Origin of the sequence: Klebsiella indica, from assembly GCF_005860775.1 — a bacterium.
Lineage (GTDB): Bacteria > Pseudomonadota > Gammaproteobacteria > Enterobacterales > Enterobacteriaceae > Klebsiella > Klebsiella indica.
Genome location: NZ_VCHQ01000019.1, coordinates 57,672 through 115,188, shown reverse-complemented (window position 1 = coordinate 115,188; position 57,517 = coordinate 57,672). Strand labels below are relative to the sequence as shown.

Annotated in this window: 51 protein-coding genes and 1 pseudogene (2 of these 52 only partly in view); 27 read left to right on the top strand and 25 right to left on the bottom strand. The window is 53.8% G+C overall.

What is annotated here, in order from left to right:
• Positions 1-1,331 carry the 5' portion of a sodium:solute symporter family protein gene (locus FE839_RS15380; protein ID WP_138361677.1) on the bottom strand. It extends 82 nt beyond the left edge of the window, so the window shows 1,331 of its 1,413 coding nt (coding positions 1-1,331); it begins with the start codon at positions 1,329-1,331; its stop codon lies beyond the left edge, outside the window.
• A gap of 235 nt (positions 1,332-1,566) precedes the next feature.
• Entirely contained in the window at positions 1,567-2,124 is a 558-nt protein-coding gene (locus tag FE839_RS15375) for a YtfJ family protein (protein WP_138361676.1), read from the bottom strand.
• Positions 2,125-2,443: 319 nt separating this feature from the next.
• Between FE839_RS15375 and FE839_RS15370 the strand changes: the two genes are divergently transcribed.
• Positions 2,444-2,650: a DUF1107 domain-containing protein gene (locus tag FE839_RS15370; RefSeq protein ID WP_138361675.1), complete on the top strand. Its 207-nt coding sequence runs from the start codon at positions 2,444-2,446 to the stop codon at positions 2,648-2,650.
• 48 nt (positions 2,651-2,698) lie between these two features.
• Here the strand turns inward: FE839_RS15370 and paeA are convergent, their stop codons facing one another.
• Both paeA and msrA read right to left on the bottom strand, forming a co-directional pair.
• Entirely contained in the window at positions 2,699-4,042 is a 1,344-nt protein-coding gene (gene paeA, locus FE839_RS15365; protein ID WP_138361674.1) for a polyamine export protein PaeA, read from the bottom strand.
• A gap of 169 nt (positions 4,043-4,211) precedes the next feature.
• A complete protein-coding gene (gene msrA / locus FE839_RS15360; RefSeq protein ID WP_138361673.1) occupies positions 4,212-4,850 on the bottom strand; it encodes a peptide-methionine (S)-S-oxide reductase MsrA in 639 nt (212 codons plus the stop codon).
• A 209-nt stretch (positions 4,851-5,059) separates the two neighbouring features.
• Between msrA and tamA the strand changes: the two genes are divergently transcribed.
• Genes tamA through FE839_RS15345 form a run of 3 tightly spaced genes read left to right on the top strand, consistent with a single transcriptional unit; the run spans position 5,060 to position 10,922 of the window.
• Positions 5,060-6,793, top strand: a complete 1,734-nt coding sequence (gene tamA / locus FE839_RS15355; RefSeq protein ID WP_138361672.1) for an autotransporter assembly complex protein TamA — start codon at positions 5,060-5,062, stop codon at positions 6,791-6,793.
• Entirely contained in the window at positions 6,790-10,572 is a 3,783-nt protein-coding gene (gene tamB / locus FE839_RS15350; RefSeq protein ID WP_138361671.1) for an autotransporter assembly complex protein TamB, read from the top strand. The genes tamA and tamB overlap by 4 nt, the downstream gene beginning before the upstream one ends.
• A gap of 2 nt (positions 10,573-10,574) precedes the next feature.
• A complete protein-coding gene (locus FE839_RS15345; protein WP_138361670.1) occupies positions 10,575-10,922 on the top strand; it encodes a gamma-glutamylcyclotransferase family protein in 348 nt (115 codons plus the stop codon).
• Positions 10,923-11,008: 86 nt separating this feature from the next.
• Here the strand turns inward: FE839_RS15345 and ppa are convergent, their stop codons facing one another.
• Positions 11,009-11,539, bottom strand: a complete 531-nt coding sequence (gene ppa / locus FE839_RS15340) for an inorganic diphosphatase (protein ID WP_138361669.1) — start codon at positions 11,537-11,539, stop codon at positions 11,009-11,011.
• A gap of 403 nt (positions 11,540-11,942) precedes the next feature.
• Here ppa and ytfQ point away from each other — a divergent pair, with 403 nt between their 5' ends.
• The 4 genes from ytfQ (at position 11,943) to yjfF (ending at position 16,479) form a co-directional block, all read left to right on the top strand.
• Complete coding sequence (gene ytfQ / locus FE839_RS15335) at positions 11,943-12,899, top strand: galactofuranose ABC transporter, galactofuranose-binding protein YtfQ (protein WP_138361668.1); 957 nt, start codon at positions 11,943-11,945, stop codon at positions 12,897-12,899.
• 68 nt (positions 12,900-12,967) lie between these two features.
• Positions 12,968-14,470, top strand: a complete 1,503-nt coding sequence (ytfR, locus tag FE839_RS15330; RefSeq protein WP_138361667.1) for a galactofuranose ABC transporter, ATP-binding protein YtfR — start codon at positions 12,968-12,970, stop codon at positions 14,468-14,470.
• 10 nt (positions 14,471-14,480) lie between these two features.
• The gene (ytfT, locus tag FE839_RS15325) at positions 14,481-15,506 is read left to right on the top strand and encodes a galactofuranose ABC transporter, ATP-binding protein YtfT (protein WP_138361666.1); all 1,026 of its coding nucleotides are present in this window, start codon (positions 14,481-14,483) and stop codon (positions 15,504-15,506) included.
• Positions 15,493-16,479, top strand: coding sequence for a galactofuranose ABC transporter, permease protein YjfF (gene yjfF / locus FE839_RS15320; RefSeq protein ID WP_138361665.1), 987 nt, complete (start codon positions 15,493-15,495; stop codon positions 16,477-16,479). Before ytfT ends, yjfF begins: the two co-directional genes overlap by 14 nt.
• Before the next feature lie 40 nt (positions 16,480-16,519).
• Here the strand turns inward: yjfF and fbp are convergent, their stop codons facing one another.
• Positions 16,520-17,518: a class 1 fructose-bisphosphatase gene (gene fbp / locus FE839_RS15315; RefSeq protein ID WP_138361664.1), complete on the bottom strand. Its 999-nt coding sequence runs from the start codon at positions 17,516-17,518 to the stop codon at positions 16,520-16,522.
• 175 nt (positions 17,519-17,693) lie between these two features.
• Here fbp and mpl point away from each other — a divergent pair, with 175 nt between their 5' ends.
• Positions 17,694-19,067 carry a UDP-N-acetylmuramate:L-alanyl-gamma-D-glutamyl-meso-diaminopimelate ligase gene (gene mpl / locus FE839_RS15310; protein ID WP_138361663.1) on the top strand — a complete coding sequence of 458 codons (1,374 nt, stop codon included), beginning with the start codon at positions 17,694-17,696 and terminating at the stop codon, positions 19,065-19,067.
• 81 nt (positions 19,068-19,148) lie between these two features.
• On the opposite strand, the gene FE839_RS15305 is transcribed toward mpl, so the two are convergent.
• The 5 genes from FE839_RS15305 to yjgA all read right to left on the bottom strand — a co-directional run bounded on the left by FE839_RS15305 (position 19,149) and on the right by yjgA (position 27,467).
• Positions 19,149-20,357, bottom strand: coding sequence for an aldose 1-epimerase family protein (locus FE839_RS15305; protein ID WP_138361662.1), 1,209 nt, complete (start codon positions 20,355-20,357; stop codon positions 19,149-19,151).
• 318 nt (positions 20,358-20,675) lie between these two features.
• The gene (locus FE839_RS15300) at positions 20,676-21,818 is read right to left on the bottom strand and encodes an iron-containing alcohol dehydrogenase (protein WP_138361661.1); all 1,143 of its coding nucleotides are present in this window, start codon (positions 21,816-21,818) and stop codon (positions 20,676-20,678) included.
• Between the two features lie 225 nt (positions 21,819-22,043).
• Positions 22,044-23,555 (bottom strand): CoA-acylating methylmalonate-semialdehyde dehydrogenase, encoded by a 1,512-nt coding sequence (locus FE839_RS15295; protein ID WP_138361660.1) that lies wholly within the window; start codon positions 23,553-23,555, stop codon positions 22,044-22,046.
• Positions 23,556-23,686: 131 nt separating this feature from the next.
• Positions 23,687-26,356 (bottom strand): bifunctional acetaldehyde-CoA/alcohol dehydrogenase, encoded by a 2,670-nt coding sequence (adhE, locus tag FE839_RS15290; RefSeq protein ID WP_138361659.1) that lies wholly within the window; start codon positions 26,354-26,356, stop codon positions 23,687-23,689.
• Positions 26,357-26,915: 559 nt separating this feature from the next.
• Positions 26,916-27,467, bottom strand: coding sequence for a ribosome biogenesis factor YjgA (yjgA, locus tag FE839_RS15285; protein ID WP_138361658.1), 552 nt, complete (start codon positions 27,465-27,467; stop codon positions 26,916-26,918).
• Between the two features lie 94 nt (positions 27,468-27,561).
• Between yjgA and pmbA the strand changes: the two genes are divergently transcribed.
• The 12 genes from pmbA to FE839_RS15225 all read left to right on the top strand — a co-directional run bounded on the left by pmbA (position 27,562) and on the right by FE839_RS15225 (position 37,373).
• Positions 27,562-28,914, top strand: coding sequence for a metalloprotease PmbA (pmbA, locus tag FE839_RS15280; RefSeq protein WP_138361657.1), 1,353 nt, complete (start codon positions 27,562-27,564; stop codon positions 28,912-28,914).
• 36 nt (positions 28,915-28,950) lie between these two features.
• Positions 28,951-29,337: a cytochrome b562 gene (gene cybC / locus FE839_RS15275; protein ID WP_138361656.1), complete on the top strand. Its 387-nt coding sequence runs from the start codon at positions 28,951-28,953 to the stop codon at positions 29,335-29,337.
• 278 nt (positions 29,338-29,615) lie between these two features.
• Entirely contained in the window at positions 29,616-29,954 is a 339-nt protein-coding gene (locus FE839_RS15270) for a glycine dehydrogenase (RefSeq protein ID WP_138361655.1), read from the top strand.
• A gap of 9 nt (positions 29,955-29,963) precedes the next feature.
• Positions 29,964-30,326, top strand: a complete 363-nt coding sequence (locus tag FE839_RS15265) for an SFCGS family glycine-rich protein (protein WP_110276583.1) — start codon at positions 29,964-29,966, stop codon at positions 30,324-30,326.
• Positions 30,327-30,328: 2 nt separating this feature from the next.
• Positions 30,329-30,628 (top strand): DUF4312 family protein, encoded by a 300-nt coding sequence (locus FE839_RS15260; protein ID WP_138361654.1) that lies wholly within the window; start codon positions 30,329-30,331, stop codon positions 30,626-30,628.
• 21 nt (positions 30,629-30,649) lie between these two features.
• Complete coding sequence (locus FE839_RS15255) at positions 30,650-31,426, top strand: DUF4311 domain-containing protein (protein WP_138361653.1); 777 nt, start codon at positions 30,650-30,652, stop codon at positions 31,424-31,426.
• Between the two features lie 12 nt (positions 31,427-31,438).
• Positions 31,439-32,083 carry a DUF4310 family protein gene (locus FE839_RS15250; RefSeq protein WP_138361652.1) on the top strand — a complete coding sequence of 215 codons (645 nt, stop codon included), beginning with the start codon at positions 31,439-31,441 and terminating at the stop codon, positions 32,081-32,083.
• A 115-nt stretch (positions 32,084-32,198) separates the two neighbouring features.
• Positions 32,199-33,332, top strand: coding sequence for an amidohydrolase/deacetylase family metallohydrolase (locus FE839_RS15245; protein WP_138361651.1), 1,134 nt, complete (start codon positions 32,199-32,201; stop codon positions 33,330-33,332).
• Complete coding sequence (locus FE839_RS15240) at positions 33,316-34,434, top strand: DgaE family pyridoxal phosphate-dependent ammonia lyase (RefSeq protein ID WP_138361650.1); 1,119 nt, start codon at positions 33,316-33,318, stop codon at positions 34,432-34,434. Before FE839_RS15245 ends, FE839_RS15240 begins: the two co-directional genes overlap by 17 nt.
• Positions 34,431-35,171, top strand: a complete 741-nt coding sequence (dagF, locus tag FE839_RS15235) for a 2-dehydro-3-deoxy-phosphogluconate aldolase (RefSeq protein ID WP_138361649.1) — start codon at positions 34,431-34,433, stop codon at positions 35,169-35,171. Before FE839_RS15240 ends, dagF begins: the two co-directional genes overlap by 4 nt.
• A 70-nt stretch (positions 35,172-35,241) precedes the next feature.
• The gene (locus tag FE839_RS25135; RefSeq protein WP_138361648.1) at positions 35,242-35,487 is read left to right on the top strand and encodes a hypothetical protein; all 246 of its coding nucleotides are present in this window, start codon (positions 35,242-35,244) and stop codon (positions 35,485-35,487) included.
• Positions 35,463-37,373, top strand: coding sequence for a BglG family transcription antiterminator (locus FE839_RS15225; protein ID WP_138361647.1), 1,911 nt, complete (start codon positions 35,463-35,465; stop codon positions 37,371-37,373). Before FE839_RS25135 ends, FE839_RS15225 begins: the two co-directional genes overlap by 25 nt.
• 64 nt (positions 37,374-37,437) lie before the next feature.
• On the opposite strand, the gene nrdG is transcribed toward FE839_RS15225, so the two are convergent.
• The 5 genes from nrdG to treR form a co-directional block, all read right to left on the bottom strand.
• Complete coding sequence (gene nrdG, locus FE839_RS15220) at positions 37,438-37,902, bottom strand: anaerobic ribonucleoside-triphosphate reductase-activating protein (RefSeq protein ID WP_138361646.1); 465 nt, start codon at positions 37,900-37,902, stop codon at positions 37,438-37,440.
• Positions 37,903-38,166: 264 nt separating this feature from the next.
• Positions 38,167-40,305, bottom strand: coding sequence for an anaerobic ribonucleoside-triphosphate reductase (nrdD, locus tag FE839_RS15215; RefSeq protein WP_138361645.1), 2,139 nt, complete (start codon positions 40,303-40,305; stop codon positions 38,167-38,169).
• Positions 40,306-40,737: 432 nt separating this feature from the next.
• The gene (gene treC, locus FE839_RS15210; RefSeq protein WP_138361644.1) at positions 40,738-42,393 is read right to left on the bottom strand and encodes an alpha,alpha-phosphotrehalase; all 1,656 of its coding nucleotides are present in this window, start codon (positions 42,391-42,393) and stop codon (positions 40,738-40,740) included.
• Positions 42,394-42,444: 51 nt separating this feature from the next.
• Complete coding sequence (gene treB / locus FE839_RS15205; protein WP_138361643.1) at positions 42,445-43,863, bottom strand: PTS trehalose transporter subunit IIBC; 1,419 nt, start codon at positions 43,861-43,863, stop codon at positions 42,445-42,447.
• Positions 43,864-43,992: 129 nt separating this feature from the next.
• A complete protein-coding gene (gene treR, locus FE839_RS15200; protein WP_138361642.1) occupies positions 43,993-44,940 on the bottom strand; it encodes a trehalose operon repressor TreR in 948 nt (315 codons plus the stop codon).
• A gap of 327 nt (positions 44,941-45,267) precedes the next feature.
• Here treR and mgtL point away from each other — a divergent pair, with 327 nt between their 5' ends.
• Together mgtL and mgtA are read left to right on the top strand one after the other, a co-directional pair.
• Complete coding sequence (mgtL, locus tag FE839_RS25130; protein ID WP_221887633.1) at positions 45,268-45,321, top strand: mgtA regulatory leader peptide MgtL; 54 nt, start codon at positions 45,268-45,270, stop codon at positions 45,319-45,321.
• 146 nt (positions 45,322-45,467) lie between these two features.
• Positions 45,468-48,176, top strand: a complete 2,709-nt coding sequence (gene mgtA, locus FE839_RS15195; RefSeq protein WP_138361641.1) for a magnesium-translocating P-type ATPase — start codon at positions 45,468-45,470, stop codon at positions 48,174-48,176.
• A 336-nt stretch (positions 48,177-48,512) separates the two neighbouring features.
• Here the strand turns inward: mgtA and ridA are convergent, their stop codons facing one another.
• From ridA to FE839_RS15175, 4 genes are all read right to left on the bottom strand, one after another.
• Positions 48,513-48,899, bottom strand: coding sequence for a 2-iminobutanoate/2-iminopropanoate deaminase (ridA, locus tag FE839_RS15190; RefSeq protein WP_138361640.1), 387 nt, complete (start codon positions 48,897-48,899; stop codon positions 48,513-48,515).
• Positions 48,900-49,032: 133 nt separating this feature from the next.
• Entirely contained in the window at positions 49,033-49,494 is a 462-nt protein-coding gene (gene pyrI, locus FE839_RS15185) for an aspartate carbamoyltransferase regulatory subunit (RefSeq protein ID WP_138361639.1), read from the bottom strand.
• Between the two features lie 13 nt (positions 49,495-49,507).
• Entirely contained in the window at positions 49,508-50,443 is a 936-nt protein-coding gene (gene pyrB / locus FE839_RS15180) for an aspartate carbamoyltransferase (RefSeq protein ID WP_138361638.1), read from the bottom strand.
• 35 nt (positions 50,444-50,478) lie between these two features.
• Complete coding sequence (locus FE839_RS15175; protein WP_138361637.1) at positions 50,479-50,583, bottom strand: pyrBI operon leader peptide; 105 nt, start codon at positions 50,581-50,583, stop codon at positions 50,479-50,481.
• Between FE839_RS15175 and FE839_RS24890 the strand changes: the two are divergent.
• Together FE839_RS24890 and FE839_RS15170 are read left to right on the top strand one after the other, a co-directional pair.
• Positions 50,563-50,637: pseudogene (locus tag FE839_RS24890) on the top strand (hypothetical protein); the annotation flags it as partial. The gene FE839_RS15175 and the pseudogene FE839_RS24890 overlap by 21 nt on opposite strands.
• A 141-nt stretch (positions 50,638-50,778) precedes the next feature.
• Positions 50,779-51,231: a YhcH/YjgK/YiaL family protein gene (locus FE839_RS15170; RefSeq protein WP_138361636.1), complete on the top strand. Its 453-nt coding sequence runs from the start codon at positions 50,779-50,781 to the stop codon at positions 51,229-51,231.
• A gap of 85 nt (positions 51,232-51,316) precedes the next feature.
• On the opposite strand, the gene argF is transcribed toward FE839_RS15170, so the two are convergent.
• Positions 51,317-52,321: an ornithine carbamoyltransferase gene (argF, locus tag FE839_RS15165; RefSeq protein WP_138361635.1), complete on the bottom strand. Its 1,005-nt coding sequence runs from the start codon at positions 52,319-52,321 to the stop codon at positions 51,317-51,319.
• Entirely contained in the window at positions 52,291-52,386 is a 96-nt protein-coding gene (argL, locus tag FE839_RS25125) for a putative translational regulatory protein ArgL (RefSeq protein WP_374043487.1), read from the bottom strand. The genes argF and argL overlap by 31 nt, the downstream gene beginning before the upstream one ends.
• A gap of 100 nt (positions 52,387-52,486) precedes the next feature.
• Between argL and rraB the strand changes: the two genes are divergently transcribed.
• Both rraB and miaE read left to right on the top strand, forming a co-directional pair.
• Positions 52,487-52,909, top strand: a complete 423-nt coding sequence (gene rraB / locus FE839_RS15160) for a ribonuclease E inhibitor RraB (protein WP_138361634.1) — start codon at positions 52,487-52,489, stop codon at positions 52,907-52,909.
• 151 nt (positions 52,910-53,060) lie between these two features.
• On the top strand, positions 53,061-53,819 hold the full coding sequence (miaE, locus tag FE839_RS15155) for a tRNA isopentenyl-2-thiomethyl-A-37 hydroxylase MiaE (protein ID WP_138361633.1): 759 nt from the start codon (positions 53,061-53,063) through the stop codon (positions 53,817-53,819).
• Between the two features lie 38 nt (positions 53,820-53,857).
• On the opposite strand, the gene FE839_RS15150 is transcribed toward miaE, so the two are convergent.
• From FE839_RS15150 to FE839_RS15140, 3 genes are all read right to left on the bottom strand, one after another.
• Complete coding sequence (locus FE839_RS15150) at positions 53,858-54,880, bottom strand: alpha/beta hydrolase (protein WP_138361632.1); 1,023 nt, start codon at positions 54,878-54,880, stop codon at positions 53,858-53,860.
• A gap of 153 nt (positions 54,881-55,033) precedes the next feature.
• A complete protein-coding gene (locus FE839_RS15145; RefSeq protein WP_138361631.1) occupies positions 55,034-55,537 on the bottom strand; it encodes a GNAT family N-acetyltransferase in 504 nt (167 codons plus the stop codon).
• 200 nt (positions 55,538-55,737) lie between these two features.
• Positions 55,738-57,517: the 3' portion of a valine--tRNA ligase gene (locus FE839_RS15140; protein WP_138361630.1), read on the bottom strand. 1,076 nt of this gene lie beyond the right edge of the window; only the last 1,780 of its 2,856 coding nucleotides appear in the window; its start codon lies beyond the right edge, outside the window — the gene reads right to left on this strand; it ends in the stop codon at positions 55,738-55,740.

Here is a 57,517-nt window from a genome sequence, read left to right as displayed (position 1 = left end):
GTTACGGCGCTCACCAGTGAACCCGCAATAATTGCCATGATTCCGTAAGGTTCGCCGGCCAACTGCCAGCCCAGCCCGGCAAGTGAACCAAAAATAATTGACCATAGACCGGCATTGGGTGTCGCCCCCTTCCACAGTAGGCCAAATAAATAGGCGGCGAAGGGTCCGGTCGCGCGCAGCGTAAAGGCAAACATTAATAAGCTGATTATTTCCCCGCTCCATAAAGCAATCAGAATGGCGAGGATGCCGACCACCAGCACCACCCAGCGGCTCATTGTCAGCGTATTGGTCGCTTCTTTATGAAAATATTGTTCGTGAATATCTTTTACCCAGATACTGGCGGCACCCAGCAGATCGCCGGATGCGCTGGATAAGGTGGCGGAAATCACCGCCGATAGCAGCAGCCCGGCGATCGCCGGAGGCAATAACTGTACCGATACGGTTGCCAGCGCATTATTCGGATCAATATCAGGGAAGGCGGCGAGGGCGATTAATCCCAGCACCGCAGGGATAAAGGCGTATATAGCCATAAACAGGCTGCATAGCAGGGAGCCGACGATTGCCACTCTTTCGTTTTTGGCGGAGTAGTAACGCTGGACGGCTTCTTGCCCGGTGGAGAAGGTCATAAAGTACATGACCGTCAGGCCGATAATGGTTTTCCAGCCCAGACGCGTCATCTCAAACTGGCTTTCGGGAACATGGGAAACGACATAGCCCCAGCCGCCGTCCAGCATGGATAACGACACCGGAATAGCGACAGCAAAGCCTAAAATAATTAAAAAGAACTGCACAAAGTCCGTTAATGTTACGCTCCACATGCCGCCAATCCATGTATAAAAAACGACGACAATGCCGGAAATAATAATAGCGTATTGCGTATTAAAACCGGTAAGAACATGCACAATTGTGGCCGTTGCGGTTATTTGTGCGGCACCCAGTGCGACCAGCGCTAATAATGAAAGAACGGTGGTAATAAGGTAGCTGCCTTTACCGTAGCGACGGCCAATGATTTCCGGTACGGTTGTCGCCATTGCCCGGCGCATATAAGGCGCAATAAACGAAACCAGAAAAATACCCAGGCCAGTAGCGACCACGTACCATCCGGCCGACAGTCCCCATGCGCCGTAGGCTTTTGAGGCAACGCCTACCGAGCTGCCGCCGCCGATTTCCGTCGCGGCCAGCGTTCCTGCCAGCATAATAGGTCCAAGACGACGCCCGGCAAGGTGATAATCTTCGGTATTTTTAATTTTTGTTCTGGCATATAGTCCGATGCCAATCATTGACATCATATATAATATGATAATGATATATATTGTGGTTTTGTGATCCATCCCTTTCTCCTGTTACGGTGAAAGGGATATGTATTCAATTACCATGCCAGTGTGAATGGGTAATAGGGCAAAACAAATGCGAAACCGGTCACTATTATTTACTCATAATGATAAATCCGCTTCACATTGATAACGATATTATCAATTCACCTCATCTGGCCTGTATTTTGTGTGGCTAGAGCCGAATTGTGCTTATGGATCGCGTCCCTCCCGCGATGACGGGAGAGATTCAAGATTATTCAGCCAGCAGCTTGCGCAGCAGGGCGATAACCTGTTGCACTTCATCCTGGGTGAGTGCGCCGTCTTTGGCCCATTGTACGCGGCCATTTTTATCCAACACCACAATCGCTGAGCTCTCTTTGTTAAGCTGCCACGCTTTGCGTACCTGGCCGTTGCTGTCGACGATAAACTGCGACCAGGGATAGCGCTGTTTGTTGCTCTCGATACTGCTGCGGACAAAGATTCCTGAGCCAGGGATCGCATCATCGGTATTGATGATGGTGGTGGTCTGATAGCGATCGTGTGGGAACTTCGCGTTTTTAATGGCCTCAATTAACATGGCGTTTTTTTCTTTCGCCGAAGAGCGTCCGGCGATGTGCTGTACGACGCGTACTTTTCCTGTCAGTTGTGCGCTATTCCAGTTTTTATAGCTAAATTTATCATTATCCAGCACTAACTCTCCGCGGTCTGCTACACCGACTGGCGCGACACGTTGTCCGTCGACAAAGTTATGCGCTGACGCCATCAGTGGCAACAAAAGCGATGAAACGGCCAGCAATTTACGTAGGGTCATGATGTTTCCTTATTATCGTTGCAGGTGATCCGACCACTTGGTCTGCTTTAAGCATAAGTGCGATTGCCGGTCTTACCCGCAATGATGGTGCCAGTTTGCGCGTTAACGCACAAATTCGTCTAATATCGGGGACTTATACTCTGATTGCCGGATGTCTGAAACGAAAACTCTGAATTAATGTCATTAAACGGTAAATAAACTTATACAAACTGGGTATCACTGAGATTCTGGACTATAGTTTCAGGGCACTAAAATTTGCGCTCCCGATACGTGGGCTAACTGTGGCACCACAAGAGCGTAACCCTGGCAGGAGACAACAATGAAAATTTTCCAACGCTACAACCCGCTACAAGTAGCGAAGTACGTGAAGATCCTGTTTCGTGGACGTTTGTATATCAAGGACGTTGGCGCTTTTGAATTTGATAAGGGTAAAATCCTTATCCCGAAGATCAAGGACAAGCTGCATTTGTCAGTGATGTCTGAGGTCAACCGTCAGGTTATGCGTCTGCAGACAGAGATGGCCTGAGGGTAAAAGATGGCTCCCGACGGGAGCCATATTTCGTTTTAAAAGGGCTTACGCCGATGCTTTTTCGTTATCCGCGGCATCCGGTATTTTGGGGGACAGCACCGTCGGCTTATTGTCGATACGGGTCACCAGCAACTGGTCGATGCGGTAGTTGTCGATATCCACCACTTCAAACTTATAGCCAGAGAATTTTACGGCGTCGGTGCGTTTGGGAATTTTACGCAGCATAAACATCATAAAGCCGCCAATCGTTTCGTAATTACCCGACTGTGGGAATTCATCGATATCCAGCACGCGCATCACGTCATCAATCGGCGTACCGCCGTCAATCAACCAGGAATTTTCATCGCGTGCGACGATCTGCTCTTCCAGCCCCTGACCGACCAGGTCGCCCATCAGCGTGGTCATCACGTCGTTAAGGGTGATAATCCCCACCACCAGCGCATACTCGTTCATGATCACAGCAAAGTCTTCACCGGCGGTTTTGAAGCTTTCCAGCGCTTCGGACAGCGTCAGAGTATCCGGGACAATCAGCGTATTGCGGATTTGCACACCCCCGGTTAACACCAGGCTTTGATTCGCCAGCACGCGGTTAAGCAGATCTTTGGAATCAACGTAGCCGATGATGTGATCGATATCTTCGTTACAGACCAGAAATTTGGAGTGCGGATGCTCTGCGACTTTATTTTTCAGGCTCTGTTCATCTTCATGGAGATCGAACCAGATGACGTTTTCCCGGGAGGTCATGGATGAAGGAACGGTGCGCGACTCCAGCTCGAACACATTTTCAATTAGCTCATGTTCCTGTTTACGCAGCACTCCGGCCAGCGCGCCGGCTTCCACCACGGCGTAAATATCATCAGAGGTAATGTCGTCTTTACGCACCATTGGAATTTTGAACAAGCGGAAGATGTTGTTAGCCATGCCATTGAACAACCATACCAGCGGGCGAAAGGCAAACAGGCAGAAGCGCATCGGGTTGATGATGCGTAAAGCGACGGCTTCAGGCGCAATCATACCGATGCGTTTCGGAGTCAGGTCAGCAAACAGGATGAACAGGCTGGTGACCAGGGTAAAGGAGATGATAAAGCTTAGCTGTTCGGCCAGCGCGGGGGACATATAGCGGCTTAGCAGACCATCGAAAGCCGGTGAGAATGCGGCATCGCCGACGATACCGCCGAGAATCGCCACCGCATTGAGGCCGATTTGCACCACGGTAAAGAAGGTGCCGGGGTTCTCCTGCATTTTGAGAACGCGTTGGGCGTTCACATTGCCGTCATCGGCCAGCAGTTTGAGTTTGATTTTACGTGACGCGGCCAGCGAGATCTCCGATATCGCAAAGAATGCACTGACGGCAATCAGACAAAGTATGACTAAAATACTGTTTAACATATCTTATCTGATCGTTGAGATCAGATCCTCGGAAGGGAAGTGAATAATACTCATGTGGAACACACAAAAAACCGGTCCGAAGGCATAGGACCGGCTTGTAACACGGGGTAGTATAGCGTAAGGCACCGTATAGCCGCCAGCGCGTAAATTATTCAGCCAGGCAGTAACATCAGGCCTGTGGCGGCAGACACACGCCGATCCCCCCGATACCGCAGTACCCGTATGGGTTTTTGTGCAGATACTGCTGATGATCGTCTTCCGCATAATAGAATGGCTTCGCCGTCGCTATCTCAGTGGTGATCGTGCGCGAGTCGTTCGCTTCGTGCATTGCCGCCTGGAAACGCGCCAGGCTGGCTTGCGCCGCTTTGCTTTGCTCCTGCGTCAGCGGGTAAATCGCTGAACGATACTGGGTGCCATGATCGTTGCCCTGCTGCATGCCCTGCGCCGGGTCGTGATTTTCCCAGAATACCTGTAATAACTGTTCATAACTGATGACCTGGGGATCGTAGACCACACGGACGGCTTCCGCATGACCGGTCTGACCGCTGCAGACTTCGCGGTAGGTCGGATTTGGCGTATAGCCTCCGGTATAGCCCGCGGCGGTGCTGTAAACGCCAGGAAGCTGCCAGAACAGGCGTTCGACGCCCCAGAAACAGCCCATAGCAAACAGGGCGATCTCCATTCCTGCCGGAATGTTGGTCATTGAGTGGCCATTGACGGCGTGGAGCGTAGCCACCGGCATCGGCGTATTGCGTCCCGGCAGCGCGTCCGCCTGGGCGACAAGATGCGTTTTATCAAATAGACTCACGGTGGGCCTCATAAAAACAGAAAAGGGGGTTTAGGTTGTAACCAGGCGTGTCTTTTAACACAATACACACGCTCAATACGTCTAAATTTAAACATAAGAACTATTTGGGCTATTGTCACTTTTTCAACCCCTGGCTGTTAGTGGGTTGTTAAGCCGTGGAGCGGCGATTTCGTTTCCTTCGGGGCAAACAAGGATATTCAGGAGAAAACGTGCTACAAATCCGCCAGTTATGTATCACCAGCCTTTTACTGGTCAGCGGGGTCGCCAGCGCAGCGAGCGTGCGTTTGCAAGTGGAGGGGTTATCCGGGGAGCTGGAAAAAAACGTCCGCGCCCAATTGTCTACGATCCAGAGCGATGAGGTGACGCCGGATCGGCGCTTCCGCGCGCGCGTGGACGATGCTATTCGTGAAGGGCTCAAAGCGCTGGGTTACTACGAACCGACGATCGATTTTGATTTGCGTCCGCCGCCAAAGAAGGGGCGCCAGGTCCTGATTGCTAAAGTCACGCCCGGCGAACCGGTGCGTATTGGCGGTACCGAGGTTATTTTGCGCGGCGGAGCGCGGACCGATCGCGACTATCTGGATCTGTTAAAAACGCGCCCGGCCATCGGCACCGTGCTCAATCATAGCGATTATGATGGCTTCAAAAGTTCACTGACCCGCATTGCGCTGCGCAAGGGATATTTCGATAGCGAATTTAATAAAAGCCAGCTTGGCGTCTCTCTCGACAGACATCAGGCCTTCTGGGATATCGACTACAACAGCGGCGAGCGCTATCGCTTTGGCCCGGTCACTTTCGAAGGCTCGCAGATTCGCGACGAATACCTGCAAAACCTGGTGCCGTTTAAACAGGGCGACTACTACACTTCACAGGATTTAGCCGAACTCAACCGCCGTCTGTCGGCTACCGGCTGGTTTAGCTCCGTGGTCGTGGCGCCGCAGTTTGCAAAGTCCCGCCAGACCAAAATTCTGCCTTTGCAGGGCGTTGTCTCCCCGCGTAAAGAGAATACCGTTGAAACCGGCGTCGGTTACTCAACTGACGTCGGCCCGCGGGTCAAAGGGACGTGGAAAAAGCCGTGGATGAACTCGTACGGCCATAGCCTGACTTCCAGTCTTAGCGTTTCCGCTCCTGAGCAGCAGCTTGATTTCAGCTATAAAATTCCGCTGTTAAAAAGCCCCCTTGAGCAGTACTACCTGATGCAGGGCGGATTCAAACGTACGGACCTCAACGATACGAAAGCCGACTCAACGACCCTGGCCGTTTCGCGCTACTGGGAGATGTCGAGCGGCTGGCAGCGCGCGCTGAATCTGCGCTGGAGCCTTGACCACTTTACCCAGGCTAACGTGACGAATACCACGATGCTGATCTATCCGGGCGTGTCGGTGAACCGGACCCGCTCGCGGGGCGGTCTGATGCCAACCTGGGGCGATTCGCAGCGCTACTCGGTAGACTATTCCAACACCCTGTGGGGCTCGGATATTAACTTTATCGTCATGCAGGCGCAGGATGTGTGGATCCGAACGCTCTACGACCGTCACCGTTTCGTGGTGCGCGGCAATCTCGGCTGGATTGAAGCCGATAACTTCAGCAAAGTTCCGCCGGACCTGCGTTTCTTCGCCGGGGGGGACCGGAGTATTCGTGGTTATAAATACAAATCTATCTCGCCTAAAGATGATGATGGCAAGCTGATAGGGGCTTCGAAGCTGGCTACCGGCTCGCTGGAATATCAGTATAACGTGAGCGGCAAGTGGTGGGGCGCGGTGTTTGTCGACAGTGGTGAAGCCGTGAGCGATATCCGTGAAAGTGATTTCAAAACCGGCGCGGGCTTTGGCGTGCGCTGGCAGTCGCCGGTCGGGCCGATCAAACTGGATATCGCCAGGCCGATAGGCGACAAAGATGAGCACGGTTTACAGTTTTACATTGGTCTGGGGCCTGAATTATGAGTTTATGGAAGAAAATAAGCCTCGGCGTACTGATTTTTCTGGTGTTGTTACTGGGAACAGCAGGATTTCTGGTGGGTACCACTACGGGCCTGCATCTGGTGATAAACGCCGCCAATCGTTGGGTTCCGGGGCTGGAAATCGGCAAAACCACCGGCGGCTGGCGTGACCTGACGCTCAATAATATACGTTATGAACAGCCTGGGGTGGCGATAAGCGCAGGTCAGTTCCACCTTGGCGTCAAGCTGCGCTGCCTGTGGGACAGCAGCCTGTGCGTCAACGATATCTCTCTGCGCGATATTTATGTGACGATCGATACCCGTAAAATGCCGCCAGCTGAGCCGGTGGAGGAAGAAGAGAGCGGCCCGCTGAATCTTTCCACTCCCTATCCGATTACCCTGAACCGGGTGGCGCTGCATAACGTCAATGTGAAAATTGACGATACCGCCGTTTCGCTGCGTGATTTTTCCAGCGGCCTGAACTGGCAGGAGAAAAACCTGACCCTGACGCCGACTTCGTTGCAAGGGTTGCTTATTGCGCTGCCGAAAGCAGCAAAAGTGGCGCAAGAGCAAGAGCATGTGGTCGAACCGAAAATCGCCAACCCGCAGCCGGAAGAGAAACCGATTGGCGAGATGATGAAAGATCTCTTCTCGAAGCCGGTGCTGCCGGAAATGGCAGACGTTCATTTGCCGCTGAATCTCAATATTCAGGCATTCCGCGGCGAACAGCTGCGCCTGACCGGCGATACCGATATGACCATCTATACGCTGTTGCTGAAAGTCAGCAGCACTGACGGGCAGATGAAACTGGATGCGCTGGATGTGGACTCCGACCAGGGCAACGTGAAGGCTTCCGGTCGCGCGCAATTGCAGGGAAACTGGCCGGTTGATATCACCCTTAACAGCACGCTGAATATCGATCCGCTGAAGGGCGAGAAGGTGCAACTGAACGTCGGGGGCGAGGTGCGTAAAAAGCTGACGGTTGGCGTGGATTTAACTGGCCCAGTGGCAATGACGCTGCGTGCCGAAGCGCAGCTGGCTGAAGCGGGCTTACCGCTGGATATGGAGGTTAAAAGCAACCAGCTCTACTGGCCGTTTACCGGCGAGAAAGCGTTCCAGGCCGATGATCTGCTGCTGAAATTTAACGGCAAAATGACCGACTACACCATGGCTTTCAGCACCGCGGTGAAAGGACAATCGCTGCCGCCGGCAAAAATTAGCCTGAACGCGAAGGGCAACGAACAGCAGGTCAATATCGATAAGCTGACCGTCGCCGCCCAGGAGGGGAAAACCGAGCTGAAAGCGCTGCTTGACTGGCAGCAGGCGATCAGCTGGCGTGGCGAACTGACGCTCAACGGCATTAACACCGCGAAAGAGGTACCTGAGTGGCCCTCGAAGCTCAACGGTCTGATTAAAACTCAGGGTAGCCTGTACGGCGGAAGCTGGCAGATGTCGGTGCCGGAGCTAAAAATCACCGGTAATGTGAAACAGAATAAGGTCGATGTGAACGGTTCGCTGCAGGGCAATAGCTATATGCAGTGGAAAATCCCCGGCCTGCATCTGGCGTTAGGCCCTAATCGCGCCGACGTGAAAGGCGAACTGGGGGTGAAAGATCTGAACCTCGACGCCACGATTGATGCGCCGCGGCTTGATAATGCGCTGCCGGGACTGGGCGGCACGGCGAAGGGACTGGTGAAAGTCCGCGGTACCGTCGATGCGCCGCAGCTACTGGCGGATATCACCGCCCGGGCGCTGCGCTGGCAGGAGCTGTCCATTGCGCAAGTGAACGTGAAGGGGGATGTCAAATCTGCAGAGCAGATTGGCGGAAACCTTGATGTACGCATCGATCGTATTCGTCAGCCGGGTGTCAATATCAGCCTGGTACAGCTCAATGCGAAGGGCGACGAGAAGCAGCACGACCTGCAACTGCGGGTGCAGGGCGAGCCGGTTGCCGGGCATCTGTCGCTGGCAGGGAGCTTTGATCGTAAAGCAGAGCGCTGGAAAGGGACGCTCAGCAATACGCGTTTCCAGACGCCGGTGGGGCCGGTTGCCCTGACGCGGGATATTGCGCTGGATTACCGTCATCTTGAGCAAAAAATCAGTATCGGGCCACATTGCTGGACTAACCCTGATGCCGAGCTATGCGTGCCGCAAACCATCGACGCGGGGGCGAGCGGGCACGCGCGGGTGGATCTCAGGCGTTTCGACCTGGCGATGCTGAAGCCGTTTATGCCGGAAGAGACGCGCGCCAGCGGCGTATTTAGCGGTAACGCTGATGTGAGCTGGGACACGACCAAAGAGGGATTACCGCAGGGCAAGGTCACGCTAAACGGGCGTAACGTGAAAGTGACCCAGATGGTCAATGACGCGCCGCTACCGGTGTCTTTCGATACCCTGAACCTCACGGCCGATTTGCACAATAACCGCGCGCAGCTGGGCTGGTTGATTCGTTTGACCAACAACGGTCAACTGGACGGGCAGGTTCAGGTCACCGATCCGCAGGGACGCCGCAATCTGGGGGGCAATGTTAATATCAACAACTTCTCGCTGGCGATGATAAATCCTGTTTTCGCGCGCGGTGAGAAGGCTGAGGGGATACTTAACGCGCATCTTACGCTTGGCGGTAATGTGCAGAACCCGCAGTTGCATGGTCAGATGCGGCTCAATGGCGTGGATATTGAAGGCAACTTTATGCCGTTCGATATGCAGCCGAGCCAGCTGGCAATGAATTTTACCGGCACCCGTTCAACATTGCAGGGAACGGTGAATACCAGCCAGGGGCAAATTGCTTTAAGCGGTAGCGCCGACTGGACGCAGATTGATAACTGGCGCGCGCAAATCGCGGCGAAAGGCAGCCGGGTGCGGATAACCGTGCCGCCGATGGTGCGCCTTGATGTATCGCCGGATGTGGTCTTTACTGCCACACCAAGCCTGTTTAGCCTTGATGGCAGCGTCGATGTGCCGTGGGCACGTATTGTCGTCAATGAAGTGCCGGAAAGCGCCGTTGGCGTCTCTTCTGATGAAGTGATGCTGGATAAAAATCTGCAACCGATTAAGCAGCAGAGCGCCAGTATCCCCATCAACAGTAACCTGATGATCCACGTCGGCAATAATGTTCGTCTGAGCGCCTTCGGCCTGAAAGCCCGTTTGACCGGTGATTTGAAAGTCGCTCAGGATAAACAGGGGCTGGGCCTGAACGGGCAGATCAGTATCCCGGAAGGCCGTTTTCACGCCTATGGTCAGGATCTGATTGTGCGTAAAGGTGAGCTGATGTTCTCCGGCCCACCGGATCAGCCGTTGTTGAATATTGAAGCTATTCGTAATCCGGATGCCACTGAAGATGATGTGGTTGCTGGCGTTCGAGTGACCGGTTCGGCCGATCAGCCGAAAGCGGAAATATTCTCTGACCCGGTAATGTCGCAACAAGAGGCGCTCTCTTATCTGCTGCGAGGGCAGGGGTTAAGCAGCGGACAGAGCGATAGTGCGGCCATGACCTCGATGCTTATTGGCATGGGGGTTGCACAAAGTGGTCAGGTTGTGGGTAAAATCGGCGAGACGTTTGGCGTAAGCAATCTGGCGCTGGATACCGAGGGGGTGGGTGACTCCTCCCAGGTGGTGGTCAGCGGCTATGTACTGCCGGGTCTGCAGGTAAAATATGGGGTAGGGATCTTTGATTCCCTGGCGACGTTGACGTTGCGTTATCGCCTGATGCCTAAGCTATATATGGAAGCGGTGTCTGGCGTAGACCAGGCTCTCGATTTGCTCTATCAGTTTGAGTTTTAGCAATGCGAATATTTGTTTACGGCAGTTTACGACGCAAACAAGGCAACAGCCACTGGATGACTAATGCTCAGTGGCTGGGCGATCATAGTGTCACTGATTATCAACTGTACAACCTGGGCCACTATCCAGGTGCAGTGCCGGGTAAGGGCACAGTACATGGTGAAGTTTATCGTATTGACGCTTCGACGCTGGCTGAATTGGATGCGTTGCGTACCAAAGGGGGCGAGTATGCTCGTCACTTAATCCAGACGCCCTACGGTAGTGCCTGGATGTATGTCTATCAGCGCCCCGTTGAGGGGTTTGTGCTGATAGAAAATGGCAACTGGTTGGACAGAGACCAGTATCAATAACGGCAACGCCACCTTCGGGTGGCGTTGTTTTCTTTAGACAAAAAACACCGCCGAAGGCGGTGTTCGTTGGTCAGAACGCTGCGGGATTACTTCTGTTTCGCGCGCTCAAAGGAAGCAACGATTTCAGCTTTCGCCGCTTCGGCGTTGTCCCAGCCATCAACCTTAACCCATTTGCCGGCTTCGAGGTCTTTATAGTGTTCGAAGAAGTGGGTGATCTGCGCTTTCAGCAGTTCCGGCAGGTCGCTCACATCTTTGATGTGATCGTACTCTTTGCTCAGCTTGGTGTGCGGTACCGCAACCAGTTTGGCATCTTCACCGGATTCGTCGGTCATTTTCAGCACGCCAACCGGACGGCAGCGGATCACTGAACCCGGCTCCAGCGGGTACGGCGTCGGGACCAGAACGTCCACCGGGTCACCGTCCAGAGACAGAGTGTGGTTGATGTAACCGTAGTTGCACGGATAGAACATCGCTGTGGACATAAAACGGTCAACGAACAGTGCGCCGCTCTCTTTGTCGACTTCGTATTTGATTGGATCTGCGTTCGCCGGGATTTCGATCACGACGTAGATGTCTTCCGGCAGATCTTTGCCTGCAGGTACGTTGAGTAAGCTCATGTCTGTTTCCTTTAAAATGTATGGCAAACAAGTGCCAGGTATTATAGCCAACTCACATCGAATGTCTTCGCTTCTTTTTCCGCGAAATGCATGGCAAGCGTCTGAATTTTTCCCCGTTAAACAATCGAAAAATCCATAAACATAGCCGCATACTGAATAAATTTATGTAACCGTTTTCATTGCATGTGCTTGATATCTCAATACGTGCAAAATTTCATCATAAACAGCCATCATCACACAGGGCGCGAAGCCTTATGGGCTCTCTGCTGGCGTAAGTTGTGTCGATTAACATCTAATTAACTTTTTTGAAGTGTGATGTAACGCATCCAGTTACATCTCCGATTGTCTATAGTTTGTCCGCAGGTGAGGTTTTAACCAACAATAACCCTACGAGGATCTTCTTATGTGGAAGCGCTTACTTCTTGTCACAGCAGTTTCCGCAGCTATGTCGTCTATGGCTATGGCTGCCCCTCTTACCGTAGGTTTTTCTCAGGTCGGTTCAGAATCCGGCTGGCGTGCGGCTGAAACCAACGTCGCCAGGGCGGAAGCGAAAGAACGCGGTATCACCCTGAAAATTGCCGATGCGCAGCAAAAGCAGGAAAACCAGATTAAGGCAGTACGTTCTTTCATCGCGCAGGGGGTTGATGCCATCTTTATCGCTCCGGTGGTGGCGACCGGATGGGAGCCGGTACTGAAGGAAGCCAAAGAGGCAAAAATTCCCGTTTTCCTGCTCGATCGCTCGATTGATGTAAAAGATAAAGATCTCTATATGACGACCGTCACCGCGAACAACGTGCTGGAAGGTAAGCTGATTGGCGAATGGCTGATTAAAACCGTTGATGGTAAGCCGTGCAACGTGGTTGAACTGCAGGGCACCGTCGGAGCAAGCGTGGCGATTGACCGTAAGAAAGGCTTTGCCGAAGCCATTGCTAACGCGCCGAATATCAAAATTATCCGCTCCCAATCCGGCGACTTTACCCGTAGTAAGGGTAAAGAAGTGATGGAGAGCTTTATTAAAGCGGAAAACAACGGCAAGAACATTTGCATGGTTTACGCCCATAACGACGATATGGTCATTGGCGCAATTCAGGCGATTAAAGAGGCCGGGCTGAAGCCGGGCAAAGATATCCTCACCGGCTCCGTTGACGGTGTACCGGATATCTATAGAGCAATGATTGCCGGTGAAGCGAATGCCAGCGTCGAGTTGACGCCGGACATGGCCGGGCCGGCATTCGATGCGCTGGAGAAATACAAAAAAGACGGCACCGTACCTGAGAAAGTGATCATCACTAAATCAACGCTCTACTTACCGGATACCGCGAAAGAAGAGCTGGAGAAGAAGAAAAATATGGGCTACTGAGTGGTTGTCTGACGACTGCACGGCTGAGAACCCTCTCCTCCCGGAGAGGGTTAAGGTGAGGGGAGAGCATGAACGACGAATCACATCAGGAAATTCTTCGTACCGAAGGGTTAAGCAAATTTTTCCCCGGCGTGAAAGCGCTGGATAACGTTAATTTCAGCCTGCGGCGGGGCGAAATCATGGCCCTGTTAGGTGAAAATGGCGCGGGCAAATCAACCCTGATTAAAGCGCTGACCGGGGTCTATCATGCGGATCGTGGGGCTATCTGGTTGGAAGGGCAGGAGATCGCGCCAAAAAATACCGCTCATGCCCAGCAGTTGGGGATTGGCACCGTCTATCAGGAAGTAAACCTGCTGCCCAATATGTCGGTGGCGGATAACCTGTTTATTGGCCGTGAACCGAGACGCTTTGGCCTGCTGCGGCGTAAAGAGATGGAAAAGCGCGCGACGGATCTGATGGCGTCCTACGGTTTTTCCCTTGATGTGCGCGAACCGCTCAATCGCTTTTCGGTTGCGATGCAGCAGATTGTGGCGATCTGTCGGGCGATTGATCTGTCCGCAAAAGTGTTAATTCTTGATGAACCCACCGCTAGTCTGGATACCCAGGAAGTGGAGATGCTCTTCACCCTGATGCGCCAGTTGCGCGATAGCGGGGTCAGTCTGATTTTCGTTACCCATTTTCTTGACCAGGTGTATGCGGTGAGCGATCGCATCACCGTCCTGCGCAACGGTTGCTTTGTTGGCTGCCGGGAAACCCGCGAACTGCCGCAAATCGAACTGGTGAAAATGATGCTGGGTCGTGAGCTGGAGCATAACGCTCTGCAACGTGCAGGCCGTACTCTGCTGAGTGAGAAACCGGTCGCCGCCTTCGAAGATTTTGGCAAAAAAGGCACCATCGCGCCGTTTAATCTCCAGGTTCGTCCTGGAGAGATCGTGGGTCTGGCGGGCCTGCTCGGTTCGGGAAGGACGGAAACGGCGGAAGTGATCTTCGGCATCAAACCCGCGGATTGCGGCAAAGCATGGATCAAAGGCAAACCGCAGACTCTGCGTTCGCCACATCAGGCATCCTGCCTCGGGATCGGTTTTTGTCCCGAAGATCGCAAAACAGACGGTATTATCGCCGCCGCGTCGGTACGGGAAAATATCGTTCTCGCGTTGCAGGCGCAGCGCGGCTGGCTGCGGCCGATTGGCCGACGTGAACAAAATGAGATTGCCCAGCGCTTTATCCGCCAGTTGGGGATTCGTACCCCTAACGCTGAGCAACCGATAGAGTTCCTCTCCGGGGGGAATCAGCAGAAAGTTTTACTCTCTCGCTGGCTACTGACCAAACCACAGTTCCTGATCCTCGACGAACCGACGCGCGGTATTGATGTCGGCGCCCATGCGGAGATCATCCGTCTGATCGAATCCCTGTGTGCCGATGGCCTGGCGCTGCTGGTGATTTCTTCAGAACTGGAAGAGCTGGTGGGCTATGCCGATCGGGTGATTATCATGCGCGATCGCCAGCAGGTGGCGGAGCTGACGCTGAGCGAGCTCTCCGTTCCGGCGATCATGAATGCTATTGCGGCATAAGGAGTAACCGATGATGCCTCAATCAGTTCCGAAAACCGGCCAGCCGAAACGGCGCTTTACCTGGCCAAAGGGGATGCCGCAAATTATTGCCTTACTGCTGGTGCTGGTGATCGACAGCATGGTTTCCCCGCATTTCTACCAGATAGTGCTCCAGGAAGGGCGGCTGTTCGGAAGCCCCATTGATATTTTGAACCGCGCAGCGCCGGTTGCCCTGCTGGCGATCGGCATGACGCTGGTTATCGCCACCGGCGGGATTGACCTCTCTGTCGGAGCGGTGATGGCGATTGCCGGCGCGACGGCGGCGTCGATGACCGTGGCGGGACACAGTCTGCCGGTGGTGCTGCTGGCCTCGCTGGCCGCTGGCGCGCTGGCCGGTCTGTGGAACGGGATCCTGGTGGCGATGCTGAAGATCCAGCCTTTTGTCGCCACGTTAATCCTGATGGTTGCCGGTCGCGGCGTGGCGCAGTTAATCACTTCCGGGCAGATTGTGACCTTTGATTCCCCACACCTTGCATGGCTTGGCAGCGGTTCGCTGCTGCTTTTCCCGACGCCGGTGATTATCGCTGTCCTCACGCTGCTGCTGTTCTGGCTGTTTACCCGCAAGACCGCGCTGGGGATGTTTATCGAAGCGGTGGGCATTAACATTCGCGCGGCGAAAAACGCCGGGGTGAATACCCGCATTGTGGCGATGCTGGCCTATGTATTAAGCGGCGTTTGTGCGGCGATTGCCGGGATTATTGTCGCGGCGGATATTCGCGGGGCCGATGCCAATAATGCCGGTTTATGGCTGGAGATGGACGCTATTCTGGCGGTGGTGATCGGCGGCGGTTCGCTGCTGGGGGGGCGTTTTAACCTGCTGCTTTCGGTGGTTGGGGCGCTGATTATCCAGGGGATGAATACCGGGATCCTGCTGTCGGGATTCCAGCCGGAACTTAACCAGGTCGTCAAAGCGGTGGTGGTGCTGTGCGTGCTGGTTGTCCAGTCGCCGCGCTTTATCAGTTTACTGAAGGGGATGCGCAGCCATGATAAAACGTAATTTACCGTTAATGATCACCCTGGCGGTATTTCTGCTGGGGTACCTCTACTGCCTGGTTCAGTTTCCGGGATTTGCTTCGACGCGGGTAATCTGCAATATCCTGACCGATAATGCTTTTCTTGGGATTATCGCCGTCGGCATGACTTTCGTGATCCTCTCCGGCGGGATCGATCTGTCGGTGGGATCGGTTATCGCCTTTACTGGCGTATTTCTCGCCAAAGCGATCGGCTTCTGGGGATTTTCGCCGCTGGTGGCGTTTCCGCTGGTGCTGGTGATGGGGTGTGCTTTTGGCGCATTTATGGGCTTGCTGATCGATGCGCTGAAGATCCCGGCGTTCATCATCACGCTCGCCGGGATGTTTTTCTTGCGCGGTGTCAGCTATCTGGTTTCCGAAGAGTCAATCCCCATCAATCATCCGCTGTATGACACCCTCTCCGGACTGGCATGGATGATACCCGGCGGCGGCCGTCTGAGCGCGATGGGGCTGCTGATGCTGCTGGTGGTGGTGGTAGGGATTTTTCTGGCTCACCGTACTCGTTTTGGCAATCAGGTTTATGCTATTGGCGGCAATGCAACATCGGCGAATCTGATGGGGATCTCTACGCGCAGCACGACGATCCGCATCTATATGCTTTCCACCGGGCTGGCGACGCTGGCGGGGATCGTTTTTTCCATTTATACCCAGGCGGGCTATGCGCTGGCGGGCGTGGGGGTCGAGCTGGATGCGATCGCTTCGGTGGTGATTGGCGGCACGCTGTTAAGCGGCGGTGTCGGGACGGTGCTGGGCACGTTGTTTGGCGTTGCGATTCAGGGGCTGATTCAAACCTATATCAACTTCGACGGTACGCTGAGTTCATGGTGGACCAAGATCGCCATTGGCATTCTGCTGTTTATCTTTATCGCGTTTCAGCGAGGTCTGACGGTATTATGGGAAAATCGGCAGAGCTCGCCGGTATCAAGAGTGGAGCGCTGAGGGGAGATGCCCCCTCCCGTCATCAGGAGGGGGAAGGGCTTTACGCGTCCGGGAACGCTTTAATAAAGTTCTCGACGTCTTCCACCATATGATTATTGCCGACGAAGAAAGAGCGACGCTGGTGCAGGCTTTCCGGGATAATATCCAGAATGCGCTCTTTGCCATCGCTGGCTTTGCCGCCCGCCTGTTCAGCGAGGAACGCCATCGGGTTGCATTCATACAGCAGGCGCAGCTTGCCTTCCGGGTGGCTGGCGGTGCTCGGGTAGAGATAGATGCCGCCTTTTAGCAGGTTACGGTGGAAATCCGCCACCAGAGAACCGATATAGCGCGAGGTGTAGGGGCGCTGGGTCTCTTTATCTTCTTCCTGGCAGTACTTGATGTACTTCTTCACGCCCATCGGGAATTTGATGTAGTTGCCTTCGTTGATGGAATAGGTGTTGCCTTTTTCCGGGAAGCGCATGCGCTCCTGACACAGGCAGAAGACGCCAAGGGACGGGTCGTAGGTAAAAGCGTGGACGCCGCAGCCGGTGGTATAGACCAGCATCGTCGAGGAGCCGTAAACCACATAGCCTGCGGCGACCTGCCGGTTACCCGGTTGCAGAAAATCTTCTTCGGTAACGGGCGTGCCCACCGGTGTGACGCGACGATAGATAGAGAAAATCGTGCCGACCGAGACATTAACGTCAATGTTAGAGGAGCCATCCAGAGGGTCCATCAGCACCACGTATTTGGCGTGTTCGCACCCTTCAAAGACGACGATTTCATCTTCTTCTTCAGAGGCGATCCCGGCAACAATATCACGTGCTCGCAGTGCAGCTTTTAATTTTTCATTGGCGAACAGGTCGAGTTTTTGTTGTACCTCGCCCTGAACGTTTTCGGCACCGCTGGCACCCAGGATATCGACCAGACCGGCCTTATTGATATCGCGGTGGATGATCTTGGCGCCTAACTTTATCGCCGACAACAAAGCAGTAAGCTCGCCAGTAGCGTGAGAGAACTCATGCTGCTTTTCGACAATAAATTCACCTAACGTTTTCATAACCCGTTCCCTGCATGTTTATGTGAAGTAAAACGAACATCACAATCTTAACAAAGAATAAAAAAAGTTCGCACAGGTGAATCGCGCCAGCAAAATGCGGATTCGCCCTAAATGCATTTCTTTCCCCCCCAACATCCCGGTAAACTGTGCTTCAGATAAGAGAAGGAAATGACGAATGCGCATTCATATTTTAGGAATCTGTGGCACGTTTATGGGGGGGCTGGCGGTGCTGGCGCGCTCCCTTGGTCATGAGGTAACGGGGTCGGATGCGAACGTTTATCCGCCGATGAGTACCTTGCTGGAAACTCAGGGAATTGAATTAATCCAGGGGTATGATGCCAGCCAGCTGGATCCGCAGCCGGATCTGGTGATCATCGGTAACGCGATGACGCGCGGCAACCCGTGCGTGGAAGCGGTGCTGGAAAATAACATCCCGTATATGTCCGGGCCGCAGTGGCTGCACGACTTTGTCCTGCGCGATCGCTGGGTGCTGGCGGTTGCCGGGACGCATGGTAAAACCACCACCGCCGGGATGGCGACATGGATCCTTGAAGCCTGTGGCTACAAGCCGGGCTTTGTCATCGGCGGCGTACCGGGCAACTTTGATGTGTCCGCGCGCCTTGGCGACAGCCCGTTCTTCGTGATTGAAGCCGATGAATATGACTGTGCTTTCTTCGATAAGCGCTCTAAGTTCGTTCACTACTGCCCGCGTACGTTGATTCTCAATAACCTTGAGTTTGATCATGCGGATATCTTTGACGATCTGAAGGCCATCCAGAAACAGTTCCATCATCTGGTGCGCATTGTGCCGGGCAAGGGCAAAATCATTCTGCCTGAGAACGACATCAATCTGAAACAGACGATGGCGATGGGCTGCTGGAGCGAGCAGGAACTGGTCGGCGAACAGGGCCACTGGCAGGCGAAAAAGCTGACCACCGATGCTTCCTCATGGGAAGTGTGGCTGGACGGAGAGAAAGTTGGCGAGGTGAAGTGGGCGCTGGTTGGTGAACATAATATGCATAACGGCCTGATGGCCATTGCTGCCGCCCGGCATGTCGGCGTACAGCCTGCCGATGCGGCCAATGCGCTGGGCAGCTTTATCAACGCCCGCCGCCGTCTGGAACTTCGCGGCGAAGCCAACGGCGTCACCGTATACGACGATTTTGCCCACCACCCGACGGCGATTCTGGCGACTTTGCAGGCGCTGCGCGGCAAAGTTGGCGGTACCGCGCGAATTCTTGCCGTGCTTGAACCGCGTTCCAACACTATGAAAATGGGCATTTGCAAAGACGACCTGGCGCCATCGCTTGGTCGCGCGGATGAAGTCTTCCTGCTGCAGCCTCAGCATATTCCGTGGCAGGTCGCTGAAGTGGCTGACGCCTGCGTACAGCCTGCGCACTGGAGCGCCGATGTCGATAATCTGGTGGATATGATTGTCAAAACCGCGCATCCGGGCGACCACATTCTGGTGATGAGTAACGGCGGGTTTGGCGGCATTCATCAGAAGTTGCTCGATAAGCTGGCGAAAAAAGCGCAGGCTGCCGGGTAAGCGAGACGCTTTGTTTATCTGCCCTCTGTGTGAGGGCAGATGCTTTTCGTTACCGGGTTACGCTATCCTCTGTGCGTGACATTACTCTTTCGCGATCGGCGTTTCGTTTTCCGCGACAGGGGTATTTCCTTGAATAGCGGCAATTTTCTTCTCAATGTCGGCCACTTGTTTGCTGTTATGCAGCAATGTATAGGTCAGATCGAATTGCGTGCTGGCCCCAGGCTGAAGCTGCTTAACGCGTTTCTGTTCACGCTCGATGGTTACCGGATAGGCGTAGCTGGTGCCGGGTTCAATACCGGTCACATAGCCTTGTTTCTCGGTATCAGTATTTTTCCATAGCGTCAGCACCGGTAGCTGCCGGGTATCGAACTGAATGGACGCGCCTTTATCTCCCGCTTTGTTGACCACCGCAGCCAGGCTCTGATGATTAGCATCCGCCAGCGGCTGGATATTAAAGACCATCTCATCGAAATTTTTGGTCGGACCGGCGTAGGTTTGCCAGGTTTTTAAACCGGCTTTAGCATAGTCATTGAACGGGCTGATACTGGATATTGGCGCGATAAATCGGGCGCCTTCTTCGAGGATCGGTTTACCGAAGTTGCTGTGATAGATGATTTGATAATCATGAGGATAGTCGGCGTGGTTGGTTAAGACATCATGCAGGCTGAAGCTATTGCTGCCAGGCACATAGCGCAGCTCAGTCATGGTTTGTAAATTCACTTTCTTGAAGGCGCTCTCTTTTATTAGCCCGCGCACGCGAATTTCATAAGGCGCGCTATCCGCCACCTCAACTTCTACCTGAGAGGCTGGCGTGTTGCCGGCTCTGCCATGCAGGGTATAAATTTGCCCGTCGGCGGTCACCGGATGGCCGGTCCATTCATAACCGCAGCGCACCATCATCTCATTGAACCCTTCCAGCCAACCCAGACCATTACGACTTTCCAGGTTAATAAAGGCCGGGTTGACCACCTCTTTTACCGGTGAGTCCCAGCCCATTCGCGAGCCGAAACCTTCAATTTTCAGCAGATCCATGCCACGGGTCGGGCTCAGGGTAATAGTCAGGCCATCTTTGCTGCGGATTATGAGGATTTTACTGCCCTCCTGTTTACCGCCGTGCAGCACTTTTTGCTCAATGCTGAAGGTATGATCTTTTATCTTCAGCTGATCGCTGGTTATTTGCCAGTTTCCTTTATCCATGCCGCTTTCAGCGTTTGTCAGCACCCATGTTTTTGCCATGACCGGCCCAGAGATAAGCATGGCGATTGCTGTTAAAGCTAATGTCTTTTTCATTTTTCATCCCTTTTGCTGAATCGATTGTGTTTCTGGTTCGGGAAATTTAGTGGTAACTGGATTTTTGAAATGTGAGATGTTTCACCTGGTGAGGAAATATGCGATTTTATATCTATAAATGGGATTTAAATCTCATTTTTATTTGTAATTAACCATTCACATATATGAAATATGTGAACTTAATCGTTTTTAGCTTTAACGATTCAGCTTTGATTTATCCTGCGACGGGAACAGAAAAAAGAAGGCGGTAGAGGTGTGGATAACCCCTACCGCCTGATGCAACGTATTTTGCGGTTTAAAAAGCCGACGGGATGGCGATTATGCGCCGTAGAATGCTTTAGTATATAACCCCTTCACATCCTGAACCGACGGATAGTTGGGGTTTGTTAATGTGCAGGGATCGTCGACGGCATTGGCGCTCATTCTGTCGAGAACATTCACGAAAGTTACTTCATTAATATCAACTTCATTACACTGACTTAATGTTGGTGGGATTTCCAGACGTGTATTCAGATCTTTAATCTTCTCAATCAGATTAGTTATCCCTAACGCGGCTTCAAGCTGGTGATATTTTTTCGTGAATTTCGCATTATACTGGATGATATAAGGCAACATAATGGCGTTTGCCAGGCCATGTGTAATGCCGAACTCGCCGCCAATTTTATGCGCCATTGAATGCACTAATCCTAACGATGCATTGGTAAAGGCGATTCCCGCCAGCGCAGAGGCATTATGCATATGCATGCGAGCGTTTAAATCATCAGGCGAGCGGTATGCTGTTTCCAGATATGTAAACACCAGGCGAATAGCTTCTACTGCATAGGGGTCGGTAAACGAGTTGGATGCGGTGGATACATAGGCTTCAATCGCGTGGGTCAGGACATCCATACCGGTGTGGACGGTGACGTGCGGCGGCATTTTAGCCGGGATCGTGGGATCGAGAATGGCGATATCTGGTACCAGATCGGCGGCGACAATGGGGTACTTAATATGATTCGCCGTATCGGTAATCACCGAGAATGCGGTGATTTCTGATGCGCTGCCGCTGGTGGACGGGATCGCAACAAACCGGGCTTTGTTGCGCAGCGGCGGCATGGCGCCGACCGGGATGATCTCTTCGAACGTCAATTGCGGGTGCTCATAGAAACACCACATGACTTTGGCGGCATCAAGCGCGGAACCGCCGCCGATTGCCACTATCCAGTCAGGCTCAAAGGCCAGCATCTCTTTTGCGCCGCGCCAGACAGTTTTAATTGACGGATTAGGTTCAACATTATCGATAATAATGCATTCGATACCCGCTTTGTTAAGTTCAGTGATGGCTTTATCCAGAAAACCAAAGCGCTTCATTGAACTGCCGCCGGTGACTAATGCCGCTTTTTTACCGCTTAGCGTCGACAGATGTTCTAAAGCATTTTCGCCATAAATAATACTGCGTGGAATTGAGAAGGCCTGGATCATAGGGAACTCCATTTTAATATTAAGGATTTTTTTAGTGTGCATTGGCCATGTGAGATGCAATGACAGGTGCAGAGTAAAAAAATCCCATTAATACCCCAGATATTGCTGTCGCAATATCTGGAGGGAGTGATTTCCGTTATGCTTCAAGTTGCAGGCACTGTTAAAAACGGTTGACCATTTTTCCCTGCAACTCGAATTATTTAGGGTAAAGATTTTATTTGCCGATTAAATCGTACCGTCCCAGGAGTCGACTTTTTCACGCTTCGCTTCTTCTTCATCAAACCAGCGCGTAGTGACGCATTTTGATTCGGTATAGAAACGTACACCATCTTTACCCAGACAGTGCAGATCGCCGAAGAAAGAGTGTTTATGGCCTGAGAACGGGAACACGCCAACCGGTACCGGGATGCCGACGTTAATCCCTACCATGCCGCCGTGGGTACGTTTCTGGAACTCACGGGCGTAGTAGCCGCTCTGGGTGAAAATAACCGAGCCATTGGCGAAAGGGTTATTGTTCATGACCTGCAGACCTTCCTCGAAGGTTTTCACCCGTTTAAAGCACAGGACCGGCCCGAAGATTTCTGTTGTGCCGACGCTCATTTTCTCGGTGACGTGATCCAGCACGGTTGGCCCGACGTAGAAACCGTTCTCCTGGCCCGGCACTTTAATGTCACGCCCATCGAGAACCAGCCTGGCGCCTTCTTCGAGCCCTTTATTAATCCAGTTGATGACCGACTGTTTGTGGCTTTTGGAAATCACCGGACCCATATCGGTATCGCGCAAATAGCCCGGGCCGACTTTGAGCTGTTTGGCTTTTTCGACGACCGCGGCAATCAATTTATCGGCGATCTCTTCCTGTACAACGACCACCGGCAGCGCCATGCAGCGTTCGCCTGCGCAGCCGAACGCGGCGTTGATAATCCCGGCAGCGGTGCGGTTAATCGGTGCGTCGGCCAGCACCAGCGCATGGTTTTTCGCTTCGCACAGCGCCTGGACGCGTTTACCGTGGGCGGCAGCTTTGGAATAAACGTGGAGACCCACGGAGGTGGAGCCGACAAAGGAGACGCCGTTAACATCGGGATGAGTCAGCAGAATATCGGCCTCATTACGTGAGCAGGTCACAATGTTAATCACGCCATCCGGCACGCCTGCTTCCTGATAAAGTTTGGCGATCTCCATGCAGGTCATCGGGGTCATACTGGCGGCTTTGATCACTATTGTATTACCGGAAGCGACGCATAACGGCGTCATCCAGCCCATCGGGATCATCGCGGGGAAGTTAAAAGGCACGATACCGGCGAATACGCCAATGGGTTCGCGATAAAGGTTGGTGTCGATCCCGGATGACGCGTCCATCAGGTTTTCACCCGCGATCAATGTTGGGATGCCGCAGGCAAGCTCGGTGCCTTCTTTTGCTTTTAATACATCACCTTCGGCATCGCCCCAGGCCTTACCGTTCTCTTTTGCCACTAGCTCGGTTAAGCGTTCCTGGTTCTGAATTAATAATTCGCGAACGCGGTACATAATTTGTGAGCGTTTAATTGCCGGAGTATTTGACCACGCCGGAAAGGCTTTACGGGCTGCGGCAATCGCATCCAGCACTTCTTGCTCGGTACAGCAGGGAGCCTGAGCCATGACCTCCCCGGTACTTGGGTTATAGACGTCCATATAGCGTTCGGTCTGCGAAACGCGCCATTGACCATCAACGAAATATTTCAATCTTGGGACGGTAGTCATATTTTTCTCCATGATGATATCGTTCTACGTGCTCTAAAAATCAGGTTCTGACCTGGCGGCGAAAATAACCCATGGTTAATTTTCTGCTGCCGGGTCAGGGACTCGTGTGAATCTGTCAGGCGACACAGTTGTTATTTCTCAGTGATGGCCTCCGGTTTGGTGGATTTTTCGGCGGCCGCAACCCGTGGTTTTTCCGTATATTTATTGCCGTAGAAGCTGTCTAACAGCAGTTGTTTTAATTCGGCAATAAGCGGATAGCGTGGGTTCGCTCCGGTACACTGATCGTCGAACGCATCTTCAGACAGCTTGTCTACCTGAGCCAGGAAATCCGCTTCCTGCACGCCCGCTTCGCGGATGGATTTTGGAATACCCAGATCGGCTTTGAGGATCTCCAGCCATGCCAGCAGCTTCTCGATTTTCGCCGCGGTGCGATCGCCCGGCGCGCTCAGGCCGAGGTGGTCGGCAATTTCCGCATAACGACGGCGGGCTTGCGGACGGTCATACTGGCTGAATGCCGTCTGCTTGGTCGGGTTGTCGTTAGCGTTATAACGGATGACGTTGCAGATCATCAGGGCGTTCGCCAGACCGTGAGGAATGTGGAACTGGGAACCCAGTTTATGCGCCATAGAGTGGCACACGCCGAGGAAGGCATTGGCAAAGGCGATCCCGGCGATGGTTGCCGCATTATGGACACGTTCACGGGCCACCGGGTTTTTCGATCCTTCATGATAGGAGGCTGGCAAGTACGCTTTCAGCAGTTTCAGCGCCTGCAGCGCCTGGCCATCGGAATACTCGGACGCCAGTACGGAAACGTAAGCTTCCAGCGCGTGCGTGACCGCATCCAGACCGCCGAAAGCACACAGGGATTTCGGCATGTCCATTACCAGATTTGCATCGACAATCGCCATATCCGGGGTCAGCGCGTAGTCTGCCAGCGGATATTTCTGTCCGGTGGCATCATCGGTCACCACCGCAAATGGCGTCACTTCAGAGCCGGTGCCCGACGTTGTGGTGATGGCGACCATCCGGGCTTTGACGCCCATTTTCGGAAAGGTGTAGATACGTTTACGGATATCCATAAAGCGCAGCGCCAGCTCTTCAAAGTGAGTTTCCGGATGTTCATACATGACCCACATGATTTTTGCCGCATCCATCGGGGAGCCGCCGCCCAGCGCGATGATCACGTCTGGTTTGAAGGAGTTTGCCAGCTCCGCGCCTTTACGCACGATAGTCAGCGTCGGGTCTGCTTCAACTTCAAAGAAAACTTCAGTTTCAACGCCAGCCGCTTTCAGCACGGAGGTGATCTGGTCAGCATAGCCATTGTTAAACAGGAAGCGGTCAGTCACGAGCAGTGCGCGCTTATGGCCATCGCCGATCACTTCCGCCAGGGCGATGGGCAGGGAACCGCGGCGAAAATAGATAGATTTGGGAAGTTTATGCCACAGCATATTTTCAGCTCGCTTAGCCACGGTTTTCTTGTTAATCAAGTGCTTAGGCCCGACGTTTTCCGAGATGGAGTTCCCCCCCCAGGAGCCGCAGCCCAGCGTCAGGGAAGGGGCGAGACTGAAGTTATAGAGATCGCCGATCCCGCCATGGGAGGTCGGGGTATTAATCAGAATGCGTGCGGTTTTCATTTTTTCGCCAAAAGCCATTACCCGGTCTGACTGGTTATCCTGATCGGTATAGAGACAAGAGGTGTGGCCGATACCGCCCATATCCACCAGCTTCACCGCTTTTTTCACGGCGTCGGCAAAATCTTTTGCCCGGTACATCGCCAGCGTCGGCGAAAGCTTCTCATGGGCAAAAGGCTCGCTGTCATCGATAACGTTGACTTCGCCAATTAAAATTTTGGTCTCCACAGGAACGCTGATCCCGGCCATTTCGGCGATTTTAACCGCCGACTGGCCGACAATCGCCGCATTGAGCGCGCCATTTTTTAGCAGAATTCCCTGAACCGCTTTCAGTTCTTTGCCCTGCAGCAGATAGCCGCCGTGGCTGGCAAAGCGCTGGCGAACCGCGTCATAGACGGCATCCACCACCACGACCGACTGTTCGGAGGCGCAGATAACGCCGTTATCGAAGGTTTTTGACATCAGAATAGAGGCCACCGCGCGCTTCACATCGGCAGTTTCATCAATTACCACCGGCGTGTTGCCTGCACCGACGCCAATTGCTGGTTTACCGGAACTGTAAGCGGCTTTCACCATGCCCGGCCCACCGGTCGCGAGGATCAGATTGATATCCGGGTGGTGCATCAGTCGGTTAGATAATTCAACGGTTGGCTCGTTAATCCAGCCAATGATATCCGGCGGCGCACCGGCTTCGACTGCTGCGCGCAGTACGATTTCCGCTGCACGATTAGTGGCATTTTTCGCCCGCGGATGCGGAGAAAAGATGATCCCATTACGGGTTTTTAAGCTAATCAGCGATTTAAAAATGGCGGTGGAGGTCGGGTTGGTGGTGGGAACAATGCCGCAGATCAGCCCGATGGGTTCGGCGATAGTGATCGTGCCGAAGGCTTCATCCTCGCTAAGCACCCCGCAGGTTTTTTCATCTTTATAGGCGTTGTAGATATATTCGGAAGCGAAGTGATTTTTAATGACTTTATCTTCAACGATGCCCATGCCGGACTCGGCGACCGCCATTTTTGCCAGCGGAATACGAGCATCGGCAGCGGCCAGCGCCGCGGCGCGGAATATTTTGTCGACTTTCTCCTGAGGAAAGGTCGCATACGCCTGCTGCGCTTTTCGTACCCGTGCGACCAGGGCGTCGAGATCGTCATTACTGGTTATGAGTGACATAAGTTTTCTCCATAAGGGATTCAATTCTCTTAAGTAAAACGCGTGCCTTAACTGTAATGACGCCAAACCGTCCGCCACTGCAGATGCCTGGTTTTAATTAACAGAACTGACCGATCGGAATGTGCCAACGTGTGATTCGGTTTTTATTCACGCCATAATGAAATTTATTTTTCAATTAGAATAATGAATGAAATACAAAAACCGTTTTGAGAGATGGATCAAAGATAAGCAAACTGCTGAAAAGAGCAGCGCTTTAACAAGCGGACTTTTATGTCGAGATTAATAAAAACAAAGAGATATGTTTATTCTGGATTCGCTGATGAACCTGAAAATGAGGCAATAGTGAGAAAAAGATAAATGATTATGTAAAATAAAAGTTAAATATAAAAGTCATTCAAGATAAAAATGAAACATTTAAACCTTTAAGTGAATAAAATATTCAATTTGCCCTCGACTTCACCGCTGCCAGGGAACATGACTGCGGTTTTACGAGCAGTCACGAATATTCACATCGGCGCCCGGATCGGGCATCGGCCATAATCCGGGAGGTCGGGAAAACTTAGCCTTCGCTCTCGGCCAGTTCACGCAGATACTGGAAGATAAGACGCGCGGACTTCGGCGGCTTGTTGCCTTCTTTCTCTTTTTTGGCGTTACGGATAAGCGAACGTAGCTGCTGACGGTCGGCGTCAGGCCACAGATTCAGTACTTCCGCAACGGCATCGTCACCATTATCAAGCAGACGATCGCGGATCTGTTCAAGTTTATGGAACAGTGCAACTTGCTGATTGTGGCGGTTCTTCAGCTTGTCCAGCGCCTGACGAATCGGTTCCACATCACGATTGCGCAGCAACTTCCCAATTAACTGTAGCTGGCGGCGACGGCCTTCTTTCTTGATTCGCTGGGCGAGTTCAATGGCGTCACGCAAGTCAGTATCCAGCGGGATTTTATCCAGCGCGTTTTTTCCCAGCTCGACCATTTCCGCGCCAAGACGCTTGAGCTCTTCCGCGTCGCGCTTAATTTCACTTTTACTGACCCAGATAATTTCATCGTCTTCATCTTCGACGTCATCACCGGGAACGTCGTCGAGCCAGTCTTTGGGCTGCTTTGTCATTTCAGGTTCCTTAAAAAAGAGGCTAATGTTACCAGTTAAGGCGCGCACTGAAAAACGGTTCTCTGTTAGACTTCAGTTAACTCCTTCTTACATTATGGCATTAGCGATGAAAGTCATCTCTCAAGTTGCACAACAGCGTAAGACGCTGGAAGAGGCCGTGACCACGGCGCTGGAACTGGCGGCAGGCAAATCCGACGGTGCGGAAGTCTCCGTCAGCAAAACGACCGGCATCGGCGTCAGCACCCGCTACGGCGAAGTGGAGAACGTAGAATTTAATAGCGATGGCGCATTAGGCATCACCGTTTATCACCAGAACCGTAAAGGCAGCGCCTCCTCGACGGACCTTAGCCCACAGGCGATTGCCCGCACGGTGCAGGCGGCATTAGATATTGCCCGTTACACCTCGCCCGATCCGTGCGCGGGCGTGGCGGATAAAGCGCTGCTGGCCTTTGAGGCGCCGGATCTCGACCTGTTCCACCCGGCGGACGTTTCCCCGGATGAAGCCATTGAACTGGCATCCCGGGCAGAGCAGGCGGCGCTGAAAGCGGATAAACGCATCAATAATACCGAAGGCGGCAGCTTTAATAGCCACTACGGTATCAAAGTATTCGGCAACAGCCACGGTATGCTGCAAAGCTACTGCTCTACTCGCCATTCACTCTCCAGTTGCGTGATTGCCGAAGAGCAGGGCGATATGGAACGCGATTACGCCTACACACTTGGTCGGGCGATTGACGATCTGCAATCGCCGGAGTGGGTTGGCGAGGAGTGCGCTCGCCGCACGCTGTCACGTCTGTCGCCACGCAAGCTGTCGACGATGAAAGCGCCGGTGATTTTCGCCAGTGAAGTGGCCACCGGGTTGTTTGGTCATCTGGTCGGGGCGATTGCCGGCAGTGCTGTTTATCGTAAATCCACCTTCCTGCTTGATGCTTTGGGTAGCCAGATCCTGCCGGACTGGCTGACCATTGAAGAGCATCCGCATCTGCTGAAAGGGTTGGCTTCCACCCCGTTTGATAGCGAAGGCGTGCGTACCGAACGTCGTGATATCGTTAAAGACGGCGTGCTAACCCAGTGGCTACTGACTAACTATTCTGCCCGTAAGCTGGGGTTAAAAAGTACCGGCCACGCGGGCGGTATCCACAACTGGCGCATCAGCGGCCGCGGTTTGAGTTTTGCAAAGTTGCTTAAAGAGATGGGTACCGGTCTTGTCGTGACGGAACTGATGGGGCAGGGTGTAAGCGGCATCACCGGCGACTACTCACGCGGCGCATCTGGCTTCTGGGTAGAAAACGGCGAAATTCAGTATCCGGTCAGTGAAATCACCATTGCAGGAAATCTGAAAGAAATGTGGCGTAATATCGTGACCATCGGCGACGATATCGAAACGCGCAGCAACATTCAGTGCGGTTCCGTACTGCTGCCGGAGATGAAAATCGCCGGGCAATAATACCTGTTTGCTTAATAATAAAAAAGGAAGTGAGCAATGCGTAAAAAACTGTTAGCGATGCTGGCTGTCTCTGCTTTCGCCCTCGGTTCGGCTTCGGCTTTTGCCGATCTGGGCGAAGATATGGATACCCTCGCCGAGAATCTGCAAGTGGTGCAGAAAACGTCGGATGCCGGCGAACTGAAAGCGGCGCTGAATAAGATGCGTACTGCGGCGGTCGACGCCCAGAAAGAGACGCCGCCCCGGCTGGAAGGTAAAGCCGCCGATAGCGCGGAAATGAAAGATTATCGTCATGGTCTGGATGTGCTGATTGGTCAGATAGACGGAGCGTTGAAGTTCGCTGACGAAGGTAAAATCAAAGAGGCCCGGGCTGCAGCGGAAGAGTTTAAAACCACCCGTAATACTTATCACAAGAAGTACCGCTAATTTCTTTTTTCAGGAGGGCGTTGTGTCCTCCTGCAACGAAAAAGCGTCGTCCCGTCACATTTTTCCGCTTTTCTGTTCCGCTATACCCGCCTTGTTGATGTCTCTATATTGTGATATGCGTCACAATAATATGTAAAAAAGAACATTCTACTCATGTTTATGTGATCAAGATCGCATCAGCCGTCCATCTTTCCACTTCGAAGTGGAAAACAACTCGCTACAAACTCTTTCTCCTCAGTATTAGTTTTATCCCCAGAGATATCAACGGGGAAACGTAAGTGAATAACGGAGCGGTAACAAACGTCTCAGAGGAACAGGCCATGCTCACTGAACAACTGGCCGACAAGATGCTGCAGCAGGTTTTTGCACTATTAAGCCATCGCAACATCGTTCCCAATGACGTGCAGGAGCAAATGCTGACTTCCCACGTGCGGGCGATGGCCCATCGGTCAATCAGCGGCGAGCCGCTGCCGGAAGTGGATGCCAGCCTGTTCGAAGAGATTTCAGACGATTCAATGATATTGGCTCGCGAAGTCGTCGCGCAATTCGGCAATCTGCCAGATGAAGAAGCCTGGCTGCTGTCGGTTCACTTTGAAGTCGCGAAAGACAATTTATAAGGAGAAAAAATGGAACAGATTACCGTCGTTATTGGCGACCGCCTGGGTAAAGGGCAAAAAGTGGCTGCTGGTGCGGAAAAAGCCGGTGCTCGCGCAGTGGTGGTACCTGGCGTTGCTGCGGATATGAAACTGGGCGACATGATGAAGGCCGAGAACGCCACCTTTGGCATCTCTTTCTGCGGCAGCGGCGGAGCGGGAGCGATCACCGCGCAGAATAAACATGGCTACAAAGCAAAATATGGTATGCGCTCCGTTGATGAAGGCGTCACCGCGATCAATGAAGGCTACAACGTGCTGGGTTTCGGCTTTATGGATAAAGAAGAGCTGGGGGAGCGCCTGGTCGAAGCCTGGAAGAAGAAGTATGGCGTGTGAGTATGAAAGAGCAATTCACCGTTACGGTGAGCGTTACCGGCAAAGGCGAGAGCAAAGCGCGGGCCTTTGCCGATGCTCTGAACCATGTACAGGCGATGGTCATGAAAACGTCGCCGCATATCTTACTGCGTATTGAGCCACAGGATGTGGAGGTTGTTTATGCGCGTGAAGCGATACGAAAAGAGGCGTTCTTGTTCATCTTTTTGCGCCGTGAGCGACGGACTTACAGCGTTGAGCTGAATGTTACCGTCACCGTGACGGCCATTAATCTCGATAAAGTGGATTTCGTCACGCAAACCTGATTTTCACCAAAGGGTCAGACTATGTTCCTGATAATTTTAATAAAATCGCTCATTATCGGCGGCCTGGTTGGCGTCGGTGTGGGCGCCGGAGCGGCACGCATGTTTCATGCGCCCACCACGCAAGGGATGGGCGCATTTCGTACATTAGGCGAGCTGAATTCATGTGAAGGCGATCCGGCTTCTCACTTCTCTTTTGGCCTCGGTTTTTTCTTCAACGCCTGGGCTTCTTCTGTCGCAGCAGGCTCCTTCACCCAGGATGTTGACCACCGCATTATTCCGAACTGGGGGGCGGCGGCGCTGATGATCAAAAACCGCAATGTCGGCGAGACGTTGCATGACCCGAAGAGGATGGCGATCGCCTGCGGCATTATTGGCATGATCGTCGTCACCTTCCTGAACCTGACCGCGTCTTCAGTACCTGAAGCGCTACAGGTGACGGCGGTTAAAGTGCTGGTACCCGCGGCAAACTTGCTGGTGAATACCGTGATGCCGGTTATCTTCTGGCTGGCGGCGATTGAGGCCGGGAAAAAATCCGGTTTCTGGGCCACGATTTTTGGCGGCGCGGCGCAGTTGATTATGGGGAATGCGGTTCCAGGTCTGGTGTTGGGGATCTTGATTGGTAAAGGCGTGGAAGAGAGCGGCTGGCACCGCGTCACTAAAGTCATGATGGCGGCGATTATCGCGTTGTTCGTTCTGAGTGGTTTCTTCCGTGGTTTCGATATGAAGATGATTGAATCCTTCCATCTGACCGTGCCGAACTGGCTGGAACTGATCCACAACTCGCTCAGCGGTAAATAACTGGAGCCTCTCATGGAACAAAATAAAGGTTTTTGGTATGCCGACTGGTCGTTCCCGATCTTTGTTGGCTTGCTCTCATCCGGCGTTTTTGCCGGAACGCATATGTACTATCTCTATGGCATTGGCGCGTTTAACGAAGTGGCCTTCGTCGCCATGTTGAAAGCGGGAATTGATACGGGCGCCTACGGCGCGGTAGCGGCTTTCGGTGCCAGTTTTCTGTTCGCCCGAATTATTGAGGGCTCACTGGTAGGGATTCTGGATATCGGTGGGGCGATTCAGACCGGGGTTGGTTTAGGTGTTCCGGCGCTGCTGCTGGGGGCGGGTATTATGTTCCCGGTGACCAACTTTATCGCCTCCCTGGTTACCGGTCTGGTGCTTGGCCTGGTGATTGGCTACATCATCATCCTGGCGCGTAAATTCACCATCAACCAGAGTGACTCCACCTATGGCGCGGATGTAATGATGGGCGCAGGGAACGCCTCCGGCCGCTTTCTTGGGCCGTTGATCATTCTCAGCGCAATGGCTGCCTCTATTCCCATCGGTATCGGTTCTCTTGTTGGCGCGCTGCTGTTCTACATCTGGCAGAAGCCAATCACTGGCGGCGCAATTCTTGGCGCGATGCTACTTGGTTCTATCTTCCCGGTGGCAATTAGCTGATTGACTGATGGTGCTGTGCCGATCAGGCCTACGGATAAGTGATTTTTCGTAGGCCTGATAAGGCATTTAGTCGCTATCCAGGTAAAAGGTTTACCTGGTTTTACAGGAGATGGATATGTTTGATTTACTTCTTCGTCGCGCGCGCCTCGTCGACGATACCCTGACCGATATCGCCATCCGTGACGGGAAAATTGCCGATCTGGGCGATATTAGCGCCCCTGCGCGCAAAACCGTCGAGCTGGGGGGGCGCTATTACGTCAGCGCTGGCTGGATTGATTCCCACGTCCACTGCTATCCGAATTCACCGATTTACCATGATGAACCGGATAGCGTTGGTATTGCCACTGGTGTGACTACGGTGATTGACGCGGGCAGTACCGGTGCGGACGATGTGGATGATTTCTATCAGCTGACCCGTAAAGTATCGACTGACGTTTATGCGCTGCTCAATATTTCCCGCGTCGGGCTGATTGCCCAGAACGAACTGGCCAATATGACCAATATTGATGCCGATGCGGTGAAGCAGGCGGTCAACCGCTACCCGAACTTTATCGTCGGGCTAAAGGCGCGGATGAGCAGCAGCGTGGTAGGGCAAAACGGTATCACGCCGCTGGAACGCGCGAAGGCTCTCCAGCAGGAAAATGGCGGCTTGCCGCTGATGGTGCATATTGGCAACAATCCGCCGGATCTTGAGGAAATCGCCGATCTGCTGACGTCTGGTGACATCATTACCCACTGCTATAACGGCAAGCCCAACCGCATTCTGACGCCATCCGGTGAGCTGAAGAGCTCGATTACCCGCGCCTTACAGCGCGGCGTGCGCCTTGATATCGGTCACGGCACTGCCAGCTTCAGCTTTGAAGTGGCGCGCCGGGCGATTGCTATGGGCATTTTGCCGCATACCATCAGCTCCGATATTTACTGCCGCAATCGTATTGATGGCCCGGTGCGTTCGCTGGCGCTGGTGATGTCGAAATTTCTCGCCATCGGCATGTCCCTGTCGCAGGTCATTGACTGCGTAACGGCCAATGCCGCTGACGGCCTGCATCTGACGCACAAGGGACGGCTGGACGTAGGCTATGACGCGGACCTCACGCTATTTACCCTCGCGCACAGGCCAACGGTGTTGGTAGATGCTGAAAACGACAGCCTTCAGGCTGATAAGATTCTGCTGCCGCTTGCCGCCATTCGTGCGGGCAAGGGCTTTCTGACCGAACAAGGGAGCGCGGAAAATGCCTTCGATTTTTGAGAAATACGGTTTAAAACAGGTGATCAACACCTCCGGTCGTATGACCATTCTCGGCGTCTCCACGCCGCGTCCGGAAGTGGTGGAAGCCGCGATGGCGGGAATGACCCAATATTTCGAGATGAAAGATCTGGTCAATAAAACCGGCGCCTATATTGCGGGATTGCTGGATGTTGAAGGAGCGACCATTGTCTCTTGCGCCTCGGCGGGTATCGCGCAGTCGGTGGCGGCGGTTCTGGTGAAGGACAGCGACTGGCTGCTGGAAAACCTGCATGTGACGCCGATTGCAAACAATGAAATCGTGTTGCCAAAGGGCCATAACGTCAATTTTGGCGCGCCGGTGGGTACCATGGTGGCGCTGGGCGGCGGCAAACTGGTCGAAGCGGGCTACGCCAACGAATGTTCCGCCGAGCAAATGACGGCAGCGATCACGCCACGTACTGCGGCTATTTTGTATATCAAATCCCACCACTGCGTACAGAAAAGCATGCTTAGCGTGGCGCAGGCGGCCGCGGTTGCGCGCATTCATAATCTGCCGCTGATCGTCGACGCCGCGGCGGAAGAGGATCTACAGACCTACTATTACGCCGGTGCGGATCTGGTTATTTACAGCGGCGCGAAGGCTATCGAAGGGCCAACCAGCGGGCTGGTGATCGGTAAAACGAAATATGTCGAGTGGGTAAAACGCCAGGCTAATGGTATTGGTCGGGCGATGAAAGTGGGCAAAGAGGGGATTTTGGGCCTGACCTGCGCTATCGAACACTTCCTGACATCAACCAAAGAGAGCGGGAAAGAGATGGTGGCGAAGATGACGCCGTTTATTAACCAGATTAATACGCTTGATGGCGTGAGCGCGCGGGTGGTCTGGGACAGCGCGGGTCGCGATATCGCGCGCGCTGAAATTAAGTTTGATGAAGCGGTAACCGGGGTGAGCACCGGCGATCTGGTGAATTTGCTGAAGCAAGGCGAATACGCCATCTATTTCCGTGGTTATAAAGCCAATGAAGGCATTATTGAGGCCGATGTGCGCAGCGTAAATTCCCGACAGTTGGAGATTGTCTTCCGTCGCATCGCAGAAGTTCTGAATAAGGAGAAAAAGGCATGAAGTTGACCCCTAATTTTTACCGTGACCGCGTCTGTCTGAACGTGCTGGCCGGCCGCAAAGAGAACGCCAGTGAGATTTACGTCGCGGCGGAAGGCCATGTGCTGGTGGGCGTGCTCTCCAAAAATTATCCGGATGTCGCCAGCGCGGTAGCCGATATGCGCGAATACGCGAAGCGAATTGATAACGCGCTTTCGGTGGGGCTGGGGGCGGGCGATCCTAATCAATCGGCGATGGTCAGCGAGATCTCTCGTCAGGTACAGCCGCAGCACGTCAACCAGGTGTTTACCGGTGTGGCGACCAGTCGCGCGCTGTTGGGGCAGAATCAGACCGTGGTTAATGGCCTGGTGTCGCCCACCGGCACGCCAGGGATGGTGAAGATCTCCACCGGTCCGCTCAGCAGCGGCGCGCCAGATGGCGTCGTTCCGCTGGAAACCGCCATTGCCTTACTGAAGGATATGGGGGGAAGCTCGATCAAATACTTCCCGATGGGCGGTCTGAAGCATCGTGACGAGTTTATTGCGGTAGCTGAAGCGTGCGCCCGCTATGATTTCTGGCTGGAACCGACCGGCGGGATCGATCTGGAAAACTATGGCGAGATCCTGCAGATCGCTCTGGAAGCGGGAGTGAGCAAAATTATCCCTCATATCTATAGTTCTATTATTGATAAAGCCAGCGGTAATACCCGTCCGGCGGACGTGCGTCAGCTGCTGGAGATCACCAAACAATTCGTTAAATAGCGTCGATTAACCCTCTCCTTCAGGGGAGAGGGTGAGGGGATACGCTCCGCCAGGCCATCAGGGAGTCACCATGCTAACCGCTCATTATCTGCTTGTTGCTTTACTGTCTCTGCCTGGAGCCGGCGCTGCCGCACAAACCCTTGACGCTTACAATCCTGACAAAGAAGGTCTGTACCGCTTTATCGTTACGCCAAAGAATGGCAGGCTAATCTTCCCCCTGGACTCCGGCCAGCAGTCCGTTGCAGATGGTGATATCCGCTCAACCTTGAGTCGTAAGAAAAAGGAACTGACATGCGATTTCCCAATCAACGTTTAGCGCAGCTGTTTACTCTGTTGCAAAACGAAACGCTGCCGCAGGAGGAACTGGCGCAGCGGCTGTCGGTTTCTACGCGCACTGTGCGCGCGGATATCACCGCGTTAAACGCGCTGTTGTTGCGTTACGGCGCACAGTTTATTCTTACTCGCGGTAGCGGTTATCAGCTGGTGATTAACGATCCATTGCGCTATCAGGCCCTGAAAGAGAGCGCGCCGAAAACGCAGCACATCCCGCGTACCGCGGCAGATCGTATCCATTTTTTGCTGGTGCGCTTTTTGACATCCGCCTTTTCTATCAAACTGGAGGATTTGGCCGATGTGTGGTTCGTCAGCCGTGCTACCTTGCAGGGGGATATGGCTGATGTCCGCGAGCATTTTCAGCGTTATCAGCTCACCCTGGAAACCCGTCCGCGCCATGGCATGAAGCTTTTCGGTAGTGAAGTCTCTGTTCGCGCCTGTCTGACCGATTTGCTGTGGGAATTAAGTCAGCAGGGACCGCTGAACCCACAGATCTGCGAGGAAGCGTTTGATGTCAGTGTACCGACCTTGCTGGAAGGCGTGTTGCAGGAAACGTTAACCCGCCATCATGTGCGCCTGACGGATGCGGGGGAACGCTTTATCTGCCTGTATGGCGCGGTTGCCGTGCGCCGGGTGAGAGAGGGATATCCGCTGGCGGATTTTTGTGCTGAAGATGTGGAACAAAATGTGCGCGATGCCGCCAGTGAACTGGCCAGTGTGATGCAAAAGTTAGCGGGGAAACCATTTGCACCAGCGGAAGAGGAGTGGCTCTGCGTACACTTTGCCGCTCGTCAGGTGCAGGACGTCGATCCGGGGACAATCAGCGCTGACGACGACGAAGCGTTGGTGAATTACATCCTGCGTTATATCAATCAGCAATATAATTATAATCTGCTGGACGATGCTCAGCTACGCGCGGATTTATTGACCCATATTAAGACCATGATCACCCGCGTACGCTACCAGATAATGATCCCCAACCCATTGCTCGACAACATCAAACAGCACTACCCGATGGCCTGGGATATGACTCTGGCGGCGGTATCCAGTTGGGGAAAATATACTCCCTACGCCATCAGTGAAAATGAGATTGGTTTTCTGGTACTGCATATCGGCGTCGGGCTGGAGCGTCACTATAATATTGGCTACCAGCGTCAGCCGCAGGTGCTGCTGGTATGCGATACCAGCAACGCAATGGTGCGGATGATTGAAGCTATTTTGCAGCGAAAATATCCGCAGTTGCAAATTGCCGCCACGATCTCGCAGCGTGAATATGAACAGCGAAAGGAGGTGACGGAGGATTTCGTTATTTCCACCGTGCGTATCAGCGAAAAAGAGAAACCGGTGGTGACTATCGCCCCATTCCCTACCGATTATCAGCTTGAGCAAATCGGCAAACTGGTGCTGGTGGATCGCACCCGTCCGTGGATGCTGAATAAGTATTTTGATGAAGCCCACTTTCAGGTGGTTTATACCCCATTGGATCAGCAGACGCTGTTTGCCACGCTGTGTCAGCAATTACAGCAGGAGGGATTTGTTGATGCGGAGTTTCATGATTCGGTAGTGGAGAGAGAGGCTATCGTCAGCACGATGCTCGGCGATGGTATCGCGCTGCCGCACGCCCTCGGCCTGCTGGCGAAAAAGACCGTCGTCTACACGGTGATCGCGCCGCACGGCATTGCCTGGGGCGATGAAACTGCGCATATCATTTTCCTGCTTGCCATCAGTAAAAGCGAGTATGAAGAAGCGATGGCGATCTACGATATTTTTGTCACTTTTCTGCGTGAACGCGCGATGGCCCGCCTTGCCGTCACCCGCAGCTTTGATGAGTTTAAAACGGTGGCGATGGAATGCGTCAGCCGATTTTGAGTATCGTTTGCAAGATCCGCACGTCACGTCTACTGAAAAGCAAATAAACGGTTGTGGCCAGCGGCTATCTCAGGTGGTGCACAACCTGGTTGCTACTGCCGCGCCAGATGAGCGCCGGGTCTTTGAGATCCTGCACAAATTTACCATCAACCAGCACGTTGATTAAATCCACCACCTGCATCTGGGCGGCGTTCAGTTCCGCCAGCTTATAGCCGGTCCACACCCAGATATCTTTGCCAGGGCACTTGGCGCGAACGCGCTGAACCAGTTTGAGGATCTCCGGTACGTTCTGCGGATGTAGCGGATCGCCGCCTGAGAGGCTAATTCCCTGGCGTTTGATCCGCGTATCGTTGAGATCGGCAATGATTCGGTCTGCCAGCTCGGTGGTGAACGGCAGGCCGGAGTTCAGCCGCCAGGTACTTTTGTTATAGCAGCCGGGGCACTCGTGCACGCAGCCGGAGACAAATAGCGTGCAGCGGGTGCCGGGGCCGTTCACGATATCTACTGGGTAGTACTGATGGTAATTCATTGTTTCCTCTTCTCATTTGACGCTGTAGCGGCGTTGGCTGCGCTCGTGCGCCCAGGTCACTTACTTCAGTAAGTCCCCCAGGACTTGCTCGCTTGCCGCCTTGCTACAACGCCAACTGATTTGAGGAAACCCATATAGTGGCGGTAGCCCTGGAGAAAAAGCGCTTTGCGGCGCGATGCGGGAGCGGCTCTTGAATGGTCAAACGGCTACTAATTGATCCCCTCTCCCCCTTGGGGAGAGGGTGAGGGGCTAAACCACCTGGAATTAACCGATCTGCCCGTTGCCCAGATGCTTCACGCGGCGCTTCACTTCTTCCTGCTTACCGGCATTGAACGGACGGGCGTCCGGGCTGCCGAGATAACCGCATACCCGGCGGGTTACCGATACGCGAGTCGCGTCGTGATTACCGCATTTCGGGCAGGTGAAACCTTTGCTGGTACACTCGAACTCGCCGGTAAAACCGCACTCGTAACACTCGTCGATTGGCGTATTGGTACCGTAATAGGGAACGTGCTGGTAGCTGTAATCCCAGACGTCTTCCAGCGCTCTCAGGTTGTGCTGGATATTCGGGTATTCGCCGTAGCAGATAAAGCCCCCGTTAGCCAGCGGCGGGTAGGGCGCTTCAAAATCGATTTTGTCGTACGGATTAACCTTTTTCTCCACGTCGAGGTGGAAACTGTTGGTGTAATAGCCTTTATCCGTCACCCCTTCAATCACGCCGAACTCAGCGGTGTCCAGACGGCAGAAACGATCGCAGAGGTTTTCGCTTGGCGTACTGTACAGGCTAAAACCGTAGCCGGTTTCTTCCTTCCACTGATCTACCGCTTCACGCAGACGGCGAACGATGGCGACGCCTTTCTCGCGCAACACTTCGCTATCGTAGATATGCTTGTTGCCGGACAGCGCATTGATGGTTTCATGGATGCCGATATAGCCGAGAGAAATCGACGCTCTGCCGTTTTTAAATATTTCGGCAACATCGTCGTCCGCTTTCAGACGCACGCCGCAGGCGCCTTCCATATACAGAATCGGTGCGACGCGGGCTTTCACCCCTTCCAGACGGGCGATACGGGTCATCAGCGCCTTACGCGCCAGCTGCAGACGTTCATCCAGCAGTTTCCAGAATGCCGTCTCGTCGCCTTTGGCTTCCAGCGCGATGCGCGGCAGGTTGAGGCTGATCACGCCGAGGTTATTGCGGCCATCGTGCACCTGCTCGCCATTTTCGTTTTCCCACACGCCGAGAAAGCTGCGGCAGCCCATCGGGGTTTTGAACGAGCCGGTGACTTTCACTACCTGATCGTAGTTGAGGATATCCGGATACATGCGTTTGCTGGCGCACTCCAGCGCCAGCTGTTTGATATCGTAGTTCGCGTCGCCGAATTTGTGGTTCAGACCGTCGCGAATCGCGAACACCAGTTTCGGGAACACCGCCGTTTTGCGATTTTTACCCAGACCGGCGATGCGGTTACGCAGAATGGATTGCTGAATCAGACGCGATTCCCAACGGGTGCCGAGGCCGAAACCAAAGGTAACGAACGGCGTCTGACCGTTGGCGGTATGCAGGGTATTCACTTCATATTCCAGCGACTGAAAGGCGTCGTAACACTCTTTTTCCGTACGCGAACGGGCATAACCTTCCGCATCGGGGATCTGCCACTCTTCAGCAATTTGACGATGCTTATTGAAGCTTGCGGTAACGAACGGCGCCAGCACTTCATCGATACGGTTAATGGTCGTACCGCCATAAATATGGCTGGCGACCTGAGCGATAATCTGCGCCGTTACCGCCGTCGCGGTAGAGATGGATTTCGGCGGTTCAATCTCAGCGTTCCCCATCTTAAAGCCGTTGGTCAGCATGCCTTTCAGATCGATCAGCATACAGTTGAACATCGGGAAGAACGGAGAATAGTCGAGGTCATGATAGTGGATAACGCCGCGTTCATGCGCCATAACCACGTCATGCGGTAGCAGGTGTTGACGGGCGTAATGTTTGGCGACGATGCCCGCCAGCAGGTCGCGCTGGGTCGGGATGACTTTACTGTCTTTATTGGCGTTTTCATTGAGTAATGCCGAATTGGTCTGCTCAACCAGGCCGCGAATTTCCTGGTTCAGACGGCCGCGCTTTTCACGTTGGCTATCACGGTCATGGCGATATTCAATGTAGGCGCGCGCCAGCTGCTTGTACGGACCGGACATCAGCTGATTCTCAACGGCGGTCTGGATCTCGTTGATATCAACCTGGGCGCGGCCCTGCATTTGTTGGCTAACGACTTCTGCGACGGTGGCGCAATAGTCTGCGTCATCGACTCCCGCTGCTTTAGCTGCACGTAGAATTGCATCATTAATGCGCTCTGACTTAAACGGTACTTTACAGCCATCGCGTTTCATCACATGCGGTGTCATGATCACTCCATACTTTTATAGAACAGGTTATCCACAGAGGCGGAAGGTCAACCAGCGTCCCGAGGCGCTATAGCTACTGCTGTTTTCCTCCGATCCTGGCCCTTTTTATCCACATCCCACCACCACCAACGAACGACGGGTTGTGGTGACATAATAGACTATTAATACAATATGTGGGGCCGGGTGGCATTTTAAGTTCTATATATAGTGCTTTGCATCAAAGATGTTTGCAATTTTATTGATGCAGGACAAAGTAAAAAGATGAGAGTACAGATGATGGGCGCTAGCGCTAAATGTAAATTTATCTGCTTATAAATTAAGCATAATTTGCGTCCGCTCGGGGAGCATGTAGATTGCAGGTAAAGGAATGGTCAAATTCAGGCGGGGCGGAGGGATCAGCATCCCCGGTAACATCGCTACCGGGGGCGCCACTTACTCCTGTAACCACCATACTGCTTCAAATGGACGCAGGAGCATGTCCGAGGGGCGATTGGCTGCTTCGGCATAGTTGCTCATTAGCACCTGCCATTCACCTGCTATGCCTTCCGCTCGCCAGGACTGGAATTCACGACTCAGGTTAGCGGCGACAACCAGCGTTTGCCCTTGCCATTGACGGCGATAGCACCATAGCGAAGGATGTGCTGGCAGCAAATCCTGGTAATCACCCCAGGTCAGTACCGGCGTGCTTTTACGCAACGTAATCAGCTGTTGATAGGTATAAAAGACCGATTCCGGGTCAGCCAGCGCCGCGTCGACGTTGATCTCACGATAATTATCGCACAGCGCAATCCACGGTTTGCCCGCGCTGAAGCCGCCGTTTTCGCCGCTGTTCCACTGCATTGGCGTACGGCTGTTATCGCGGGATTTGCTGGCCAGAATCGCCAGCAGTTGATCGGCGCTCTGCCCCTGGGCCGCACGTTCAATAAACATATTGCGGCTCTCTACGTCGCGATAATCGGTAATGCGCGTAAAGTGCGGGTTAGTCATGCCTATCTCTTCACCCTGGTAGATATAGGGGGTGCCCTGCATGCCGTGCAGCACCATCGCCAGCATTTTCGCCGCCGGGACGCGGTATTCGCCTTCGTCGCCAAAGCGGGAAACAATGCGCGGCTGATCGTGGTTACACCAGAACAACGCGTTCCATGCGCGATTGTGCATCCCCTGCTGCCAGTGGCTGAACAACGATTTCAGCGCCACATAATCCGGGCGCGCCAGCGTCCACTTCTCACCGCCGGGATAGTCCACCTTCAGATGGTGAAAGTTAAAGGTCATCGACAATTCGCCGCCATCCAGCGCCGCATACCGCTGGCAATGCTCCAGCGAGGTGGAGGACATTTCCCCTACCGTCATCAGATTCCGCGGTCCGAAAACATCGCGACTCATCTCCTGTAAAAATTCGTGCGCTCGCGGGCCGTCGGTATAAAAACGGCGGCCATCGCCATCCGTATCAGACGGGAAAGTCTGATCTTTGGAGATCAAATTGACCACATCCAGACGCAGACCGTCGACGCCGCGATCGGCCCAGAATTCGCAGACTTTTTTTAGCTCTGTGCGTAGCGCCGGGTTTTCCCAGTTCAGATCCGCCTGCTCCACGGCAAACAGATGCAGATAATACTGCTCGCTTGCAGCGTGCCACTGCCAGGCGTTGCCGCCAAATTTAGAGCGCCAGTTATTTGGTGGAGTGGTTGGTTCGCCGTCGCGCCAGATATAGAACTGGCGATACGGACTCTCTTTGTTAAGCGCTTCCCGGAACCAGGCATGCTCAGTAGAGGTGTGGTTAAACACCATATCCAGCACGATACGGATCCCGCGATTGTGCGCCTGCGCAACCAGTTCGTCGAAGTCGTCCAGCGTGCCATAGGCCGGGTCGATAGCGGTATAGTTGGCGACATCGTAGCCATTATCGACCTGCGGCGAGACGTAGAATGGCGTCAGCCAGATCGCGTCAATGCCCAGCTTTTGCAGATAATCAAGACGTGAGATAACGCCGCGTAGATCGCCGGTTCCTGTACCGGTGGTATCCTGGAAACTCTTCGGATAGATTTGATAAATAACGCCGTTTTGCCACCAGAGGGGAAGGGTATTCATTTCGCGTTCCTGCTACGACAAGGGGCGACAGCGCGCCCCGAAAATAAGAAGTCAGACAATCTGTAAGGTGCCCTGGCGGAATTTACGCTGATAGACGACCGTCGTCAGGATAATCGGCACCACCACCGCAATGGCCATCGCCAGAGCGTAGACCTGCCAGTAGCTCGGCTGAATGGAGAGAATACCCGGCAGGCCGCCGACGCCAATACCGTTGGCCATCACGCCGTTCAGTCCGCACAGCAGTCCGGCAAGACCGGAGCCGATCATCGCGCACAGCATCGGAAAGCGGTATTTCAGGTTGATACCGTACATCGCCGGCTCCGTCACGCCGAGATAGGCGGAAATGGCCGCCGGGACGGAGATTTCACGCTCGTTTTGTTTGCGGCTGGCGATGATGATTCCGACGACCGCTGACGCCTGGGCGATGTTAGACAGCGCAATCAGCGGCCAGACCGGCGTACCGCCCATGCTCTGAATCATCTGCATGTCGATGGCCAGGGTGGTCTGATGGACGCCGGTAATCACCAGCGGGGCATACAGGAAGCCGAACAGCGCGGCGCCAATCGGCGCGAAGCTACCGGTCATCAGATGACGCACGGCCCAGGCCACGCCGTCGCCAATCATGCGGCCAAATGGACCAATAAAGGCGTGGGCGAGGAATACTGCGAGGATCAGGGAACATACCGGCACCACCACCAGGTAGAGATAGTCAGGAACGATGCGTTTCAGGCGAATTTCGATAAAGCCGAGCGCCAGTCCCGCCAGCAGCGCCGGAATAACCTGGGCCTGATAGCCCACTTTGGCGATAGTAAACAGACCGAAGTTCCACACCTCCGGCACCTGTTGGCCCAGCAGATAGGCGTTCATCAGCTGCGGGGAGACGAGGGTGACGCCCAGCACAATGCCGAGGATCGGCGTGCCGCCCATTTTCTTCACCGCTGACCAGCAGATACCTACCGGCAGGTAGAAGAAGATCGCTTCGCCAATCAGCCACAGGAAGTCATAAATGGTTTTCAGCGACGGGTGCATCTGCGCCAGCGTCTGGCCGTTGCTCATCGGCAGATCGCCGATGACGTTACGGAAGCCCAGGATCAGGCCGCCGCTGATCAGTGCGGGCAGCAGCGGGAAGAAGATTTCCGCGAAGTGTGAGATGAGCTGTTCGTGCCACTTCATGTTTTGTCGGGCGGCTTTTTTGGCCTGCTCTTTATCTGCGCTGGCTTGCCCGGTGGTGGCCAGCAGCGCTTGATAGTAATCGCCGACATCGGTGCCAATCACCACCTGGAACTGCCCGGCGTTGGTAAAGCAGCCTTTCACCATGCGTAGCTGTTCAATCTCTTTTGGTCTGGCGATGGCGGGATTATTCAGCACAAAACGCAGACGGGTAATACAGTGGCTGACGGTGGCGATATTGTCGCGTCCGCCCACCAGTTCGATAAGTTTATCTATATCCTGCTGGTTAACTTTACTCATGATGAGGCCTCATGACCGGGAGGAGAGGTTGGGTATTTACTTGGGGCGGATCCTAACCGGTTCGCTTTAATTACAAAATGGGAACGTTCCCGAAACGCTGCGAAGATCACATAAATCGTGCAGACGGGCCTAATTCAAGATGGCGGGAATCACGATTTGACGAGGCGCTCTGCTCCCGGCGATCTGCTCGATCAACTGCCGGGCTGCCCGGCGTCCGGACTCGGCGTAGCCGGGATCGACAGTGATGATCTCTGGATGAAGAAATGTCATCAGCGGTGTACTGCCGACGCTGGCAAGCTGGAGATGGTCAATTCCCTGCTGCTGAAGATATTTGCAGGATCCAAGGGCGAGCATATCGGTGGCGCAGACCAGCGCGCTGGTCTCAGTCGTCAGCACGCTGGCGACGTTTTCATAGCCTTGTTTCATCCCCAGCCCCGGCAGGGCAGCAAGGGGGGAGAGATGCTTTTTCTCGCAGAAATGGATATAGGCCTGATGGCGGCGTTGCCCGGTTGTCACATCGCTATGCGGCACGCCGAGGAAACTGATATGGCGATGGCCGCGATCGTACAGACGCTGCATCAGCATGTTGATGGCCCCTTCGTCGTCATAGCAAACGGAGGCGATCCCCGGTGCATCGCGGGCCAGCAGCACCAGCGTCTCTCGCCAGGGAGTAAGCATCTCTTCATGAATACCGGTAAAGCCAAACAGCACTACGCCGTCAATATTGCGCCGGGCGAGTATGCCGAGATGCTCTTCAACCAGCGTTGGAGAGAACTGGCTCTCCATCATAATCGGATCGTAGCCCTGCTCGTAAAAGGCGGGCAGCATGGTTTGCACGGCGAGGTTTTCCGAATGTGAATCCAGACGGGTGACGATTATCGCCACCACCTTATCGCTCTGGCCGCGCATCGCTCTTGCAGAGCGCGAAGGGGAGAATCCGTGCTGCTGCATCACCGCTTCCACCCGTTCGCGGGTGCGCTCGCTAACGCCGCTTTCATTATTCAGCACTCGCGATACCGTCGATTTCCCGACGCCGCTTAAGCGCGCAATATCTTTGATGGTCAGCCGGTTTTGCATGCTGGGTTCCCGTTGTGATCCGCTTAAAGTGAGCCTAATGCTACTCAACGAAGCCACGTTGAGCAAAGCCTGGTTTACGTCTGGTTTAATGACACGAGGGTATTATCACCATAATAGCCCTGACTCGGTTATTGGTAGTTTTAGAGCCTATCCCACCAGGCGTTATTGGCGCAGACAGTTTGAACACGGCCAGCGCGGAAGAACCGGGCGTACACGTAGTACGTGAGGATTCTGAGCACTGCCCAGGTTCAAAATGACAAGCAAAATAGCCCTAATGGGATAGGCTCTTAGCATTCGTGTCGTTTGTATTCATTTACCGGAGATTTTATGGACCCTGATCCCACTCCTCATCCTCGATGGAGCCCCCTTTCTTTCCGGTAAACCTGTTTTGCGCCGCTTTACCGGAAAACGTAAAGCAGCGATGTCTTTGATGTCCTTGCCATAAAAATAACATGCCTGACAGGTAAGGTTTATGCGCGTCTGTCGGTGATGCTGCGTTCGTTCGCGCGAGCGCGGAGGGACTGTTTATGTTGAAAAATTTTACCCGGCAACTGTTTGCTCAGCTTAGCCGCCATTTACCGCGTCGTCTGGTACAACGCGATCCGCTACCTGATGCCCGTCATCTGGCGAGCGCGCCAATCCCGGATTCTCTCGGCAAGCAGTGCCTGAGTGTAGCAGTCATGGATGAAAATGCGCTCTGGCACGCTTTTGCCAGCCATCCGGAAGGGCTCAATGAAGGTGAAGTGGCGCAGAAAATCGCGCAGTATGGCGCAAACCACATCCCGGCGCAGAAGCCATCGCCGTGGTGGGTGCACCTGTGGAGCTGTTATCGCAATCCCTTCAACTTGCTGCTGACCGTTCTGGGTATTGTCTCCTACTCGACGGAAGATCTGTTTGCCGCAGCGGTGATCGCGCTAATGGTAGGGATATCCACGCTGCTCAATTTTATTCAGGAAGCCCGCTCGACCAAAGCGGCGGACGCCCTGAAAGCGATGGTCAGTAATACCGCGACGGTGCTGCGGGTGGTGAATGAGCAGGGCGAAAGCCGCTGGTGTGAGCTGCCCATAGACCAGGTGGTACCGGGAGATATCGTGAAACTCTCGGCGGGAGATATGATCCCGGCTGACCTGCGCGTCATTCAGGCGCGCGATCTGTTTGTTGCGCAGGCCTCGCTGACCGGGGAATCGTTGCCGATCGAGAAAGTGGCGCACACCCGTGACCCGCAACAAACAAATCCGCTGGAGTGCGACACGTTGTGCTTTATGGGCACGAACGTGGTGAGCGGTTCGGCGCAGGCCATGGTTTTCGCCACCGGCGGCGGCACCTGGTTTGGTCAACTGGCGGGGCGCGTCAGCGAGCAGGAAAGCGAGCCTAACGCTTTCCAGAAAGGCATCAGCCGGGTCAGTATGTTGTTAATCCGTTTTATGCTGGTGATGACGCCAGTCGTGCTGTTGATTAACGGCTATACCAAAGGCGACTGGTGGGAAGCGGCGCTGTTCGCGCTTTCGGTGGCGGTTGGCCTGACCCCGGAGATGCTGCCGATGATCGTCACCTCGACGCTGGCGCGCGGGGCGGTGAAACTGTCGAAACAGAAGGTTATCGTTAAACACCTTGACGCGATTCAGAACTTTGGCGCGATGGATATTCTGTGCACCGATAAAACCGGCACACTGACTCAGGATAAAATTGTGCTGGAGAATCACACGGATGTGTCGGGTAAGGTGAGTGAACGCGTATTGCACGCAGCCTGGCTGAACAGCCACTACCAGACCGGGCTGAAGAACCTGCTGGATACCGCAGTGCTGGAGGGGGTAGAGCTGGAGTCGGCGCGGAGTCTGGCGGCACGCTGGCAAAAAGTGGATGAGATCCCGTTCGATTTTGAACGCCGCCGCATGTCGGTGGTGGTGCAGGAGCAGGATAACGTCCATCAATTGATCTGCAAAGGGGCGTTACAGGAGATCCTCAACGTTTCTACCCAGGTGCGCTATAACGGCGAAATCGTACCGCTGGACGAAACCATGCTGCGACGTATTCGTCGGGTTACTGATACGCTGAACCGTCAGGGGCTGCGGGTAGTGGCGGTGGCGAGCAAATACCTCCCCGCCCGCGAAGGCGACTACCGGCGTGCGGATGAATCAGATTTAATCCTCGAAGGCTATATTGCTTTCCTCGATCCGCCGAAGGAGACCACCGCCCCGGCGCTTAAGGCGCTGAAGGCCAGCGGCATTACGGTGAAAATCCTCACCGGCGATAGCGAGCTGGTAGCGGCAAAAGTGTGCCATGAAGTGGGACTGGAAGCGGGCGACGTGGTGATCGGCAGCCAGATTGACGCGCTAAGCGATGATCAACTTGCCGGGCTGGCAAAGCGTACTACGCTGTTTGCCCGCCTTACTCCGCTGCATAAAGAGCGCATTGTGACGCTGCTGAAACGCGAAGGGCACGTGGTGGGGTTTATGGGCGATGGCATTAATGATGCTCCGGCGCTGCGGGCGGCAGATATCGGTATTTCTGTTGATGGCGCGGTGGATATCGCGCGCGAGGCGGCGGATATCATTTTGCTGGAGAAAAGCCTGATGGTGCTGGAAGAGGGGGTTATCGAAGGCCGCCGGACTTTCGCCAACATGCTCAAGTACATCAAAATGACCGCCAGTTCTAATTTCGGCAACGTCTTCAGTGTATTGGTGGCCAGCGCCTTTCTGCCGTTCTTGCCGATGCTGCCGTTGCACTTATTGATTCAGAACCTGCTGTACGATGTTTCCCAGGTGGCGATTCCGTTCGATAACGTTGACGATGAGCAAATTCAACAGCCGCAGCGCTGGAATCCGGCGGACCTCGGGCGCTTTATGATCTTCTTTGGGCCGATCAGTTCGATATTCGATATTCTGACGTTCTGCCTGATGTGGTGGGTGTTCCATGCCAATACGCCGGAACATCAGACGCTGTTCCAGTCCGGCTGGTTTGTGGTGGGTCTACTGTCGCAAACGCTGATTGTGCATATGATCCGCACGCGACGGATCCCGTTTATCCAGAGTCGTGCGGCCTGGCCGCTGATCGTGATGACGCTATTGGTGATGGTGGTGGGGATGACGCTACCGTTCTCGCCGCTGGCGAGCTATTTGCAACTGCAGGCGCTACCGCTGAGCTACTTCCCGTGGCTGATTGCCATTCTGGCAGGTTATATGACTCTGACTCAGATGGTGAAAGGCTTCTATAGCCGCCGTTACGGCTGGCAGTGAGCAGCGGGGAGTTGGGGACGAGCGTGAACCTGGCGAAAATAGCAAATGCCGCCGTTGATTTACGGCACATCCACCGAAAGGGGGCTTAACGGGTCTGTATTACAGCCGGAGGCTGTAATACAGATTGCTGACAAAGCGGGTTCTTCAGCAATTGCCGGCGGCGCTTCGTTTGCGCGAGCCGAAAAAAACCGACGAAAAACCGTAATATAGTGATATTGTTGCTCTCCCGGACCGGGTAAGGCGCCACCCGGCCCAAATTCCAGCACAATATTTAAATCCGGTTTGTCATCAGCCTTTTTTACAGCCAGAGGCTCTATTTTTTCACACTGTCGGCAATCAGCGGCGAATGGCGATTGCTTCGATCTCAATCTTCACGTCTTTCGGCAGGCGAGCGACTTCCACGCAGGAACGCGCCGGGAAAGTGGCGTTATGCTCGGTGAAGAACGCTTCATATGTGGCGTTAACGGTGGCGAAATCGTTGAGATCTTTTACGAAAACGGTAGTTTTAACAATATCGCCTACTTTCAGACCGGCTGCTTCAACGATAGCTTTCACGTTGTCCAGAGACTGACGCGCCTGAGCGGCAACATCTTCCGCTACGCTGCCGGTTTTCGGGTCTACCGGGATCTGGCCGGACGTGATGATCATGTTACCCAGATCGACACCCTGAACGTATGGGCCGATGGCTGCTGGTGCATTTTCCGTCGCAATAGTTTTAGACATGAGTTCTCCTGAATAACAGCATAATGAAGTCGTTATACAAACTTTTCTCGTTGCCGACAGCGCAACATGCAAAAAGATAAGATGCGGTAAACCCGACCATTATAGGCAGCCGGGTACGCAATACCAACCGCAATTAGTTAGCCAGGACCACATTATGTGAGAACTCTTTTTCACAATATTTGCACTTCAGCGCAATATCATTTTCACGTTTTTTTACCGCAAAGCTGGAAGCGACCGGCTCGGCATGGCTGATGCAGTTACTGTTCGGGCACACCAGTACATTGTTGATGCGTTCCGGCAGATTCGGGCGAGATTTGCCTACGACTTCATAATTATCGATACGGTTTACCGTTGCCTGCGGCGCATACAGGGATAGCTGGTTGACCTGTTCATCGGTCAGGAAGGTATTCTCGATTTTGATTAAATCTTTACGGCCCATTTCACCGGAAGGCAGGTTCAGGCCGATGGTGATGCGCTGATCCGTTTCGGTCAGTTTGAACAGGGTCAGTAGCTTAAAGCCGACCTGCGCCGGGATATGGTCGATAACAGTGCCGCGTTTGATGGCTTCAACCTGCAATTTATTGTCGTGTGTCATCTCTTTTTCCCCCTTACAGTGCCAGATCGCTATTCAATACCAGTGCCAGTAACGCCTGGCGGGCGAAGATGCCGTTCCCTGCCTGCTGGAAGTACCAGGCGTGCGGCGTTTTATCGACATCGGTGGTGATCTCATCCACACGCGGCAGCGGGTGCAGCACTTTCATATTGGCTCGTGCCCCTTCCAGGTCGGCTGCGCGCAGAACAAACTGTGCTTTAACGTTGGCATATTCTGACGGGTCAAGGCGCTCTTTCTGCACACGGGTCATGTAAAGAATATCGACCTCTTCTATCACTTCTTCAATGGCGCTATGCAGGCTCCAGCCAATGCCTTTTTCGTCGAGCATATCGAGAATGTACTGCGGCATCGCCAGCGCGTCCGGCGCAATAAAGTAGAAGCGGTTGCCGTTAAATTTGGCCAACGCCTGGGTCAGCGAGTGGACGGTGCGACCATATTTCAGGTCGCCAACCATCGCGACGTTGAGGTTTTCCAGACGGCCCTGGGTCTCCTGAATGGTGAACAGATCCAGCAGTGTCTGCGTCGGATGCTGGTTAGCGCCATCACCGGCGTTAAGCACCGGAATACCGCCGGAGAACTCTGTCGCCAGGCGCGCCGCGCCTTCCTGCGGGTGGCGCATGACGATGGCATCGACGTAGGTACTGATCACCGAGATGGTGTCGGCCAGGGTTTCGCCTTTTTTGCCCAGCGAGGTATTGCTGCTGTCTGAGAAACCCACCACGCTGGCGCCCAGCCGGTGCATTGAAGTTTCAAACGACAGACGGGTGCGGGTAGAGGCTTCAAAAAAGCAGCTGGCAATCACCTTATGCTTCAGCAACTCTGGCTGCGGATTGGCTTTCAGTTTGGCTGCGGTCGCCAGTACCCGTTCAAGGTCTTCGCGGCTGAGATCGTTTATGGAAATGATATGTTTTTGAAATAGCGGGTTAGCCATGTTTATCTCCTGACGCCTGGGCAAAAAAAAGCCCCTTAAATAAGGGGCTTAGAGACTTTATTGAGCAACGGAAAGAAAAACGCTACGCCAGCGCCTGTTTTCAGACGCGGTAAGACAGAATGTCGTACACAGTAGGTCATGCTTCCTCCCGGCAAATTGTCCGCGATTATACGCAGCTCAAATTTCGGATCAAGTGATTAATCCACAAACAAGTAAACGTTTGCCTGGATATTCCTGAGCTAACGCAAAAAACCCTTAAATAGGGGTGGCAGGGTAGCAGGAAGGGCGGTATAAAAGCGTAAAATGAAAAGCTGTTTTATATTTTAGGAGGCATTATGATCGCCGGAAACATCCACAATCTGCAACCCTGGCTACCGGAACAGCTGCGTCAGGCTATTGACTATATTAAAGCCCATGTTACCGATGCGACCCCGCTCGGTAAGCATGATATCGATGGTAATCGCCTGTTCTATCTGGTTTCCGAAGACATGACCGAGCCGTTCGAAAAGCGTCGTGCGGAGTATCACGGGCGCTATCTCGATATTCAGATCGTATTAAAGGGGCAGGAAGGCATGACCTTTAGCACCCAGCCTGCGGGCGCGCCGGAAACCGACTGGCTGGCGGATAAAGACATCGCGTTTTTGCCTGAAGGGGCAGAGGAAAAAACGGTGATCCTGAATGAAGGCGATTTTGTGGTCTTTTACCCCGGGGAAGTCCATAAGCCGCTGTGCGCCGTGGGGGCGCCAGCTCAGGTACGCAAAGCGGTCGTGAAGCTGCTGGTTGAATAAGACGTATTGCCGGGGGCGCGATGCAAAACGCCTCATCCGGCCTGCGGGAGTATATTCTGCAGACCGGATAAATAAGGCATTATCATTATTTCGCCAGCGTTGCCACCATCACCGCTTTGATGGTGTGCATGCGGTTTTCCGCCTGGTCAAATACGATGCTGGCCGGAGATTCAAAGACCTCATCGGTTACTTCCATTCCGCCGTGCAGGCCATAATCCGCCGCCATCTGTTTGCCGAGCGTGGTCTGATCGTCATGGAATGCGGGCAGGCAGTGGAGGAATTTCACCTGCGGATTGCCGGTCAGCGCCATCATCGCGCTATTTACCTGATAACCGCGCAACAGCGCGATGCGCTCTGCCCATTTCTCTTTGGCTTCGCCCATCGATACCCAGACATCGGTATAGATAAAGTCCGCGCCTTTTACACCCGCTGCAATATCTTCAGTCAGCGTAATATTGCCGCCGTTCTTTTGCGCCAGCGCTTTGCACTCTGCGACCAGGCTTGCATCCGGCCAGCATGCCTGTGGAGCCACCAGGCGTAAATCCAGCCCCGTCAGCGCGGCGGCTTCCAGCATGGAATTGCCCATGTTATTACGCGCATCGCCAGCGTAAACCAGCGTCATCTCATTGAAGGCTTTGCCCGGCAGGTGTTCCTGCATGGTCAGCAAATCCGCCAGCAGCTGCGTGGGGTGAAATTCATTGGTCAATCCATTCCACACGGGAACGCCCGCATATTCCGCCAGCGTTTCTACGATTTCCTGGCCGTGGCCGCGGTACTGAATACCGTCATACATGCGTCCCAGCACGCGGGCGGTGTCTTTAATGGACTCTTTATGCCCAATCTGGCTGCCGCTTGGCCCAAGATAGGTTACGCGAGCGCCCTGATCGTATGCGGCAACTTCGAAAGAGCATCGGGTACGGGTCGAGTCTTTTTCGAAGATGAGCGCGATGTTTTTGCCGATGAGATGCTGGACTTCAATATTGTTTTTTTTATCTGCTTTGAGTCTGGCTGCCAGCTCAAGCAGGGAGGTAATTTCGGCAGAGGTAAAATCGAGTAACTTTAAAAAGTGCTTCTGATAAAACGCTGACATGGTTTCCTCACATGGCTTAGGCCACTTACTGAATTAAAATTCACTTTATATGTATTAATATTCATTTGCAACCCCGTGCGATAAATCTTTCTCTCAGAAGGTGGAGGCAATCACGGCGGTATGTGACAATATGCAGTATCCGCGACATATTATGAGGAACAAGCCATGGCAAACCCGGAACTACTGGAAGAGCAGCGTGAAGAAACGCGTCTGATTATCGAAGAGCTGCTCGAAGATGGCAGCGATCCGGATGCGCTGTACACCATCGAACATCATCTTTCCGCCGATGATTTCGACACGCTGGAGAAAGTGGCAGTTGAAGCCTTCAAACTGGGTTACGAAGTGACCGAGCCAGAAGAGCTGGAAGTTGAAGAGGGGGAGATGGTTATTTGTTGCGATATCCTCAGTGAATCTGCGCTGAATGCTGAGCTGATCGATGCCCAGGTCGAGCAACTGATGACGCTGGCTGAAAAATACGACGTTGAGTACGACGGCTGGGGCACCTACTACGAAGATCCCGACGGGGAAGACGAAGAAGGTGATGACGACGAAGATCTTATGGACGACGACAACGGCATTCGCCACTAAGCATTTCTGCGTTGAAGTAAACGACGGCAAGGTATGCCGTCGTTTATATCCATCATCATTCACGTTGGCAACAGCACGCTGTTCATCCCGGAGCCGTGTTCTTTGCCGTCGCGATGTATCTGAATGATTGTGTGTGTAGCAAGGAACGTCAATGGATTATCCGCAAATACTCTCCCCGATCTTAGAATTTTTACATTGTCCGACGCCGCAGGCGTGGATCGATGAAGCCCGTAAACCGGAAAATCTCCCGCTGCTGCTGACGGACCATATGGTATGCGAGCTAAAGGCGGCGCAAAACGCCATGCTGCTGGTGCGTCGATATGTGGCGGATAAAGAAGAGTCGGATGAGCTTTTGGCCTGCCTGAAGCCCTATGAGGATTTCACCTGGCGACGCGGGTCAGAGCCTGATTTTGTCGCGCTGCATAAACAGATTAATAAAAGCGTCATGCCGCAGACCGACGATCCCTGGGGGCGTCAGCTACTCGACAGCATGATTTTGCTGATCAAAGAAGAGCTGCATCACTTTTGGCAGGTTCGCGAAATCATGCTTTCCCGTGATATCCCCTACGTCAAAATTACCGCCAGCAGCTATGCGCGCGGGCTGCGTCGGGAAGTGCGTTCTCATGAACCTGCGATGCTTATTGATAAACTGATTTGCGGCGCTTACATCGAAGCCCGCTCCTGCGAGCGTTTTGCCGCGCTGGCGCCATGGCTGGATGATGATCTGCAGACGTTTTATTTGTCGCTGCTGCGCTCGGAAGCACGCCATTATCAGGACTATCTGGATCTGGCGCAGCGGATTGCCGAAGATGATATTCGCGAACGCGTGCGCCAGCTTGGCGAGGCGGAAGCCGTGTTGATTAACACGCCGGAAACGGAATTCCGTTTCCATAGCGGTGTCCCGGCCTGAACGCTGACCGCCGTTTAGCCACGGCGGTCTGGTGTTCGCTACAGATTGGCGTTTTTATCTTTTTTCCCCGCAGTGGCGGCTTTCGGCGCGCCGAGAGTCGCTTTAAACCATTTCACCACGCGTTCAATAACCGGCTTCTGATACCAGTTATCATCCCCATGGTTTGCGCCTTCCAGCAACACGTAATCCGCCTGATTACCCTCCTTTTTCAGCGCTTCATAGAGTTGCTTACTTTGTACCGGCGAGACCAGCGTGTCAGCGCTGCCGTGCATAATCAAAAACGGCGGTTTCTTACCGTGAATATGGCCCATTGGGCTGGCGGCCAGCGCTTTCTGTTTATCGCTGTCGATGGTGGCTCCCGGCCAGTCGCGGAAGGCGCTACCGTTTACCAGTAGCGCCTCTGTGACAGCCGGCGACTGGTGCACTTTTTGTATCGCTTCCGGGAAGCCCTCGCCAATGTTCAGTAAATTCGAAATCCCGTACAGCGTCGCGGCGGCCTGGACATCGGAAGATTGTGCGAGATTGTCGCCACGGTCGAATGATTTATCGCCATTGGTCAGCGCCAGCATCTGCGCCAGATAGCCGCCGGCGGAGTCGCCCAGTACGCCAATGCGGGACGGGTCGATACCGTATTCAGCGGCATGCTCGCGCAGGTAACGAATCGCGGCTTTACCATCGACTACCGGAGCCGGAAAGGTGTCGGGAATCGTGCGGTATTCCGCCGCTGCAACAACGAATCCGGCCTCCGCCAGCGCCATGCGCATTTGGATAAACTTATGCCATGCTGAACCGGTGAATCCGCCGCCGGGGAAATAAACAATTGCCGGTTTCAGGTCGTCGTTGTATGGCACCAGCAATGACATATGCAACTGACGAACGGCTACGGTGCTTTTAACCTGGCTGTAAACAATATCGTTTAGCGCATCGATACGGCCCTGTGTTTTTTCCACGTGCATGATCTGGGCACCTTCGGTATTACCCGGAAGCGCGTTGGCATAGACGCTGGACACCATGCCGCCAAAAATCAGGCTGCTGGTCAGCAGGAAGGGGAGTTTTTTCATTATGTTCGATCCTGAGTAATGCCTGCCACGGTGGCAGGCTAAAAAATAGCGAATACTCAGACAGTGTATTAGCGAAAATTTACCGTGAATAATGCTCTTTTTGTATTAGATTGATGCAATTTTTCGATGAACCGGCGCGGTTGTTTCGGCGTGCTACAGCGTTTTTAACATTCTGACTTCGCAGTCAACATGTCCGGTGCAGCCCAGCGGGCCGTCGATATGCTTAAAGCCAAGGTGTTCATATAAACCAACCGCTTCTTTAAGGAAGGCGGTGGTTTCCAGATAGCAGCGTTTGAATCCCTGTTCGCGGGCGTGATCCAATGCCATCAGCGCCAGCTTCTTTGCCAGCCCGTGGCCGCGTGCAGAGGCCATAAAATACATTTTTTGTAGCTCGCAAATATCGGGCTCGCTACAGGTCAGAGGCGCAATTCCGCCACCGCCAACGACCAGGCCATTTTGTTCGGCTACCCAATAGGCAGAGCCCGGCTGGCTGTACAACTGGAAAAGCTCATCCAGATTCGGGTCGGCCACCGTATAGCCTTTATCGGGGGTTAAGCCATATTCAGCGGAAACCTGGCGGATAACGCTGGCAATGGCGGGGTTATCGTCAGCGGTGATTCGACGCAATGTCGCCGCAACCGGTGAAATCACACTCATAGCGAAACTCATGACATAAATGGCTGAACATATGCAGTTAATAACACTGCCGGGAGGGGGAGTGCAAGCGACGATAATTCAGGCGGTTGGAAGCGTAACGCGGATAACCCGGAGTCGGCGCTGCTGCGTCTTGTCCGGGCTACCCGAAACCGTAGGCCGGATAAGCGTAGCGCCATCCGGCAAACAGTCTGGTACGATCTTTACAGCGCGGCGATAACCGCCTGCTGCTCAATCAGCTTCGCTTTCGCTTCCGCGTAGCCTTCCAGTTTCTCACGCTCTTTGGCGATCACCGCTTCCGGCGCGCGGGCGACAAAACCTTCGTTCGCCAGTTTGCCCGAAATACGGCCAATTTCCGCTTCGACCTTCGCCACTTCTTTCGCCAGACGCGCCAGCTCGGCTTCTTTGTCGATAAGACCGGCCATCGGGATCAGCAGTTCGGCTCCGTCGATGATTTTGGTCACGGAAACCGGCCCTTTGTCATCGGCTGGCAGCACGGTGATGCTTTCCAGACGCGCCAGGTTCAGCAGGAAGCTGCGGTTGTCGTTGACGCGACGAATCGCCGCCTCGCTGCAACCACGCAGCAGCAGCGCCAGCGGTTTACCCGGCGCGATGTTCATTTCCGCACGGATGTTACGCACCGCAACGATCGCCTGCTTCAGCCATTCGGTATCGGCCAGGGCGGCTTCATCCACCTGGGAGGCATCGTACTGCGGGAACGGCTGTAGCATGATGGTGTCGGCGGTAATGCCGGAAATCACTTTCACACGCTGCCAGATGGTTTCGGTGATGAACGGGATGATCGGGTGCGCCAGGCGCAGCAGACCTTCCAGCACGGTGACCAGCGTGTTGCGGGTGCCGCGCAGTTCTGCTTCAGAGCCGCCGTTCATGACCGGCTTGGTCAGCTCCAGATACCAGTCGCAGAACTGGTTCCAGGTGAACTCGTACAGAATGCCCGCTGCGATATCGAAGCGGAAGCTGTCCAGCGCTTCGCGGTACGTTTTGATGGTCTGATTGAATTCCGCCAGGATCCAGCGATCCGCCAGCGACAGGGTCATCTCGCCGCCGTTGAAGCCGCAATCCTGATCTTCGGTATTCATCAGCACAAAGCGGCTGGCGTTCCACAGCTTATTACAGAAGTTACGGTAGCCTTCCAGACGCTTCATATCCCAGTTGATGTCGCGGCCGGTAGAGGCCAGCGCCGCCAGGGTGAAGCGCAGAGCGTCGGTGCCGTGCGGCTCAATACCGTTCGGGAACTGCTTCTCAGTACGTTTGGCGATTTTTTCCGCCAGCTGCGGCTGCATCATATTGCCGGTACGTTTTTCCAGCAGCTCCGGCAGGGAAATACCGTCAACCATATCCAGCGGGTCGATAACGTTACCCTTGGATTTGGACATTTTCTGCCCTTCGTCATCGCGAATCAGACCGGTCATATAGACGGTCTTGAACGGCACCTGCGGCTTGCCGTTTTCATCTTTGATGAAGTGCATGGTCATCATGATCATGCGGGCAATCCAGAAGAAGATAATGTCGAAACCGGAGACCATCACGCTGGTGGGGTGGAACTGACGCAGCGCGTCGGTGTTTTCCGGCCAGCCGAGCGTCGAGAAGGTCCACAGCGCGGAGGAGAACCAGGTGTCCAGTACGTCGTCGTCCTGGCGCAGGGCAACGTCGGCGCTCAGGTTGTTTTCCTGACGCACTTCGTCTTCGCTGCGGCCAACGTAGACGTTGCCGTCGTTGTCATACCATGCCGGGATGCGATGGCCCCACCACAGCTGACGGGAGATACACCAGTCCTGAATATCGCGCATCCAGGAGAAGTACATGTTTTCGTACTGTTTTGGCACGAACTGGATATCGCCGTTCTCAACCGCTTCCACCGCCGGTTTTGCCAGCACGTCGGCACGCACGTACCACTGGTCGGTCAGCATCGGTTCGATAACCACGCCGCCGCGGTCACCGTACGGTACGGTCAGATCGTGC

Excerpts from the sequence above, each read along its gene's own strand:
- ytfT (WP_138361666.1), top strand. The coding sequence starts at position 14,481 with ATGATGCCTCAATCAGTTCCGAAAACCGGCCAGCCGAAACGGCGCTTT.
- mpl (WP_138361663.1), top strand. The coding sequence starts at position 17,694 with ATGCGCATTCATATTTTAGGAATCTGTGGCACGTTTATGGGGGGGCTG.
- pyrI (WP_138361639.1), bottom strand. The coding sequence starts at position 49,494 with ATGACACACGACAATAAATTGCAGGTTGAAGCCATCAAACGCGGCACT.
- pyrB (WP_138361638.1), bottom strand. The coding sequence starts at position 50,443 with ATGGCTAACCCGCTATTTCAAAAACATATCATTTCCATAAACGATCTC.
- mgtA (WP_138361641.1), top strand. The coding sequence starts at position 45,468 with ATGTTGAAAAATTTTACCCGGCAACTGTTTGCTCAGCTTAGCCGCCAT.
- FE839_RS15175 (WP_138361637.1), bottom strand. The coding sequence starts at position 50,583 with ATGACCTACTGTGTACGACATTCTGTCTTACCGCGTCTGAAAACAGGC.
- nrdD (WP_138361645.1), bottom strand. The coding sequence starts at position 40,305 with ATGACACCGCATGTGATGAAACGCGATGGCTGTAAAGTACCGTTTAAG.
- FE839_RS15370 (WP_138361675.1), top strand. The coding sequence starts at position 2,444 with ATGAAAATTTTCCAACGCTACAACCCGCTACAAGTAGCGAAGTACGTG.
- paeA (WP_138361674.1), bottom strand. The coding sequence starts at position 4,042 with ATGTTAAACAGTATTTTAGTCATACTTTGTCTGATTGCCGTCAGTGCA.
- argF (WP_138361635.1), bottom strand. The coding sequence starts at position 52,321 with ATGTCAGCGTTTTATCAGAAGCACTTTTTAAAGTTACTCGATTTTACC.
- ytfQ (WP_138361668.1), top strand. The coding sequence starts at position 11,943 with ATGTGGAAGCGCTTACTTCTTGTCACAGCAGTTTCCGCAGCTATGTCG.
- nrdG (WP_138361646.1), bottom strand. The coding sequence starts at position 37,902 with ATGAATTACCATCAGTACTACCCAGTAGATATCGTGAACGGCCCCGGC.
- FE839_RS15305 (WP_138361662.1), bottom strand. The coding sequence starts at position 20,357 with ATGAAAAAGACATTAGCTTTAACAGCAATCGCCATGCTTATCTCTGGG.
- argL (WP_374043487.1), bottom strand. The coding sequence starts at position 52,386 with ATGAATATTAATACATATAAAGTGAATTTTAATTCAGTAAGTGGCCTA.
- pmbA (WP_138361657.1), top strand. The coding sequence starts at position 27,562 with ATGGCATTAGCGATGAAAGTCATCTCTCAAGTTGCACAACAGCGTAAG.
- treR (WP_138361642.1), bottom strand. The coding sequence starts at position 44,940 with ATGCAAAACCGGCTGACCATCAAAGATATTGCGCGCTTAAGCGGCGTC.
- cybC (WP_138361656.1), top strand. The coding sequence starts at position 28,951 with ATGCGTAAAAAACTGTTAGCGATGCTGGCTGTCTCTGCTTTCGCCCTC.
- FE839_RS15265 (WP_110276583.1), top strand. The coding sequence starts at position 29,964 with ATGGAACAGATTACCGTCGTTATTGGCGACCGCCTGGGTAAAGGGCAA.
- miaE (WP_138361633.1), top strand. The coding sequence starts at position 53,061 with ATGGATTATCCGCAAATACTCTCCCCGATCTTAGAATTTTTACATTGT.
- treB (WP_138361643.1), bottom strand. The coding sequence starts at position 43,863 with ATGAGTAAAGTTAACCAGCAGGATATAGATAAACTTATCGAACTGGTG.
- dagF (WP_138361649.1), top strand. The coding sequence starts at position 34,431 with ATGAAGTTGACCCCTAATTTTTACCGTGACCGCGTCTGTCTGAACGTG.
- FE839_RS15225 (WP_138361647.1), top strand. The coding sequence starts at position 35,463 with ATGCGATTTCCCAATCAACGTTTAGCGCAGCTGTTTACTCTGTTGCAA.
- FE839_RS15150 (WP_138361632.1), bottom strand. The coding sequence starts at position 54,880 with ATGAAAAAACTCCCCTTCCTGCTGACCAGCAGCCTGATTTTTGGCGGC.
- FE839_RS15245 (WP_138361651.1), top strand. The coding sequence starts at position 32,199 with ATGTTTGATTTACTTCTTCGTCGCGCGCGCCTCGTCGACGATACCCTG.
- FE839_RS15295 (WP_138361660.1), bottom strand. The coding sequence starts at position 23,555 with ATGACTACCGTCCCAAGATTGAAATATTTCGTTGATGGTCAATGGCGC.
- adhE (WP_138361659.1), bottom strand. The coding sequence starts at position 26,356 with ATGTCACTCATAACCAGTAATGACGATCTCGACGCCCTGGTCGCACGG.
- FE839_RS25135 (WP_138361648.1), top strand. The coding sequence starts at position 35,242 with ATGCTAACCGCTCATTATCTGCTTGTTGCTTTACTGTCTCTGCCTGGA.
- FE839_RS15375 (WP_138361676.1), bottom strand. The coding sequence starts at position 2,124 with ATGACCCTACGTAAATTGCTGGCCGTTTCATCGCTTTTGTTGCCACTG.
- FE839_RS15255 (WP_138361653.1), top strand. The coding sequence starts at position 30,650 with ATGTTCCTGATAATTTTAATAAAATCGCTCATTATCGGCGGCCTGGTT.
- FE839_RS15170 (WP_138361636.1), top strand. The coding sequence starts at position 50,779 with ATGATCGCCGGAAACATCCACAATCTGCAACCCTGGCTACCGGAACAG.
- tamB (WP_138361671.1), top strand. The coding sequence starts at position 6,790 with ATGAGTTTATGGAAGAAAATAAGCCTCGGCGTACTGATTTTTCTGGTG.
- yjfF (WP_138361665.1), top strand. The coding sequence starts at position 15,493 with ATGATAAAACGTAATTTACCGTTAATGATCACCCTGGCGGTATTTCTG.
- FE839_RS15240 (WP_138361650.1), top strand. The coding sequence starts at position 33,316 with ATGCCTTCGATTTTTGAGAAATACGGTTTAAAACAGGTGATCAACACC.
- FE839_RS15145 (WP_138361631.1), bottom strand. The coding sequence starts at position 55,537 with ATGAGTGTGATTTCACCGGTTGCGGCGACATTGCGTCGAATCACCGCT.
- yjgA (WP_138361658.1), bottom strand. The coding sequence starts at position 27,467 with ATGACAAAGCAGCCCAAAGACTGGCTCGACGACGTTCCCGGTGATGAC.
- FE839_RS15300 (WP_138361661.1), bottom strand. The coding sequence starts at position 21,818 with ATGATCCAGGCCTTCTCAATTCCACGCAGTATTATTTATGGCGAAAAT.
- FE839_RS15345 (WP_138361670.1), top strand. The coding sequence starts at position 10,575 with ATGCGAATATTTGTTTACGGCAGTTTACGACGCAAACAAGGCAACAGC.
- rraB (WP_138361634.1), top strand. The coding sequence starts at position 52,487 with ATGGCAAACCCGGAACTACTGGAAGAGCAGCGTGAAGAAACGCGTCTG.
- ridA (WP_138361640.1), bottom strand. The coding sequence starts at position 48,899 with ATGTCTAAAACTATTGCGACGGAAAATGCACCAGCAGCCATCGGCCCA.
- FE839_RS15260 (WP_138361654.1), top strand. The coding sequence starts at position 30,329 with ATGAAAGAGCAATTCACCGTTACGGTGAGCGTTACCGGCAAAGGCGAG.
- ppa (WP_138361669.1), bottom strand. The coding sequence starts at position 11,539 with ATGAGCTTACTCAACGTACCTGCAGGCAAAGATCTGCCGGAAGACATC.
- treC (WP_138361644.1), bottom strand. The coding sequence starts at position 42,393 with ATGAATACCCTTCCCCTCTGGTGGCAAAACGGCGTTATTTATCAAATC.
- fbp (WP_138361664.1), bottom strand. The coding sequence starts at position 17,518 with ATGAAAACGTTAGGTGAATTTATTGTCGAAAAGCAGCATGAGTTCTCT.
- ytfR (WP_138361667.1), top strand. The coding sequence starts at position 12,968 with ATGAACGACGAATCACATCAGGAAATTCTTCGTACCGAAGGGTTAAGC.
- FE839_RS15250 (WP_138361652.1), top strand. The coding sequence starts at position 31,439 with ATGGAACAAAATAAAGGTTTTTGGTATGCCGACTGGTCGTTCCCGATC.